69 protein-coding genes, 1 tRNA gene and 2 pseudogenes (2 of these 72 cut by a window edge) are annotated in these 52,598 nt (G+C 62.0%); 34 read left to right on the top strand and 38 right to left on the bottom strand.

The window, feature by feature from the left end:
* The 5 genes and pseudogenes from SynA1562_RS09030 to hisA all read right to left on the bottom strand — a co-directional run.
* A protein-coding gene (locus SynA1562_RS09030) for a F420-0:Gamma-glutamyl ligase (RefSeq protein ID WP_186493600.1) crosses the window boundary here: on the bottom strand, positions 1-716 show its 5' portion. Its footprint begins 445 nt before the window's first position; 716 of the gene's 1,161 nt are visible here — the first part of the coding sequence; its start codon is at positions 714-716; the stop codon falls past the left edge of the window.
* 64 nt (positions 717-780) lie between these two features.
* A complete protein-coding gene (locus SynA1562_RS09035; protein ID WP_186493601.1) occupies positions 781-1,347 on the bottom strand; it encodes a thylakoid membrane photosystem I accumulation factor in 567 nt (188 codons plus the stop codon).
* Positions 1,348-1,362: 15 nt separating this feature from the next.
* Positions 1,363-2,958, bottom strand: a complete 1,596-nt coding sequence (locus SynA1562_RS09040) for a DUF3685 domain-containing protein (RefSeq protein WP_186495382.1) — start codon at positions 2,956-2,958, stop codon at positions 1,363-1,365.
* Between the two features lie 68 nt (positions 2,959-3,026).
* Positions 3,027-3,395 (bottom strand): annotated as a pseudogene (locus SynA1562_RS09045) (transcriptional repressor).
* Positions 3,396-3,523: 128 nt separating this feature from the next.
* Entirely contained in the window at positions 3,524-4,291 is a 768-nt protein-coding gene (gene hisA / locus SynA1562_RS09050; protein ID WP_186493602.1) for a 1-(5-phosphoribosyl)-5-[(5-phosphoribosylamino)methylideneamino]imidazole-4-carboxamide isomerase, read from the bottom strand.
* 71 nt (positions 4,292-4,362) lie between these two features.
* Between hisA and SynA1562_RS09055 the strand changes: the two genes are divergently transcribed.
* A complete protein-coding gene (locus tag SynA1562_RS09055) occupies positions 4,363-5,283 on the top strand; it encodes an NAD-dependent epimerase/dehydratase family protein (RefSeq protein WP_186495383.1) in 921 nt (306 codons plus the stop codon).
* On the opposite strand, the gene SynA1562_RS09060 is transcribed toward SynA1562_RS09055, so the two are convergent.
* A complete protein-coding gene (locus SynA1562_RS09060; protein ID WP_186493603.1) occupies positions 5,252-5,788 on the bottom strand; it encodes a CDP-alcohol phosphatidyltransferase family protein in 537 nt (178 codons plus the stop codon). The two genes, SynA1562_RS09055 and SynA1562_RS09060, sit on opposite strands and share 32 nt — an antisense overlap.
* A gap of 31 nt (positions 5,789-5,819) precedes the next feature.
* On the opposite strand from SynA1562_RS09060, the gene SynA1562_RS09065 reads away from it, so the two are divergent.
* Positions 5,820-6,293 carry a CBS domain-containing protein gene (locus SynA1562_RS09065; protein ID WP_186493604.1) on the top strand — a complete coding sequence of 158 codons (474 nt, stop codon included), beginning with the start codon at positions 5,820-5,822 and terminating at the stop codon, positions 6,291-6,293.
* A gap of 1 nt (position 6,294) precedes the next feature.
* On the opposite strand, the gene SynA1562_RS09070 is transcribed toward SynA1562_RS09065, so the two are convergent.
* Positions 6,295-7,470, bottom strand: a complete 1,176-nt coding sequence (locus SynA1562_RS09070) for a hypothetical protein (RefSeq protein ID WP_186493605.1) — start codon at positions 7,468-7,470, stop codon at positions 6,295-6,297.
* A gap of 83 nt (positions 7,471-7,553) precedes the next feature.
* On the opposite strand from SynA1562_RS09070, the gene SynA1562_RS09075 reads away from it, so the two are divergent.
* Together SynA1562_RS09075 and SynA1562_RS09080 are read left to right on the top strand one after the other, a co-directional pair.
* Positions 7,554-7,982, top strand: a complete 429-nt coding sequence (locus SynA1562_RS09075) for a L,D-transpeptidase (protein ID WP_186493606.1) — start codon at positions 7,554-7,556, stop codon at positions 7,980-7,982.
* A gap of 55 nt (positions 7,983-8,037) precedes the next feature.
* On the top strand, positions 8,038-8,307 hold the full coding sequence (locus tag SynA1562_RS09080; protein ID WP_186493607.1) for a hypothetical protein: 270 nt from the start codon (positions 8,038-8,040) through the stop codon (positions 8,305-8,307).
* On the opposite strand, the gene SynA1562_RS09085 is transcribed toward SynA1562_RS09080, so the two are convergent.
* Positions 8,304-8,510: a hypothetical protein gene (locus SynA1562_RS09085; RefSeq protein WP_186495454.1), complete on the bottom strand. Its 207-nt coding sequence runs from the start codon at positions 8,508-8,510 to the stop codon at positions 8,304-8,306. The two genes, SynA1562_RS09080 and SynA1562_RS09085, sit on opposite strands and share 4 nt — an antisense overlap.
* Before the next feature lie 83 nt (positions 8,511-8,593).
* Here SynA1562_RS09085 and SynA1562_RS09090 point away from each other — a divergent pair, with 83 nt between their 5' ends.
* Positions 8,594-8,803, top strand: a complete 210-nt coding sequence (locus SynA1562_RS09090; RefSeq protein WP_186493608.1) for a hypothetical protein — start codon at positions 8,594-8,596, stop codon at positions 8,801-8,803.
* A gap of 277 nt (positions 8,804-9,080) precedes the next feature.
* Positions 9,081-9,371 (top strand): 2Fe-2S iron-sulfur cluster-binding protein, encoded by a 291-nt coding sequence (locus SynA1562_RS09095; RefSeq protein WP_186493609.1) that lies wholly within the window; start codon positions 9,081-9,083, stop codon positions 9,369-9,371.
* Here SynA1562_RS09095 and SynA1562_RS09100 read toward each other — a convergent pair.
* Both SynA1562_RS09100 and dcd read right to left on the bottom strand, forming a co-directional pair.
* Positions 9,343-9,600, bottom strand: a complete 258-nt coding sequence (locus SynA1562_RS09100) for a hypothetical protein (RefSeq protein WP_186493610.1) — start codon at positions 9,598-9,600, stop codon at positions 9,343-9,345. The two genes, SynA1562_RS09095 and SynA1562_RS09100, sit on opposite strands and share 29 nt — an antisense overlap.
* 475 nt (positions 9,601-10,075) lie before the next feature.
* A complete protein-coding gene (gene dcd / locus SynA1562_RS09105) occupies positions 10,076-10,600 on the bottom strand; it encodes a dCTP deaminase (RefSeq protein WP_186493611.1) in 525 nt (174 codons plus the stop codon).
* Between the two features lie 683 nt (positions 10,601-11,283).
* Here dcd and SynA1562_RS09110 point away from each other — a divergent pair.
* Both SynA1562_RS09110 and SynA1562_RS09115 read left to right on the top strand, forming a co-directional pair.
* Complete coding sequence (locus SynA1562_RS09110) at positions 11,284-11,727, top strand: hypothetical protein (RefSeq protein ID WP_186493612.1); 444 nt, start codon at positions 11,284-11,286, stop codon at positions 11,725-11,727.
* Positions 11,727-12,125, top strand: a complete 399-nt coding sequence (locus SynA1562_RS09115) for a hypothetical protein (RefSeq protein WP_186493613.1) — start codon at positions 11,727-11,729, stop codon at positions 12,123-12,125. Before SynA1562_RS09110 ends, SynA1562_RS09115 begins: the two co-directional genes overlap by 1 nt.
* A 271-nt stretch (positions 12,126-12,396) precedes the next feature.
* Here SynA1562_RS09115 and SynA1562_RS09120 read toward each other — a convergent pair whose 3' ends face one another.
* From SynA1562_RS09120 to pdeM, 5 genes are all read right to left on the bottom strand, one after another.
* Positions 12,397-12,726: a hypothetical protein gene (locus SynA1562_RS09120; RefSeq protein WP_370593187.1), complete on the bottom strand. Its 330-nt coding sequence runs from the start codon at positions 12,724-12,726 to the stop codon at positions 12,397-12,399.
* Complete coding sequence (locus SynA1562_RS09125; protein ID WP_186493614.1) at positions 12,696-12,893, bottom strand: hypothetical protein; 198 nt, start codon at positions 12,891-12,893, stop codon at positions 12,696-12,698. The genes SynA1562_RS09120 and SynA1562_RS09125 overlap by 31 nt, the downstream gene beginning before the upstream one ends.
* Positions 12,894-12,921: 28 nt before the next feature.
* Positions 12,922-13,491, bottom strand: a complete 570-nt coding sequence (locus tag SynA1562_RS09130) for a 4'-phosphopantetheinyl transferase superfamily protein (RefSeq protein ID WP_186493615.1) — start codon at positions 13,489-13,491, stop codon at positions 12,922-12,924.
* A gap of 3 nt (positions 13,492-13,494) precedes the next feature.
* Complete coding sequence (locus tag SynA1562_RS09135; protein WP_370593283.1) at positions 13,495-14,868, bottom strand: hypothetical protein; 1,374 nt, start codon at positions 14,866-14,868, stop codon at positions 13,495-13,497.
* A gap of 77 nt (positions 14,869-14,945) precedes the next feature.
* The gene (gene pdeM / locus SynA1562_RS09140) at positions 14,946-15,620 is read right to left on the bottom strand and encodes a ligase-associated DNA damage response endonuclease PdeM (protein WP_186493617.1); all 675 of its coding nucleotides are present in this window, start codon (positions 15,618-15,620) and stop codon (positions 14,946-14,948) included.
* A gap of 89 nt (positions 15,621-15,709) precedes the next feature.
* Here pdeM and SynA1562_RS09145 point away from each other — a divergent pair, with 89 nt between their 5' ends.
* Together SynA1562_RS09145 and SynA1562_RS09150 are read left to right on the top strand one after the other, a co-directional pair.
* The gene (locus SynA1562_RS09145) at positions 15,710-15,889 is read left to right on the top strand and encodes a hypothetical protein (protein WP_255445623.1); all 180 of its coding nucleotides are present in this window, start codon (positions 15,710-15,712) and stop codon (positions 15,887-15,889) included.
* Positions 15,890-15,976: 87 nt separating this feature from the next.
* Positions 15,977-17,050: a transporter substrate-binding domain-containing protein gene (locus SynA1562_RS09150; RefSeq protein WP_186493619.1), complete on the top strand. Its 1,074-nt coding sequence runs from the start codon at positions 15,977-15,979 to the stop codon at positions 17,048-17,050.
* 18 nt (positions 17,051-17,068) lie between these two features.
* Here SynA1562_RS09150 and SynA1562_RS09155 read toward each other — a convergent pair whose 3' ends face one another.
* Positions 17,069-17,305 carry a CopG family transcriptional regulator gene (locus SynA1562_RS09155; protein WP_115009451.1) on the bottom strand — a complete coding sequence of 79 codons (237 nt, stop codon included), beginning with the start codon at positions 17,303-17,305 and terminating at the stop codon, positions 17,069-17,071.
* A gap of 85 nt (positions 17,306-17,390) precedes the next feature.
* Here SynA1562_RS09155 and SynA1562_RS09160 point away from each other — a divergent pair, with 85 nt between their 5' ends.
* From SynA1562_RS09160 to SynA1562_RS09170, 3 genes and pseudogenes are all read left to right on the top strand, one after another.
* Complete coding sequence (locus SynA1562_RS09160; protein WP_186493620.1) at positions 17,391-17,999, top strand: PCC domain-containing protein; 609 nt, start codon at positions 17,391-17,393, stop codon at positions 17,997-17,999.
* Positions 17,977-18,231, top strand: a complete 255-nt coding sequence (locus tag SynA1562_RS09165; protein ID WP_186493621.1) for a DUF6737 family protein — start codon at positions 17,977-17,979, stop codon at positions 18,229-18,231. Before SynA1562_RS09160 ends, SynA1562_RS09165 begins: the two co-directional genes overlap by 23 nt.
* A pseudogene (locus tag SynA1562_RS09170) lies at positions 18,228-18,730 on the top strand (WbuC family cupin fold metalloprotein). The gene SynA1562_RS09165 and the pseudogene SynA1562_RS09170 overlap by 4 nt, the downstream one beginning before the upstream one ends.
* Here SynA1562_RS09170 and SynA1562_RS09175 read toward each other — a convergent pair.
* Both SynA1562_RS09175 and SynA1562_RS09180 read right to left on the bottom strand, forming a co-directional pair.
* Positions 18,716-18,916, bottom strand: coding sequence for a hypothetical protein (locus SynA1562_RS09175; protein ID WP_011364847.1), 201 nt, complete (start codon positions 18,914-18,916; stop codon positions 18,716-18,718). The pseudogene SynA1562_RS09170 and the gene SynA1562_RS09175 sit on opposite strands and share 15 nt — an antisense overlap.
* A gap of 43 nt (positions 18,917-18,959) precedes the next feature.
* Positions 18,960-20,495 (bottom strand): NAD(P)/FAD-dependent oxidoreductase, encoded by a 1,536-nt coding sequence (locus SynA1562_RS09180; protein WP_186493622.1) that lies wholly within the window; start codon positions 20,493-20,495, stop codon positions 18,960-18,962.
* 44 nt (positions 20,496-20,539) lie between these two features.
* Between SynA1562_RS09180 and SynA1562_RS09185 the strand changes: the two genes are divergently transcribed.
* The gene (locus SynA1562_RS09185) at positions 20,540-21,079 is read left to right on the top strand and encodes a rhomboid family intramembrane serine protease (RefSeq protein WP_186493623.1); all 540 of its coding nucleotides are present in this window, start codon (positions 20,540-20,542) and stop codon (positions 21,077-21,079) included.
* Positions 21,080-21,130: 51 nt separating this feature from the next.
* Here the strand turns inward: SynA1562_RS09185 and SynA1562_RS09190 are convergent, their stop codons facing one another.
* Entirely contained in the window at positions 21,131-21,856 is a 726-nt protein-coding gene (locus tag SynA1562_RS09190) for a peroxiredoxin-like family protein (RefSeq protein ID WP_186493624.1), read from the bottom strand.
* Between the two features lie 84 nt (positions 21,857-21,940).
* Here SynA1562_RS09190 and SynA1562_RS09195 point away from each other — a divergent pair, with 84 nt between their 5' ends.
* The 6 genes from SynA1562_RS09195 (at position 21,941) to SynA1562_RS09220 (ending at position 23,911) form a co-directional block, all read left to right on the top strand.
* Complete coding sequence (locus tag SynA1562_RS09195; RefSeq protein ID WP_186493625.1) at positions 21,941-22,339, top strand: hypothetical protein; 399 nt, start codon at positions 21,941-21,943, stop codon at positions 22,337-22,339.
* Positions 22,340-22,596: 257 nt separating this feature from the next.
* Positions 22,597-22,764: a DUF4278 domain-containing protein gene (locus SynA1562_RS13155; protein WP_186493626.1), complete on the top strand. Its 168-nt coding sequence runs from the start codon at positions 22,597-22,599 to the stop codon at positions 22,762-22,764.
* Positions 22,765-22,796: 32 nt separating this feature from the next.
* Positions 22,797-23,033 carry a hypothetical protein gene (locus SynA1562_RS09205; RefSeq protein WP_186493627.1) on the top strand — a complete coding sequence of 79 codons (237 nt, stop codon included), beginning with the start codon at positions 22,797-22,799 and terminating at the stop codon, positions 23,031-23,033.
* 125 nt (positions 23,034-23,158) lie between these two features.
* Entirely contained in the window at positions 23,159-23,356 is a 198-nt protein-coding gene (locus SynA1562_RS09210; RefSeq protein ID WP_255445624.1) for a hypothetical protein, read from the top strand.
* Positions 23,357-23,403: 47 nt separating this feature from the next.
* Positions 23,404-23,634 (top strand): hypothetical protein, encoded by a 231-nt coding sequence (locus tag SynA1562_RS09215; protein WP_255445625.1) that lies wholly within the window; start codon positions 23,404-23,406, stop codon positions 23,632-23,634.
* A 67-nt stretch (positions 23,635-23,701) separates the two neighbouring features.
* On the top strand, positions 23,702-23,911 hold the full coding sequence (locus SynA1562_RS09220) for a transcriptional regulator (protein WP_186493630.1): 210 nt from the start codon (positions 23,702-23,704) through the stop codon (positions 23,909-23,911).
* Here the strand turns inward: SynA1562_RS09220 and pepN are convergent.
* The 3 genes from pepN to SynA1562_RS09235 form a co-directional block, all read right to left on the bottom strand.
* A complete protein-coding gene (pepN, locus tag SynA1562_RS09225) occupies positions 23,901-26,504 on the bottom strand; it encodes an aminopeptidase N (RefSeq protein WP_186493631.1) in 2,604 nt (867 codons plus the stop codon). The genes SynA1562_RS09220 and pepN overlap by 11 nt on opposite strands.
* Before the next feature lie 180 nt (positions 26,505-26,684).
* Complete coding sequence (locus tag SynA1562_RS09230) at positions 26,685-27,116, bottom strand: cAMP phosphodiesterase (protein ID WP_255445626.1); 432 nt, start codon at positions 27,114-27,116, stop codon at positions 26,685-26,687.
* Positions 27,117-27,213: 97 nt separating this feature from the next.
* Positions 27,214-27,801 carry a hypothetical protein gene (locus tag SynA1562_RS09235; protein ID WP_186493632.1) on the bottom strand — a complete coding sequence of 196 codons (588 nt, stop codon included), beginning with the start codon at positions 27,799-27,801 and terminating at the stop codon, positions 27,214-27,216.
* A 108-nt stretch (positions 27,802-27,909) separates the two neighbouring features.
* Here SynA1562_RS09235 and SynA1562_RS09240 point away from each other — a divergent pair, with 108 nt between their 5' ends.
* Positions 27,910-29,061, top strand: coding sequence for a histidine kinase (locus SynA1562_RS09240; RefSeq protein WP_186493633.1), 1,152 nt, complete (start codon positions 27,910-27,912; stop codon positions 29,059-29,061).
* 47 nt (positions 29,062-29,108) lie between these two features.
* Positions 29,109-29,181: transfer RNA gene (locus SynA1562_RS09245), tRNA-Glu, on the top strand.
* A gap of 129 nt (positions 29,182-29,310) precedes the next feature.
* Here SynA1562_RS09245 and SynA1562_RS09250 read toward each other — a convergent pair.
* Positions 29,311-29,832 carry an SRPBCC family protein gene (locus tag SynA1562_RS09250; RefSeq protein ID WP_186493634.1) on the bottom strand — a complete coding sequence of 174 codons (522 nt, stop codon included), beginning with the start codon at positions 29,830-29,832 and terminating at the stop codon, positions 29,311-29,313.
* Between the two features lie 161 nt (positions 29,833-29,993).
* On the opposite strand from SynA1562_RS09250, the gene SynA1562_RS09255 reads away from it, so the two are divergent.
* The 7 genes from SynA1562_RS09255 (at position 29,994) to SynA1562_RS09285 (ending at position 37,113) form a co-directional block, all read left to right on the top strand.
* A complete protein-coding gene (locus tag SynA1562_RS09255) occupies positions 29,994-31,184 on the top strand; it encodes an FAD-binding oxidoreductase (protein WP_186493635.1) in 1,191 nt (396 codons plus the stop codon).
* A gap of 168 nt (positions 31,185-31,352) precedes the next feature.
* Positions 31,353-32,876, top strand: a complete 1,524-nt coding sequence (gene zwf / locus SynA1562_RS09260) for a glucose-6-phosphate dehydrogenase (RefSeq protein ID WP_011364868.1) — start codon at positions 31,353-31,355, stop codon at positions 32,874-32,876.
* A 56-nt stretch (positions 32,877-32,932) separates the two neighbouring features.
* Positions 32,933-34,219: a glucose-6-phosphate dehydrogenase assembly protein OpcA gene (locus SynA1562_RS09265; RefSeq protein WP_186493636.1), complete on the top strand. Its 1,287-nt coding sequence runs from the start codon at positions 32,933-32,935 to the stop codon at positions 34,217-34,219.
* 14 nt (positions 34,220-34,233) lie between these two features.
* Complete coding sequence (locus SynA1562_RS09270) at positions 34,234-35,661, top strand: cobyrinate a,c-diamide synthase (RefSeq protein ID WP_186493637.1); 1,428 nt, start codon at positions 34,234-34,236, stop codon at positions 35,659-35,661.
* Positions 35,628-35,909, top strand: a complete 282-nt coding sequence (locus SynA1562_RS09275) for an acylphosphatase (RefSeq protein WP_255445784.1) — start codon at positions 35,628-35,630, stop codon at positions 35,907-35,909. Before SynA1562_RS09270 ends, SynA1562_RS09275 begins: the two co-directional genes overlap by 34 nt.
* A gap of 103 nt (positions 35,910-36,012) precedes the next feature.
* Positions 36,013-36,357, top strand: coding sequence for a hypothetical protein (locus SynA1562_RS09280; protein ID WP_186493639.1), 345 nt, complete (start codon positions 36,013-36,015; stop codon positions 36,355-36,357).
* Positions 36,358-36,531: 174 nt separating this feature from the next.
* Positions 36,532-37,113 (top strand): GAP family protein, encoded by a 582-nt coding sequence (locus tag SynA1562_RS09285; RefSeq protein WP_186493640.1) that lies wholly within the window; start codon positions 36,532-36,534, stop codon positions 37,111-37,113.
* Position 37,114: 1 nt separating this feature from the next.
* Here SynA1562_RS09285 and SynA1562_RS09290 read toward each other — a convergent pair whose 3' ends face one another.
* The 5 genes from SynA1562_RS09290 to folD are packed head-to-tail and all read right to left on the bottom strand — an operon-like array spanning position 37,115 to position 41,570.
* Positions 37,115-38,566, bottom strand: coding sequence for an ATP-dependent RecD-like DNA helicase (locus SynA1562_RS09290; protein ID WP_186493641.1), 1,452 nt, complete (start codon positions 38,564-38,566; stop codon positions 37,115-37,117).
* Entirely contained in the window at positions 38,563-39,075 is a 513-nt protein-coding gene (locus tag SynA1562_RS09295) for a divergent PAP2 family protein (RefSeq protein WP_011364875.1), read from the bottom strand. Before SynA1562_RS09295 ends, SynA1562_RS09290 begins: the two co-directional genes overlap by 4 nt.
* Positions 39,072-39,962: a geranylgeranyl diphosphate synthase CrtE gene (crtE, locus tag SynA1562_RS09300; protein ID WP_186493642.1), complete on the bottom strand. Its 891-nt coding sequence runs from the start codon at positions 39,960-39,962 to the stop codon at positions 39,072-39,074. The genes SynA1562_RS09295 and crtE overlap by 4 nt, the downstream gene beginning before the upstream one ends.
* Before the next feature lie 40 nt (positions 39,963-40,002).
* Entirely contained in the window at positions 40,003-40,680 is a 678-nt protein-coding gene (locus tag SynA1562_RS09305) for a TIGR02466 family protein (RefSeq protein ID WP_186493643.1), read from the bottom strand.
* Between the two features lie 8 nt (positions 40,681-40,688).
* Positions 40,689-41,570, bottom strand: a complete 882-nt coding sequence (gene folD / locus SynA1562_RS09310; protein ID WP_186493644.1) for a bifunctional methylenetetrahydrofolate dehydrogenase/methenyltetrahydrofolate cyclohydrolase FolD — start codon at positions 41,568-41,570, stop codon at positions 40,689-40,691.
* 70 nt (positions 41,571-41,640) lie between these two features.
* Between folD and SynA1562_RS09315 the strand changes: the two genes are divergently transcribed.
* Positions 41,641-43,731 (top strand): HDIG domain-containing metalloprotein, encoded by a 2,091-nt coding sequence (locus SynA1562_RS09315; protein ID WP_186493645.1) that lies wholly within the window; start codon positions 41,641-41,643, stop codon positions 43,729-43,731.
* Between the two features lie 9 nt (positions 43,732-43,740).
* On the opposite strand, the gene SynA1562_RS09320 is transcribed toward SynA1562_RS09315, so the two are convergent.
* The 5 genes from SynA1562_RS09320 to SynA1562_RS09340 all read right to left on the bottom strand — a co-directional run bounded on the left by SynA1562_RS09320 (position 43,741) and on the right by SynA1562_RS09340 (position 45,719).
* Positions 43,741-44,001 (bottom strand): SemiSWEET family sugar transporter, encoded by a 261-nt coding sequence (locus tag SynA1562_RS09320; RefSeq protein ID WP_186493646.1) that lies wholly within the window; start codon positions 43,999-44,001, stop codon positions 43,741-43,743.
* Positions 43,985-44,572, bottom strand: a complete 588-nt coding sequence (locus tag SynA1562_RS09325; RefSeq protein ID WP_186495385.1) for an RluA family pseudouridine synthase — start codon at positions 44,570-44,572, stop codon at positions 43,985-43,987. Before SynA1562_RS09325 ends, SynA1562_RS09320 begins: the two co-directional genes overlap by 17 nt.
* A gap of 26 nt (positions 44,573-44,598) precedes the next feature.
* Positions 44,599-45,087 carry a hypothetical protein gene (locus SynA1562_RS09330; RefSeq protein WP_186493647.1) on the bottom strand — a complete coding sequence of 163 codons (489 nt, stop codon included), beginning with the start codon at positions 45,085-45,087 and terminating at the stop codon, positions 44,599-44,601.
* Between the two features lie 81 nt (positions 45,088-45,168).
* A complete protein-coding gene (locus SynA1562_RS09335; protein WP_186493648.1) occupies positions 45,169-45,471 on the bottom strand; it encodes an MTH1187 family thiamine-binding protein in 303 nt (100 codons plus the stop codon).
* Entirely contained in the window at positions 45,471-45,719 is a 249-nt protein-coding gene (locus SynA1562_RS09340; RefSeq protein ID WP_011364884.1) for a hypothetical protein, read from the bottom strand. Before SynA1562_RS09340 ends, SynA1562_RS09335 begins: the two co-directional genes overlap by 1 nt.
* A gap of 90 nt (positions 45,720-45,809) precedes the next feature.
* Here SynA1562_RS09340 and SynA1562_RS09345 point away from each other — a divergent pair, with 90 nt between their 5' ends.
* Together SynA1562_RS09345 and SynA1562_RS09350 are read left to right on the top strand one after the other, a co-directional pair.
* Positions 45,810-46,256 (top strand): hypothetical protein, encoded by a 447-nt coding sequence (locus SynA1562_RS09345; RefSeq protein ID WP_186493649.1) that lies wholly within the window; start codon positions 45,810-45,812, stop codon positions 46,254-46,256.
* A gap of 70 nt (positions 46,257-46,326) precedes the next feature.
* Complete coding sequence (locus SynA1562_RS09350) at positions 46,327-46,536, top strand: hypothetical protein (protein WP_186493650.1); 210 nt, start codon at positions 46,327-46,329, stop codon at positions 46,534-46,536.
* 42 nt (positions 46,537-46,578) lie between these two features.
* Here SynA1562_RS09350 and SynA1562_RS09355 read toward each other — a convergent pair whose 3' ends face one another.
* The gene (locus SynA1562_RS09355) at positions 46,579-46,824 is read right to left on the bottom strand and encodes a Nif11-like leader peptide family RiPP precursor (protein WP_186493651.1); all 246 of its coding nucleotides are present in this window, start codon (positions 46,822-46,824) and stop codon (positions 46,579-46,581) included.
* A 61-nt stretch (positions 46,825-46,885) separates the two neighbouring features.
* Between SynA1562_RS09355 and SynA1562_RS09360 the strand changes: the two genes are divergently transcribed.
* Positions 46,886-47,119 (top strand): hypothetical protein, encoded by a 234-nt coding sequence (locus SynA1562_RS09360; RefSeq protein ID WP_186493652.1) that lies wholly within the window; start codon positions 46,886-46,888, stop codon positions 47,117-47,119.
* On the opposite strand, the gene SynA1562_RS09365 is transcribed toward SynA1562_RS09360, so the two are convergent.
* Together SynA1562_RS09365 and SynA1562_RS09370 are read right to left on the bottom strand one after the other, a co-directional pair.
* The gene (locus tag SynA1562_RS09365; RefSeq protein ID WP_186493653.1) at positions 47,116-47,940 is read right to left on the bottom strand and encodes a carbohydrate ABC transporter permease; all 825 of its coding nucleotides are present in this window, start codon (positions 47,938-47,940) and stop codon (positions 47,116-47,118) included. The two genes, SynA1562_RS09360 and SynA1562_RS09365, sit on opposite strands and share 4 nt — an antisense overlap.
* Positions 47,941-47,950: 10 nt before the next feature.
* Complete coding sequence (locus tag SynA1562_RS09370) at positions 47,951-49,573, bottom strand: 2-isopropylmalate synthase (protein WP_186493654.1); 1,623 nt, start codon at positions 49,571-49,573, stop codon at positions 47,951-47,953.
* A 109-nt stretch (positions 49,574-49,682) separates the two neighbouring features.
* Between SynA1562_RS09370 and SynA1562_RS09375 the strand changes: the two genes are divergently transcribed.
* A complete protein-coding gene (locus tag SynA1562_RS09375; RefSeq protein ID WP_186493655.1) occupies positions 49,683-51,266 on the top strand; it encodes a glycoside hydrolase family 57 protein in 1,584 nt (527 codons plus the stop codon).
* 81 nt (positions 51,267-51,347) lie between these two features.
* Here the strand turns inward: SynA1562_RS09375 and crtL are convergent, their stop codons facing one another.
* Together crtL and gyrA are read right to left on the bottom strand one after the other, a co-directional pair.
* On the bottom strand, positions 51,348-52,586 hold the full coding sequence (gene crtL / locus SynA1562_RS09380) for a lycopene beta cyclase (RefSeq protein WP_186493656.1): 1,239 nt from the start codon (positions 52,584-52,586) through the stop codon (positions 51,348-51,350).
* A 2-nt stretch (positions 52,587-52,588) separates the two neighbouring features.
* A protein-coding gene (gene gyrA / locus SynA1562_RS09385; protein ID WP_186493657.1) for a DNA gyrase subunit A crosses the window boundary here: on the bottom strand, positions 52,589-52,598 show its final stretch. It continues 2,588 nt past the right edge of the window; 10 of the gene's 2,598 nt are visible here — the last part of the coding sequence; the start codon falls outside the window, past its right edge; it ends in the stop codon at positions 52,589-52,591.

A 52,598-nucleotide genomic window follows, 5' to 3' on the forward strand; every position in this document is an offset into this window, starting at 1 on the left:
CGCGCCACCATGCCGGGCTCCACCTCACTGGGATGGCGGTAGCGCCCCTGGATCACAGCCACGGGGGTTTCGCCGATGGTGAGGATGTCGCCGGGCTGCACCAGGTCGGCGGCATAGGTGCGCAGGACGTCAATGGCGTCATCCAGGGGCCCGAGCAGGTGGGTGCGAAGGGGCAACACACGGCAGCCTTCCCCCTGGCGGAAGTGGGCTTGATCGGGCTGCAGGGGTTCAGGACGGGTGAGGGGAACCAGCACACCCTGACGGCGCTGCAGGCGACCGAAGGGTCCGTAATTGACCCACTGGACATCCACCCAGAGGCTGTCGACCCGGGCCGATGGCGTCGGCCCGGTGATCTCGATCGAGACCCGGGCACGGGTGGTCTTGCGTCCTTTGACGATGTAGGCCGCCCAGTAGCCGTCTGCGCGGGTCTCCTCGTCGGGATGGTCAGCAATGATCCGCGTTTTCACCTCCAGGCCGGCGGGGTCGGAGGAGCCCAGCAGCACGGGCTCGACCCGCAGCTCCGGCACAAAGACCTCCATGCGGGGGTGGGGGTTGCTGATCTCCAGCACACCTTCGATGCGGAGCCGCCCGCCCAGATCATCCACACGCCAGTCGGGCGGGGTCATCCGCAACGGTGAGGCCGGTCTGAGGCGATGGCGGAGCTCCAGCCAGGCCACAGCAAGTCCAAGGCCGAGCGGAGCAAGCAGCAGCGACACAGCGGATCCGGCTCAGCGACCGGGACAACTGGCCGGCAGCGTAGGCGCCATGGCGGTGGGCGGCTTAGTTGGCGGTGACTTCGATGTTCACTTCGTTGAAGCTGCCTTCCTGATCAATGCGCCCCAGTTCAGGAGCAGGAAGACCGGTGGAGGCGCTGATGGCGTCGTTGATCGCCGCCAGGGAAACCTGACCGTTCTGATCGAAAACAATCCGGCCATCGGTGCCGATCACCACCACCTGCGGAATGGTTCCAGACCAATAGGTGGCTGGATCACCGGCTCCCAGCGCTTCACGGCCCTGCAGCGGATCAGTGGAGAGCGGCAGAAGATCGATGCTGCGGCCCCAAAGCCGTTGCAGTTCCGACACCACCGGAGCGAAGCGTTTGCTCACGGCACTGTCATCCAGGTAGTAAACGATCACGGCCGTGCGTCCCTCAGCAAGGGACTCCTCCAGGGTGCTGGCGGGAGGAACCAATGAACCGTTGCCGGCATAGAGGGCATAGATGTTGCCGTCGTAGCTGTCGCTGTTCAACACAGCGGCGGCTGGTGCGACATGGAGCAGCAGCGCGATCGAAACGGTGATCAGACAGCGCACCAAAGCAAGCATCAAGCCGAAGCAGCGGATCGCCATTGTGGACCCAGGGGCCTAACCGCGGCCGAAGCTGCGTCCCATCCCCTGGGCGATGCCCCGCCCCACCAAACCGATGGCACGACCCAGCACCTGGGTGAGCAGGATCACGGCAAGGTCGCCGATGCGGCGCACCAGGGCCTGCACCTGGGGCGCGAGGGCATCCCGGGCTTCCAAGAGCAAGGCCACCTGCCGCTGCCACCAACCCAGCTGATTGAGCTCCTTGTCGCGAGGCTCCGTCAGCAGCAGCGGTTCGATGCGACCGGAGCGCAACTGAAACAGGGTGCGCTGGCTTTCATAAAGCTGAATCGGACGCTCCACCCAATCCGCCCAGCGCAGCTGGGTGTTCAAGCGGTTTCTGAGGCGGTCGAGTTCCCGGGTCGCCAGGAGGGGATCTCGCAGCAGATAACGACGCAGCTCCGGCCAGTCACCACAGGCATCGAGCAATTCAGCACCAATCAGTTCCGCCGTCCTCACCAGCCAGTTGCTGACCAGGGTTTCCAGTTGCAGGAAGGCCCTGGGGTCATCGGCCGGCAGCAGCAGGCCATTCACCAGCATCGGTTGATCAGCCACCAGCGGCGCCAGCATCACCGTTGGATCAGGCAGCTCGCCGTCTGCACCGGTGAGATCAGCACGGCTGAGCAGGGACGCCACAACCGGCTGCAGCTCGCCGTCACAGGGGATCTGGACGTAACTGCCGGCCAGAGCAGTGATGGCCTGCTGGCGCAATTCGGGCTGCAACGAATCCCAGGCCTGGGCCATCGCTATGCCGTCCTGGCGGCTGCGCAGGCGCTGCAAGACCTGATCAAGCTGTTGCAACAGGGCCAGTAGCAACTCCCGGCGGCGATCAGGATGCAGACCCTCAATCGCCAGCAGACGGCCGGTGGAATTGGTCAATCCAGCCTGAACCGATGCATCGATGCGGTCGCGGATGGCATCCCATACGGCAACGGCATTGCGTTCACGCAGGCTGATCGCCGTGTTGGTGGGTGATCCATCGCTAGACAAGGAGGGCCCCAAGGGTTCGGCGTGCTCGAGGCCCATCTGTAGCGGCCCCCAGAGCCAGAGCAACAAGCCCTTGGCGAAGCGCAATTCGCGGCGGCGCCCCTGCAGCAGCAGGAACAGCAACGGATGTTCCGGGGGTGGATTGAGGAGAGCCTCCACCCCCTGCAGGTCGCGGCTCACCTGCTGCAGGCCACTCACCAACAACCACTGGCCCAGGCCCATGGTCTGCTCCTGGCCCCGGGACTCCGACGCAGCCTCCAGGCGAATGTCGCGTCCGCCCTGCAACAGGGTTTCGATGGCGTTCTGCAGGCCCTGGGCGTCGACGTTCTGGAGCAGGCCGGCCGCCGGCAGCTCCAGCAGCTGCTCCCGCGACAGGCGTAGGTCGCTGGGCAGCAGCAGCAGCACCGGGGCGGGCTGCCAGCGCTCCTGCAGGGCAAACAGCTCCTGTTGAATCGCCTCCAATGAGGCCACAGTGTCGATCGACCAGATCACCAAAGCGGGGGCTCCCGTCAGGCGCTCAGGGCGAAGCACCACCTCCCAATCGTCCCTGGCGGAGGTGAGTTTCAGCGCCAGCGACTCCCCGAGCAAATCCGGAGCGAGCAGCAACATCCGCACCGGCGAAGGGGAGACCAAGGGTTGAACACAAAACAGCTGGGCTCAAGGTAACGAGCTTCTGCTCAGTTCTCCAGGGTGCGCCGGCCGTTCAATTGCAGGGTGTACGACTCGATGCGAAAGCCGGTGCGCTGTTCGATCTGACGCAACAGGTCGTCGGGAAGAACAACGTCGATGTCTTCGATCGAACCGCTGTCCAGACAGGTGAGATGGCTGTGGGGATCACTTCGGTAGCCTTACAGGCGACCACTGGCGCGGTCGAGGCACTCGATCACCCCAGCCGACTGCAGGGCCTCGAGGTTCTGATACACCGAGGTGTGGCCGATGCTGCGCCCCCTCAGATTCAGTTGTTCAAAGATGTCGCGGGCGCTGAGGTGACTTTTCTCGCTCCAGAGCAGGTCGAGCACCATGCGCCGCTGACGGCTGAGGCGCATGCCCAGCCGCCGGCACTGCTCAAACACCTCCTGCAAGCTGCCCTCGGGGGACGGCGTGCTGATCTTGCCGGCGGCTGCACTTACCACAGAAGGTGCCTGCTCCCTCAACCATAAGGCCCTAGGCCAGCTCAGGCGATGTCTGCCGCCACGGCGGTGACGTCTTGAAGCCTTGCCTCACCCAAGGCGGCGATGGCCTCCGCAAGGTCGACACGGCCGTCGTAGAGGGCTCGGCCGACGATCACCCCCGTCACACCAAGGGGCTCCAAGGGCAGAAGCGAGAGAAGGTCGGCCATACAGCCGATGCCACCGGAGGCAATCACCGGAACAGCGCTGCATTGCGCCATGGTTCGCAGGGCCTCCAGGTTGGGGCCGGCGAGGGTGCCATCGGTGGCGATATCGGTGGTGATGATCGCCGCGATTCCGGCGGCACTGAACTGCTTGGCCAGATCGGTGGCCAGAACATCGCTCTGCTCGATCCAGCCCCGGGTGGCCACCCGGCCGTCGTTGGCATCAATGCCCACCACGATGCGGCCGGGATGGCGTTGGGCCAACTTCTGAACCAACTCTGGCTGTTCAATCGCCACCGTGCCGAGGATGACCCGATCCAGGCCACAGGCGATCAATTCTTCGGCGCGCTCGAGCGAGCGCACACCACCACCGAGCTGGACAGGGATATCGAGGGCGGCGGTGATGGCCCGCACCGCTGCGTCATTGATCGGCTCACCGCGTTTGGCGCCATCGAGATCCACCAGGTGCAAACGGGTTGCCCCCTGGCTCTGCCAGCTGAGGGCCTGCGCCACAGGATCCTCACTGAATCGGGTCACCTGGTCGTAATCCCCCTGGTGAAGCCGGACGCAGGCTCCATCAAGCAAATCAATGGCGGGAATGATCTCCATCGGGGTCGGGCCAGAGACCCACCATCCTGCAGCGCCACGCTTCAATGACTGCGCTTTTAGGGCACAAGTGCATGAAGATCCTGGTGATGGGGGGAACCCGCTTCGTGGGTCGGCCCCTGGTGGCCCGCCTGCTGGCCCAGGGCCATGCACTCACCCTGTTCACCCGCGGCAAGAACCCCGTCCCCGCCGGCGTGGAACACCTCTGTGGAGACCGCAGCAGCGATGAAGGCCTGAGCGCGCTGCAGAGCCGCAGCTTCGATGTGATCGTCGACAGCTCCGGACGCAAGCAGGAGGACAGCAGCCGCGTGGTGGCGATCACCGGGGCCCCCAGCCATCGCTTTGTGTATGTGAGTTCCGCTGGGGTGTACGCCGATTCAGAGCAGTGGCCCCTGGATGAATCCAGCCCCACCGATCCGCAGAGCCGTCACGCCGGCAAGGCCGACACCGAAGCCTGGCTGCGCAATGAAGGCATCCCCTTCACCAGCTTCCGGCCCACGTACATCTATGGCCCGGGCAACTACAACCCGGTGGAACGCTGGTTCTTCGATCGCATCGTTCACAACCGCCCGATTCCGCTGCCCGGTGACGGCAGCACGATCACCCAGCTGGGCCATGTGGAGGATCTGGCCGAAGCGATGGCCCGTTGCATCGACGTGGATGCTGCAGCCAACCGGATCTACAACTGCTCCGGCAAGCAGGGCATCAGCTTCCGGGGCCTGATCCGCGCAGCAGCCGTGGCCTGCGGCCGCGATCCCGACGGCCTCGATCTGCGCAGCTTCAACCCCAGTGATCTGGACCCCAAGGCCCGCAAGGCCTTCCCGCTGCGGCTCAATCACTTCCTCACCGACATCACCCGGGTGGAACGCGAACTGGCCTGGCAACCGAGCTTCGATCTGGCCAAGGGGCTGGCCGACAGCTACAGCAACGACTACGCCAAGAACCCAACCGCCTCGCCCGACTTCAGTTCTGACAAGGCGCTGATCGGGGCGTGATGTAACCCAATGCTGAACTCAGAGCCAGGGCAAGGGAGGGCCAGAACAACCACCAGCCCAGGCTCTGAAGGCCGGGTGAACCGATCCAGCCGGAGGGCCAGAGCATCAGCAACAGGCTGAGGAACTGAAGGATCGTCTTGGCTTTGCCCGACAGCGAGGCCGGCCCACCATCGGTGGCCTGGGAGCGCCAGCCCGAGATCAGCAATTCACGGGCCAGCAACAACCAGACCGCCCAGAGCGGCAGCACAGCGGACGACGCCAGCCAGAGCAAAGGTGCCGCGATCAGCACCTTGTCGGTTAGTGGGTCGAGGCGGGCGCCCCAGCTGCTGCCACCCCCGGCGCGCCGAGCCAACCAGCCATCGGCCGCATCACTGAGCCCGGCCAACAGCAGCAACCACCAGGCCCAGCCCTGCCAGCCGAACTGCAGGGCAAGGATCAGCGGGAAACCGGCAACGGCTCGCGCCACGGTGAGTCCGTTGGCAATCGAACGCAAAGACAGAAACAACGCTCAAAATGCGGGGAGCTGAACCTCGATCATGGTCCTGCAGCTCACGGTGGCTGATGTGATGACCCAGCCGGTGCTGACTGTCACGCCCGACACGCCGTTGCAGCAGGCCGTGCAGATGATCAGCGACCACCACGTCAGTGGTCTGCCGGTGGTGGATGCGGAGGGTCGTCTGATCGGCGAACTGACGGAGCAGGATCTGATGGTGCGGGAGAGCGGTGTGGATGCCGGCCCGTACGTGATGCTGCTGGACAGCGTGATTTACCTGCGCAATCCCTTGAACTGGGACAAGCAGGTGCACCAGGTGCTCGGCACCAAGGTGAGCGACCTAATGCGCAAGGACTCCCACAGTTGCGGTACGGAGTTACCGCTGCCCAAAGCGGCATCCCAGCTGCATGAAAGGGGCACGCAGCGCCTGTTTGTGCTGGACAGAAACAAATTCCCCATCGGCGTGATCACCCGCGGAGACGTGGTGCGTGCCCTTGCCTCCCATCAAGAGAGCTGATTCAGCCAGCCGGCCGAATCCCGATCGCGACGGGTTGAATCGATCGGAAGCTGACGACATCACCCGGTTTGAGCTGGGTGATGGGATCGCCATTGCCCCCAGGGCGTACATCGAGGTTGTGGATCCCTCCGAAAGGACCGCGCAGGCTGAGTTCGTGGTCCTGCTCCGAAACCTTCACCACCTCCGCCGTACCGGTGCCCATCGACACGCGGGCACCCTTCCGCAGTTCACCGAAATCCTCCGAAAGGATCACGTCCTCTCGCTTGAAACTGAGGCCCTTGGCGGAACTTTTCCGCAGGTCCACCACGAGGCCATCCAGAACATCAACGATCACCTCATCACCGTTGCTGACTGAAGCTGTGTTGAGCCCGACGCCCATGGTGATCAGGAGAGTGTGGCCATAGGGGCTCTTCAGCTCCATCACCTGTTGATCCGGCTTGAACTGCAGCAGCGTGCCCTGCACCTGCGAGAGCTCGAACGCCTCTAGAAGTTCAGCCTTGAGGCTGGTGCGGCGATCAGCCGCAGCATTGAGCAACGGTGGCGACGTCGACGCACCTGCTTTGGCAGCAGACATGGCAACGCGATCGATGCCCACCGCCACGGGCTGAATCAAACGGAAATCCACCAGATCCCCGGCCTGCAGCGCAGGGAAAAGATCGTCGTCACTGGGATCGTCACTGGGCATGACGACATCGAGGTTGTGGATGCCGCCGAGCGGTCCCATCAGGCTGAGGCTGCGGTCGGTAGACGACAGCTTCACCACCCGCGCTGTACCGGAGGCCAGAGCCACCCGCATGCCCTTTTTCAACGGACCCATGTCCATCGGCATGATGATGTCTTCGCGATCGAAGCTCAGCGCTGTTGCTTTGCTGCGCTCCAGATCCACCACCAGGCCATCCAACAAGGAGACGTCGACACGATCCCCCTTGCGTAGCCGCAGGGGAGCCATGTCGATGCCGACGGTGACGATTTCCAGGTGCCCCTCCGGATCGATCACCTCGATCACCTTCTGCTTCGGCAGCACGGCGTTCACTTCACCGCGCAGGTGGGTGACTTCAAAACCCGCCAGCTGTTCCGGCATGAAACCCGCTCTCGAAGGCATGTCCAAGGCCAGGGCCGAGACAAGGGCCGCCGCCCCAGCGGCCAGGACGCGGCTGATGCCAGAGCAGCGGGTCATGGTTCAGGCACGGGCGAGCGATGGGCTGAAGCTAGCCCCTTTTTTTGGGTCAAAATGATTGGAATCGCCCGTTGTGCAAACCGATGCAGCTTCGTTCGCTCCTGTTGACGGCAGCATTGGGCCTGGCCGGCATGGCCGCTGTTCCGGCGCAGGCTGAGACCTCCATCCAGATCAGCCTGAAAGAGCGATATCTCACCCTGCTCGACGATGGGAAGGTGATTGGCAAGTACCCCGTCGCCATTGGTGCCCCGGAATCGCCGACACCGGCGGGCAGCTATGCGGTGACCAAAATGGATCCGCAACCGGTGTACCACAAGAAAGGCAAGGTCATTGCCCCCGGCCCGAACAATCCGGTGGGCGTGCGCTACGTGGCCTATGTGCAGATCGGCACGGGTGAATACGCGATCCATGGCACGGCCTGGCCCAACTGGGTGAAGTTGCGGGCTGCTGTCAGCCTGGGCTGCATCCGCATGCTGAACGACGACGTGATTCAGGTGTACAACCGCATCTAGGTCGGCACACCGGTGGTTGTCACCAACTGATCCTTCGTGCTCCCTTGTCAGTCTGATGTTGCGCTTTTTGCTAATGGCCTGCGTGGTGGCTGTTGTTCCCCTGCAAGGCCATGCGAACCCCACGGCTGAAACCAAGGAAATGGATTTTCTTGACCTGGTGGATGGCGAGGGCAACGTGCTGATCCAGGCCCAAGGCGTTGATGCGGTGAATGCCGAAGCGCGGGCCCAAGGCCTGGCCTTTCCGGCCCTGGGCTACTGGTCGCCGGAGGGGCACTGCTTTGTGAAACCTGCTCCAGGCGACTGCAACGGGGTGTTCAAACGCTAAGGGCGTTCAGCCGTTTGCGCTGCCGGGACAGGCTGCACGCGGTTGTCCACACGCAACGGCGAAAACAGCACGAGGTTGCCTGCCACCAGGCCGGCGGTAACAACAACAGCCGCGAGCACCTCTAAGCCTTCCGATGTTTTGGCTTGCATGCCTTGAGCATGCGCCGTTGGGTTGCCAATGGCGAGGCCTTGTTTGGCTTTCAACGTGTGCGAACAAACGGAGTCAGTTGATACGCCAACCGTCGAACCAGGAGAGTTACGACGGAGCAGTTGATGCGCTCCATCCTGTGTCGCTCATCTCACGGTTTCACGACGACATAGGTGATGTGCCTCCGATCAAGTTCGAGACCGGGCATCAGGGCAAGGAGGCAGAACGCCTGACACGATTCATCTGGAATCAAGTGATTCAACTGCTGCTGGCCGGCAAGGAGTTAGAAGCCAACTCGCTGTTGGAAGAATTTGATGAACCACCCCTTTGGGACGACCCACTCGACTGACAAGCCATGGGAACTCCACTCACGCAATGGCTTCAGCTAGTGGGCTGGGTGCTGCTCGCCACGACCCTGATTTGCTTGAGTGCAACCGGGGTGTTCTGAGTTGAGCGGTTGAATCAAAACACCCTCATCAGCAATCAATCTGCCCTGAAACATCAGTGATCAATGACATCAAAATCGATCCAGTATGACTTGCTACATCGATCCCGAAGTCTTCCTTGAATGCATCAGCGAAGGCATCCAATTGGTTTTTTGATTGATGCATGCATTGAATGAACCAATGGCTTCGTATCAAATCACGATCACCACATCGGAAGGCTCCTCCAGCTTTGCCTGTGCCGACGATCAGTACATCCTTGATGCGGCAGAAGAAGCTGGTGCTGATCTGCCCTATTCATGCCGAGCCGGTGCCTGCTCCACCTGCGCGGGCAAGCTCACGAGTGGCTCTCTGGATCAATCGGATCAGAGCTTCCTGGACGACGAACAGATCGCCAAAGGCTTTGCCCTGCTTTGCGTGGCTTACCCAACAAGTGATTGCCAGATCAAAGGAGAAGCAGAAGAAGAGCTCTGAGATCAATAACCCCATCTTCGAGCTTCAAGTCCAGGGTCTGCCGCTGAGGAACAATCAAGGCCTGTTCCCCTTTTTGGACCAGCTCCAGTCCATTCCATTCAGCAAGCAGCTGATTCGCCCAGGTTGAATTCACCAAGCAAGAGGCAGCCAATGTCGTCAATCGCTTGGTGCGAGCCGCTGCCTTGGCGTTCGATGCAACCATGCCGAGAACGTCCTTCAGCACGGACAATCCAAGCCATGTTCAAACACCTTGAAATTGCCCAACCGCGTTCAGCGGTAGCCGGTGATGCCTCCAGCCATCATTCACCGGAGTTACAACAAAGGTGCTCCAGTTGATTTGCACCTTCACGGAGCAGCGAAGCCACCTTTCAAGGGTGTGGCTTCGCTTGCCAAGCAAGGCTCCTCACTAGGCTTAGACACCAAAGAAAGCAAGGACTGCTTCTAGGGCTCCGAGACCCAGCAGAAAAACACCAGCGAGCAAGGCAAAGTCTTTTTTGGAGTTAGCCACAGATGCAACGGTTGCTCCGACGAACGCCAACAGAACAAACCTAAAGAGAACCGGAAGGGCAAACATTGCGGAGGATGTACATCTCCGATGAGTTATGTAAACCCACTGCGGTGCAGGGAGTTAACGGCTTGATACCAACGTTGAGTTTCGTAATTCCTCTCAAAGGAGGTAATCAGGATGACGAAAGTCAACCCTCCTAAAAACTGCTCTGGCTCTGCCCAGCGAAGCGGCCCGCGTAGTGCTCGTCACCATCCATGCGCTGAAAGATGAACTGACAGATCAGTGTGCCCGGCACCACCGCCAGTGGAGCCGGACCGAAGTTGCTCATTTCCAGCACCTGCTGACTGTCGATCCCCGGACCCATGAACGGTGCACTGATGTGCACCATCAGCCCGAGGCGAGCAAAACGGCTGCGGCCCTCAAGCCAACCGCATAGGCCTGGCCCGAGCATGACCCGTTCGCGGGTGATCCCCAGCACGGTCTCCCCCGGCATGATCAGGATGTGCCCGCCCTCTGGGATCTCCAGCTTGTCGGTGCATTCGCGGTAGTCGGTGTGATCGCGAACTTCGATCACTTCATGCACTTTGCGGAACACCCGAAACGTGGAGCCGAGCGTGAGGTCTATGGACGCAGGCCCAACATGGTCGGCATTGAAGGGCGTGATCGCGATCAAGCCGTCGTCGACAGCCTGAAGAATGGCCTGACGCCCAAGCACCGCCATGGATCGATCCTCTGCTGGGCCATGAGTATGGACGCCTCAGACGCCGGGGTGCTCAAACAGAACCGTCGACCGTTCTGACTCGCTCAGCTCGGCAGCGTCTTGTTTCTGAGGCTGCTCAAGCGGCGGAGCATCAGGAAGCCTGAAGGCTTTTTCGAGGTCAGTCTTAATGGCACCAAAGGGGTAGGTCATAAAAAAGAGGGCCGCCCACAGCCCTCTCGGAACGACTTGACGACGCATCCCTGCGCCTCCGTTACATTAGTCAACAAAGTTTTGTAACGAGAGTCATGGCCTTCACCACCCAAGACCTGCTCATCGCGTTCGGCAGCTTTGGCATGGCCCTTTTCGCCTTAAACCTCTACAAGCTGACCAAGCCGGCTAATGGCTGATTAAACCGGACACTTGAACACCCTGAGCCGGCGCCCCTCATCGGTTTGAACGTGCCCTGACTGGACGCAACCCAGCTCCGCTGGCGGCAGCCGCAAACCGATATGGGTCGTGAAGCCCTCGGAACTTTTGACCCCAGACGCCAACACCAGCGCACAAGCAGCGATTGAGAGAAGAGCCATGAAAAGCACTCGCATCCGCAGGCAAAACAAGGAGTTCCAGTCTGCTCGGGTGAACCCGTCGGTGGGGGTCCTCGAAACAGAAACGCCTTCTTAGGCTCGCCTGAGAGGGGCTAACTAATGGACAACAGCAGTGAGCCGGTTCGTCATCTCAGCGCGATCGTCGGAATCGGCCTCTTGCTGATTGGCCTCGTTGTCTTTGGAGTGGTCCAACAGAAGGCCTGGAGCCATCAAACGGAACTCACCCAAAGATTCGAAGCATGTATGGAGAGCGCTCCCTTCAAAACGTCTCTAAAGGTTCCGAGGCCAGAAGCTGTTCTCACGGACGAGCAACTGCAGATCCACTTTGACGACTTTGATCAGACGCTTAAAGAGACGGGCTTACCGCCAATCTGGAATGGCAAAACCTTGGTTCCTTGGACGGAATTCCACAAAAACTCGATTGAGTTTGCAAGCCAATGCCACGGCCAGCTGGGCATTGATCAGCCTCAACGCCAACTGAAAGGGACGTATGCCAAACCCGTCTGGGATCCCAACTCTCCCATCTGGCGGCAGGCTGATTGATGAGCACGCGTCGGTTCAAAGGGCTCTACCTGCAAGCCACCGGTGATCCCTGCTGCTTTTCATTTGTGACCTACACACCACAAACCAGAGAACAAATGCTGGCTTGTGGAGACCTGGAGCCAAGCGAAGAATATTTCAATCCAGTAATTTTTGATTTTCTGTTGTTCGCAGCAGAAGCTGCCCTTAGCGCACCAGCCGGCAACCCATTCCCCGTCACCTACGACGACGTTTCAATCATCACATCAAGACAAAGAGGCTCAGGCATTCAGCACGAATATCTGATCAGACTCTCAAACCACGACTGGAATGATGCAAAGCAGCTTGCGGTTGATCAACTCCAAGACGTGTTAAAGAGTGAGCGATGGAACGGGGCTCGGCTTACAGATTCGCGCGATTGAAACAGCATCGCACCACCGACGAACAGCTGAGTCCTTTAGCTTGCCTGCTGCAGAAGTCATCCCCATGATTCCAGAACCCCACGAGCCCTTCGATATCAACCGGAAGGACGACTCGATCTTCCTACTGGGTTCCATGTTCATTGTGATTTTCCTCTTCATTCTTTAAAGATAGAAGGATCATCCTTGGCATCAACCAAAAAGCACCTGCACAAACCGAACAGGTGCTTTTTTGCTTTTGGATTGATATCAACGAGTCGTTGACAGGAAAAATTCAACGGCGCGGCAGGCTGACTTGATACATCGTGTCATCAACAGGTTTCCACTGCACAAGGTGAAGCCGGTCGATCTTGTTGTTGTCCAAACAATCCCAGATCGTGGCTCCAGACAGTGTTGCCATCGACCACACATCGCCCTGACTCTTCATCTGCTTGCGGTTGCGATCTTTCCATTCCGTCCAGTTGATTTTTGGGTAGGAGCCAACCTGCTCACTCAGAATCACCACCGTGAATTCCACCGAACACGAACCAAAACCGGCAGTAACTCTAAGTTGTTGAACTTCAATTCCCTGGTTCAGCCCAAGGGTTTGCGCCAGATCCGCCACACCAGCCAGCCCGTCACCCCGAGCCAGAGGAACGCCACAGCCGAAAGGATCGGCACGACGATCAGATAGCTCCACACCCCCAGGGCCACCCAGGCGAGCAGAGACGTGACCAACGCCTTCTGAAAGTTGTTGGCTCCGGCGAGACGTTGCTGCAAAAGAGATCTCACGCTGTTGTTCGATGCTCCATTCCTTCCTCTAGCCACGGATGCCCTCAGCGACCGCAACGCTGTACCCCTCCTGGGTCCAGAGGCTGAGGGAATAGCGCGAACCATGCAGCCATGCCGCGGCCCCGTCCGGCGCAATGGCCACGTTGGCGAGTCCACCGCCCAGCCCCAGACCCGCTGCCTTCAACACGGCCTCCTTCGCCGTCCAGGCCTGAATCAACGTCCAGTGCTGCAGGCAGGCCGTCGCTTCAGCGCCGGAAGCGAACATGCGCCGCTTCAGCAGGTCAGACGCCACCCGCAACGGCCGGTCCAGCGCTTCTACATCAATGCCAATCGGATCCGGCCCCACCACCCCGATGCTGAGGATTCCGGTGTTGGAAATGCTGTGGTGCAGAGGGGAGTCGCGCAGCTGCGGCTTGCCGTAGATCGTGCGGCCGATGTCGTCCGCAGCAACCAGCTGGCCTGCATCAGCGAAAAGCCGGCAGGTGAGGCTGTCACTCAAGGCCCGCTGTTCAGCGCGCGTCGGGGGCTGAGCGAGATGAGCCACCAACACCCGTCGTTGGGTGCTAGGGATCGACCACCAGGTCCAAACGGCGTCCAAAGCTCAATTCCGATCAGCCGGGAGGGGCACCGGCGACAGGGGCGGCAAATCAGGCGGCGACGTCACCGGTGGAGCCGGCTCATCCAGGAGAACCTCGGCGGGATTGAGCATCGGCTGATCGAGCACGATCGGCGGCGGCAGATCGGGGGGCAACGGCACAAACGGCTGCGGCTCTGTCCAGCTGGTGTCTGAGCTGTCATCTGAGCTGGCATCGGGATCGGGTTCAGACGGCTCCAGCTGCCGGATCACAGCCGGCTGCTCACGCAGCACCAAAGGATCCGCCGTGATCGGGGGTTCCCTCAGGGGAGCACGATCCAGATCAACGCCGGAGTCGTCGGCATCCGGAGGCGTGCCCGGCTTGGTGAGGTTGGAGGGCCCCCAGATCATCCGGGCCAGGGGTTCAACGCCCTGTTCCATCACCCGGTTCAAGCCAGCCAGGGCGCGATCGGCGAGGTGATTACCAAAGGACGACACACAGTCGATGGGGCCATCGCAGCCCTCATCCATCACCAGCCTGGGCGTCAGACCCGCGATCAAATTGCCCTGCAGCGGAATCTGGCGTGGGCTCAACCGCAGCAGATAAGGCACATGCACAAAGCTGGTGGCACCACCGCTGATCCAGTTGGCATCTTCTTCGGTGAAGCCCTTCACCCCAGGGATGATCAAACGACTCTTCGAGGCATGGTCGGGCATATAGGCCGCCAGATAGCCCCGGCGACGGGCGAGGTCTTTGCTCTGCTCCAGGGTCAGGCCATCACGGCTCATCAGCACTTCCATGTAACCGTCCTGACGCAGGCCCATCACCATGCGGATCCGCGGCAGGTAATAGCGGATCCGCTGGCCCATGCTGATGCTGTAGGCCCCCTTGTAGCTCTCCGGCGGAGCCTCGATGTCGTTGTAAAGGCTGTGCAAGCCGCCGATGAAGGTGTCGTAGATGCGGCTGCGCTCATCGGTCAGCTCCCCGTAGCCGAAATCAATGCTGCCGTTGTGGCGGATTCCGACGAAGGCCCGTTGGCGTGAGGCCGAGCGGTTCCGCCCGCGCCAGACCTGATTGCCGAATTTCAGATCCCCCAGGGGGACTGTGATCTCACGGCCGTCGTCGTCCACATGCCGCTCGTACATCGGGCCCGACACGTAGGCCAGGGCAGCACTGTCCTGGTAGGCGTCCTGTTCGCGATCCCAACCCTCCAGCAGCCCGAAGCGCACCCGCCGTGGATCGAGATCCAACGCGTACACCTCATCGTCGGGGATGTAACGAAAAGGCTTGGCATCCCGACCACGCTGCTGGGCCGAACGAACCGCTTGATCCTCAAGATCGGAGCGCTCGGGAGCCACAGGCGCCAAAGCGATCAAGCCGCCGCACACCACAAACGGCATGGCCAGCAGCAGCCAACGGATGCGCAGACGGATCCTGCGCTTGAGGCGGGGTCTGGGTCGCGGCGCAGCAGGCTGAATCACGCGATCCTTCGCTCTCGGTTGTTGGGGGTTGGATCGAACCAAGGAACGATGGAGCCTTCGGCCACCAGCCATTGCTGGTAACGCTCGCCGCAGTCATGGCCTCCCGTCAACTGCCCGAAGGAAGGAATCACCAAACGCGGCCCATTCGGATCAAAGGCGAAGCAGGGCAAACGCAACTGATCGGAACGGCTGCGAATCCGGGTGGTGGGATGCAGGTGACCGCACACGTTCAACAACCCCGGCTCCGGCACCCGTTCGGGCATGTGGCTCAACCAGAGATGGCCCAACCGCTGAGAAGGCTGCTGGGGCAAGCCTTCAATCCAGCTGTCCTGGTCGTGGTTGCCACCGATCAGCACCACCGGGCAACCACAGAGATCGGGCAGGGCCAGCAGGGTCTCGCGCAGGGGAGCGGTGATGCCGATGCGGGCATGCACGAGATCACCCAGCACAAACAAGCGCTGAGGAGACCAGTCATGGCAGAGCTCCAGCAGCGGATTCAGGGTTCCTTGATCCCCATCACTGGGCATGGGGATGCCATGGGCCTGGAACGCCTCGGCCTTGCCGAGATGCAGATCGGCAACAAACAGTTCGCGCCCCTCAGCCCGCCACAGGGCCCGCTGGGGGAGGAACCTGAGTGGGCTGTCGCCCCAGGACCACTCCAATGCGGTCATGAACGGTGCAGATCGCAGATCTGTAGCGCTGGCTGCATTGGATGGCTGACGTCGTGCCGCAAGCTTTGTGGGCCTCCAGAAGACTCATTGTGGCGCGGAGCAAGGGTCAACACCAGCTCGCGAGTTCAACCCTGCGCACCCTCGAACAACGGTTGAGCCTGCTGGAAGAGGAAGGCCGTTTCGAATGTGCCTACGCCCTGAGGATGGAAGTGGCTGACTGGCTGCTCGGAGCCAGGGATGCCAACCTGAGCGCACCATCGTTGAGCTGAGCCTTCCATGACCATTGCCCTGCTGATCGCGCTGGCGGGTTCCCTGGCGGCGATGGCCGTGATCGTGCGTCGTCTGGAACAGCGCTGATGCGAAGGGTCCGGCGCTGGTCCGTGGTGCTGGCGCTTGCCTGCTTCGGCAGCGCACTGCCCCTGCAGGCCAATGAGCTCAAGGTGGGCATCAGCGGCTCCGCCCCGTTCGTGATGCAGGACGGCGACTCCACCAGCGGCATCAGCCTCGACATCTGGCGGCGCGTCGCCGAAGACAACAACTACAGCTACGAACTGATTCCGCAGCCATCCTCCAAAGCCGGGATTGAAGCGGTTGATGAGGGTGAGATCGACGTACTGGTGGGCCCGATCAGCATCACCTCAGGCCGATTGGCCATACCGGGCGTTGATTTCACCCAGCCCTACTACCTGGGCAAGTCGGGGGTGTTGCTGCCGATGCGCCCGCCGTCGATCCTGAGCCGCGTCCAGGTGTTCTTCGGCTGGGCGGTGATCTCCTCGGTGCTGGTGCTGATCAGCGTTCTGCTGCTGGTGGGCAGCCTGATCTGGCTGGCAGAACGGAACCGCAACAGTGAGCAGTTTCCACAGGAGTGGCTACCGGGCATCAGCAGCGGCATGTGGTTTGCCCTGGTGACCTTGACCACGGTGGGCTACGGCGACAAGGCCCCGATCACACGAACCGGCCGAAGCATCACCGGCGCCTGGATGGTGATCTCCCTGATCGCGGTGTCGTCCCTCACCGCCAGCCTCGCCTCGGCGTTCACCCTGTTCCTCTCCGGTGCCACCGAATCGGCCATCAGCGCTCCTGAACAACTCAACGGCCGTCGGGTTGCTGTGGTGAAGGGCACCAGTGGCATGGAGCTGGCCCAACGCGGTGACATGCGGATCGTCAGCGCCACCAGCCTCAGGAGTGCCGTTCAACTACTGGTGGAGCAGCAGGCCGATGCGTTGATCTTTGATCGACCCGCCATTCGCTACCACCTCAAAAACAATCCCGACCTCGCCCTGCGCCTCGCCCCCTTCACCCTGTCGGAGGAGACGTACGGCTTCGTGATCAAACCGGAGAGCCCCCTGCGCACGCCCATGGACGTCTCCATTCTTAAATTGCAACGGCAGGGGAGGGTTGCAGCCATTGCCAACCGGCTGCTGGATTGAGGCCAAGCGGCAGCCGAATCAGCCCAGAGGGCGATGGCGACGCAGGGCCTCTTCCAACAAATAGGCGGCCAGATTGCCGCAACTGCGCCCTTCAGCGAGGGCATGACGCTTGAGGTCATCCATCACCCCACGGGGCAGGGTGACGTTGATGCGCTCGGAGCCGGCGGCGTCCGCCACCGCAGCCGTGCTGGGAGCCGCGGCCTGGCCCTCGATCCGCTGCTGCAACTCCTGAACCAGATCCTGAAGGAGAGACACGATTTAGTGAAAATATGCTCACAACCCATAAACGATATCGTGCTAGACGAGATTGCGTAATCTTGGACACACTTTTTGAGGCGCCATGCAACCCCTGCCGCTGAAGCTTGCTCCCGGCAGTGATCTGCGCCTCAGCCTCGAAGAACTGGCCCAGCGGGATGGCATCAGCGGCTTTGTTCTCGGCGTGGTCGGCAACCTGACCAAGGCGTCCTTTCAATGCCCCGGCCAGGCGGAACCCACCGTGCTGGAGGGCGACCTTGAGGTGATCACCCTCAATGGAACCTTTTCCCCCGAGGGCGTTCACCTGCACCTGAGCCTCTCGGATGGGGCCTGTCAGGTGTGGGGAGGCCATCTGGAGCCCGGCACGATCGTGCAGAAGGGCGTCGACCTCCTGATAGGCGTGCTGGAGCAACGCGAAGGCCGCCCCGCGCGTCAGACCGCAGCAGCAGCACCAAAGATCGAGATCGCCGTGCTGCCCGGATGCCCCTGGTGCAGCCGAGCCCTGCGCATCCTGAGAACCCTGGATCTGCCCCACACCGTCACCACCGTCAATGACGACGCAGCCTTCCAGGCCGTGCAGCAGCGCAGTGGAATGACCACCTTCCCCCAGGTGTTCATCGACGGATCGGTGATTGGTGGCTACGACGATCTCGCCGCCATGCAAGCCGCCGGTGAACTCGACGCCCTCCGCTGATCAGCCGGAGCTGAAGCCTCAGGAACAGCCAAAGTTCTGGTCGCTGAAACCCTGGTGGTGCCAGCCCTGGTCGATCGTCTCCACGGGAGTGCTGTTGGTCGGCGGGTCCTGGGCAGTGCTGCATCGCCTCTGGATCAGCCTTCCGCTGGCACTGGGTGTGCTGGCGTGGTGGCTGCTGTTTCTGGTGCTCGTCCCCGCCGCCTACCGGTCGGCAGCGGAGGCGAACCAATGACGTCCTCACCCTTTCGCCGCATCGACCAGCAGCTGTTCGCCCAGGTTGCCGCCGAGGCCCGGCAGCATCCCCGCCTCCGCCTGAACCACAATTTCCACCGGAAACAGGATGCGGTTCAACGCTTCCTCAACGTGCTGCAGCCCGGCACCTATGTGCGGCCCCACCGCCACCGGCGCAACGGTTCCGGCACAGGCTTCGAATGTTTCCTGGTGCTGCAAGGCGCCATCGGACTGCTGCTGTTCAACAGCGAGGGCGAGATCCAGCAGCAGCTCCATCTCAGCGCCACGGGCCCACCCACGGCATCGAGATTGCAGAAGATCAGTTCCACACCCTGGTGGCCCTGGAGGCCAACAGCGTGATTTTCGAGCTGAAACAGGGGCCCTACCAGCCCGCTCAAGACAAGGACTTCCTCAACGGCTTCCCTCAGGAGGGAAAACCAGAAGCCACCGTGCAGGAAGCGCAGTGGCGCGACCTTCTTTCAGGATCAGGTCTGACGTGAGGCTTCACGGGAGCGCTGCTTCTCGTCCAGCAGTTCCCCTTCCAGTTGCTCGATCAAACGACTCACCAAGGCCTGAAATTCCGGCTGGCAGCCACGAAACGCCGCTTTGTGACGGATCGGCTCGTTGCGCATGCGCAGATCCGTGAGCATCAGCTGCAGCGAATCGATCCGGGCGTTGGAAGACATGGACTGCGTCGGTGTTCCAAAACGAGGTTATGACGCAGCTGCTTCAAAGCTCCAGCTCCCGCAGCAGACTGTTTTGCGTCTCCCGGCCGAGGACGGCATGGGCCGCCATCGCACCACTCGCTGCAACGGGGGGGATGCCGATACCGGGGAAGGTGCTTGCACCACACAGCCAGAGATTGGCCAAGGGTGTCGTCACGCCAGGGAAGAGACCTTCAGCCGCTGATAGGGCGGGGCCATAACTGCCCTGATGAACATTGAGGAAATGGCTGTGGGTCAGCGGCGTTCCCTCCATGATCAACTCGCAGCGGTCGCGGATGTCGGGAATACGGCGTTCCAAAACCCGCCAGAACACAGCGCATCGCTCCTTTTTTCTCTGCTGATACGCCGCACTGTCGCGCTCCAGATCAGCCCAGATCTCCCAGGGTTCGCTGGCTGGGGTGTAGGCGTGCAGCACATGGCGACCGGCCGGCGCCATCGAGGGATCCAACACCGACGGAATCGACAACACCACGGCATTGCGCTCAGCGTCGATCCCGCGCTCCCAGTCGTCGACCCAGACGGTGTGGATCGGCAGATCCTCCAGCCCCGAGGCATCAAAACCCAGATGCAGGTGCAGGAAACCGTTGCAGGCCGGCGTGGCCTGGCGCTGACGCTGCCACTTCGGCGCCACGGACTCCGGCAGCAGTCCAAGGGTGGACCAGATGTCGGCATTGCAGATCACCTGCCGCGCCGCAATCTGCGTTCCATCAGCCAGGGTCACACCGACAACGCGGTCCCCCTCCACCCGCAGCTGTTGCACCGCCGTGCCGGTGTGCAGGATGCCGCCATGGGCCTCCAGGCCACGCACCAGGGCCTCAACCACCGCAGCACTGCCGCCAACGGGATAGTCGAGATGGGCATCCGGCTCAAACCACTCGCCGAACAGCGTCGCCATGGCTGCAGCGTTGGTGTCTCCCATCGGCATGCCGCTGATCAGGAAGGAGAGCAGATCCACCCAATGGCGCAGGAAGGGATCGCTGAGGTGACGATCAACCAGGGGGCCAAAGGAACCGGAGAGGTGACGCATCGCCGCAAGGTGCGGCAACAGGCGTCCACCGCGCTTCAGCAGTTGCGCCATGCCATCCACACCAGGCCGCAAAGCCAGCAAGGGCAAAGCATCGGCAGCAGCGGCAATCGGCTGGAGCGCCTCCACAAAGCGACGCCATTCGGCGGCCACCTCGGGGCCACGCAGGCTGCGCACCACAGCCTCAAAATCGTCGTGCCCAACGGCGATGCGCAGATCCCCTTCCGGCAACAGCACATCCCAGCTGCGATAGGGAATCACCTCCACGCTCTGCCCCAGCGCGCGCAGCACCTGGGCCAGGGGATTGCTGCTGGGCCAACGCCCCAGGCCACTCCAGAGGGATGGACCGGATTCAAAGTGATAGCCCTGGCGTTGAAAGCCATGGGCGGCTCCACCGGGTTGGTGATGGGCTTCCAGCACCAGCACCTCTCTGCCGGCACGGGCACACAAACCTGCGGCACAGAGTCCGCCGATGCCGCTGCCGATCACCAGAACGTCGACGTCGCTTCTGATCATCCGCTCAGCATCCGCGTCATCATTGTGGTCATTGGCGCAAGACGATGCGCACTCGACTGCTGCTTCCCCTGCTGATCCTGGCCTTGGCCTGGGGGCAGGAGCTGATCGACCAACTGCTCTTTGCGGAGCAGTGGAACCTGCCGATGGGGCCGGATCAACCGTGGTGGGGGGTGATCACAGCGCCGTTAAGCCATGCCGGCTTCGGGCATCTGATCTCCAACAGCCTGGCCTTTCTGCCCCTGAGCTGGCTGGTGCTCAGCCGGGGGATGCGCGATTACCTGAGCGTCTTGCTGTCGGTGCTGCTGATCAACATTCCCGTCGCCATGTTCTGGCCGGCCCGCAGCCATGGACTCTCAGGCGTTGTTTATGGACTGCTCGGCTACCTGCTGCTGATCGGCTGGCTGGAACGTCGCATCCTCTCCATCATCCTGGGCCTGGTGGCGTTCTGGCTCTACGGCTCAGCCTTGATCGCCTTGATCCCCGGCGTTTCCCCCGCCGGCGTCAGCTGGATCGGCCACAGCGCAGGCTTCATCGGCGGCTTGGTGGCGGCCCTGGCGGTGTATCGCGAGCCCACCAATCATTGAAGACAGCCAGTTGAAAACAGGACAGTTGAAGACAGCCGATTGAGCTCAGCCCTAAGACAGAACCGCGTCCAGAAACGCCAAGGGGCATTCCATGGTGGCGGAGTAGCCGAGCAGGCTTTGATCGCGGTGGCAGTAGATCACGCTGTCATCGGCATCGAGCAGCACGGTGGCGCCGCGCTGGGTGATGTGGTCGTCACAGGGCACATACGTGCGCCAGTTGCGGAGCACTTCATTCATATTGCGCAGACGCTTGGTGGCGAGCTCGAACGGTCGCTGAAATCCCGCACCACCGGCCCGGCGAAACAGAGCACCCCGGAAGCGCGGCAGAGGAAACGCTTCAACCCACTCCTCGTCGTCGAAGATCTGGGCAGCGGAGCGATCTCCGGTGTAGCCGCGCAGCACCTCGCTCAGGGTGCCCGGCGAACCCACACCAGCGCACATCAGCAGAAAACCAGGCCAGGGACCACCGGGAAGCTTCAAGCCGGCCTCCAACCCCAGGGCCTGATGCAACAGCGGTGATGGATCAGCAATCAGCTGCCGCAGGGGAAACCCAGTGAAAGCTGCGAAGCGCTCAGCGCTGGCGGCATTGCCAATGCCGAACAGCTGAACCTTGACCCCTGCTGCTGCCAACTGGGGAAGCCTTGGCACCAGCGCCTGGGCGTATTCGATCGAGTCGAAATCCCCCAACTGGCCCAACACAACAACAAGGCGCTTGCAGCCGCTTTCCATGCCGGCAACTCCGGCCAGCCGTTGCAGCAGTGGTTCTAAGGGAATCATCCCGACAGGCTGACATTCCACAGCCGAGAACGTGGATGGCGCTTGAGCGCCGCCTGAGAGACTCAAACCAGAGGAAGGAGGCAGGTGGGCAAGAAATCTGGCTTCACAAGTGCCGAGATCGAGGAAATCAAGCGTCTCTATCTGCAGGAAGGGCGATCGATCCTCCAGATCCCCAAGATCCTGGGCAAAGGCAGCGAAAACTCCGTGCGCAACGCCCTGCACAAGGCCCGGGTCAAGCATGCCCCGGAGGAACGCACGAAGCTGGAGCGCTTCAAACCAGAGCAAGTTTTTGGCAACGTGACGCTCTTAAAGCGACTCAAAAAAGCCAAGAAACTGAAGTTCCATGCCCGCTGCTCCTGCGGCTACGAATTTGATGTGGATCCATTCCGGCTAACGCTACCGGAACACCACAAGGACAGAATTTCTGCTTGCCAACGCTGCAGCAAAGCGCAAACAGAAGAACGCTCCAAGCCTCAAGACTGAATAAATCAATCAAAGAAGTTCAACGGCACAAGCAACATCGACAAAATATTTCAACCACTTCACAACAACCAAAACAAGATTGCGTAAACTGCATCAAAACCCATTTCCTCTCAGGGCAAGGGCAGAGAGCAGAACTTGTATCAAGCCGACGCGACTTTAACAATCACTAAAGAACAAGGTATCCAGTGGAACCTTGCGAATCTTTTGTATCGACCGTAAAACCTAAAAAGTTTTTTTTATTCTTCCCTAATTAACCGATGGAACTCACTTTCCGGGGCAACAAATACGCAAAAACGGAAGCAGTATCTATGAGGCCAACAGTTCAACTGAAATACATGGGTAAAAGCTATCGCGCTGAGCAAATCCAAGCCGTTCGCAATTCTGTTGCTCTGACCTACCGCGGCGTCTCTTACTCCAAAGCCTGAGAAGCCTTGGGCTTGGCCGGCAAAATGGCGTGATGAGACTTCTGATCACAGTCCTGATCGCAGCCAGCGCATTGGCCTTGCCGGCAAAGAGTGCGGAACCGATCCCCCTGGTGGTGGTCCCCTTTGATGCCTCATGGGGATCACGCCTTCTTCCCGTCCAGCCCGCAGTGTTGTTGCCGCCACCTCCAGTGCCGGACATCAAACAAACCGGCGAAGCCAGGGCTGAACCAAAACCGCGACGCCAACGCTGGTGCCGGGGCGGCTGTTGAACGCAGTAGCTGCTGAGCACAGTGCCTGATGAAATCAATACGGCTGTCAGCTGGCCTCGCTCTGTGTAAACCGAAGGAAGAAGTACTTCCATCGGGCGCCAAAGATGCGGCATGCGGCTCTGTTGATGGCCAGCCTCCTTTTGGCATCCACGGCCCTTGCGGGCGGCAAACGGGCCACAGCCCAAGGACCTTCCGAGCAGTTCGCCACTGCCGAGGCGATGCGGGTGATCCCAAAAGGGGCAACGATCACCGACACACACTGCAAAAGCATTGATGTGGGAGCCAGCAGCCGCTATCAGTACACCATCACCTACAGCCCATGAGCTGATTGATGAAAGGTTGGCGTGCTGCGTGTTGGACCTTGGTCCTGGTGGGAATTCCGTCCGCGGGGCGCGCCGAATTTGATCAGTGTCGCTTGATCGATCAGGTGCTGAATCGCCTGGGCAACGCCATGGCGGTCAATCGGTTGATCATTGCGGAAGGCAATGACAGCACTGCCGTTGCTGCCGCCAGTGAAGCTCTGGCCCAACAGAACGAGAGCTACCGTCGCACCAAGCGCCAACGCGCCAAAGCCGGCTGCGACCGCTGGGATCGGGACTGACGGGCTGTCGTCTGACTGACTCACCAACGAACTCCAGGCAAGCTGGTGAAACGCTGGGCAAAAGATTTTGGCCGTCACGATCTGCCAGAACTGCGGAAGCCGCCGGTTTCGTGCCGACCGATCCATGGCCGGTCGACTGGTCTGTCAGAACTGTGGCCTTGCGGCCGGAAGCCGAGCCGTGCGGTCTACACCGCGCACCAGCCGGCGCAACAACACAAAGCGCTGGCTGGTGATCCTGCTGATCGCGGTGATCGTGCTGGTGGTGGTCACGTCGTGAGCAGCTGCACCACCTCGGCCGTGTTCGCCGACAAGGGCTTGGCAGCCAATTGGTCGATGGCCTGACGCATGACCGTTTGTCGCTCGGGGCCGTAACTGGCGCAGCGGCTGAACACCTTGACCATCCGTGACGCGGTGATCGGATTGCGGGAATCGACCGCTGCAATCTGCTCCGCCATGAATCGGTAACCACTGCCATCGGCGGCATGAAATGCCTGAACATTGGCGGTGAATCCACCGAGAACAGCGCGAAGGGAATTGGGCGCAAGGGGATCGAAGCGCGGATGGTCCAACAGCTGTTGAACCCGCTCCAAGGCGTTGGATCTGGGGGCTGATGCCTCCATTGCAAACCAGGCATCCAGGATCACGGGCTTGTCTTGCCAACGCTCGTAGAACAGGGCCATCGCCTGCTCACGCTCAGCGCTCTCCTGCGGCAACAAGGCCCGCAAGGCTCCCCGCGCCAGGGTCATCGAGGGTCCGGAAACCGCTGCCAAGGCGTCCGCTTGCACGGTGTCATCGCCCGCCGCAGCAAGCCAGCGCCAGGCCAAGGCCGTCAGGGCACGGCCGCCCTGGCCAGCCGGCCAAGCCAGGGTCCAGTCAGTCCGGGCCAGCTCCAGGAGTCGTCGCAGGGACGACTGCAATTGAACGCCCAGCTCCTGGGTCCACGCCCGGAAGGCTTGATCCAGCGCCAGCGGATCCACCGGAGATTGCAACGCCTCCAGTTCCGCCATTCCCGGCAGCGCCAGCAGCGCCGCCAGGCCCATGCCATCACCACTGTCGTAGGCGCAGATCCGCTGATCGAGGGCCTGAATCAGTGCCGCCTCCACCGCAGGCTTCGGCTCGTTTTCAGCCCGGGCCAAAAGCACCTGGCGTGCGAGGCGCTGGGCAGCATCCCAGCGACAGAAGGAGTCATCATCGGAAGCCAACAGCTGCAGGCACTCCTCCAGCGGCTGCTCGAGACGCACGTGCACCGGCGCCGAGAAGCGGCGGAGCACCGAAAGGGCAGGAGGGGTGTCGCCCGGCTGACCCTGCAGGGTGATGCTGGCGCGCTCAGCCTCCATCACCAGCAGCTGCTCGTCACCCAAACGGCCTTGCTCACCCACCAGAGCCATGGCAACCGGCAGCACCAGGGGCTGTTTGTCCGCTTGTCCCGGAGTCGGAGGGGTCGCCTGGTGCAAGTCGACCGTCAGCTGACCAGATTCAGGGTTCCACTGACGTTCAATGCTGAGTTCCGGAGTTCCTGCCTGGTGATACCAGCGCTTGAAACGTTCCAGATCAAAGCCTAGGGGCTCGCCCTGACTGGTGGCACCATCAGCAATCGCCTGAACGAAGTCCTCCGTCGTGGCGGCCGTGCCATCGAAACGTTGCACGTAAACCTCCATTCCCTTCATGAACCGCTCTGGTCCAAGCAGGGTGTGCAGCATGCGAATCAATTCTGCACCTTTTTCATAGATGGTTGTTGTGTAGAAGTTATCGATGGCCTGGTATTCCGCTGGCTTCACCGGATGGGCCGTTGGGCCAGCATCCTCACGGAATTGGGTGTTGCGCAACATCGCAACATCTTCAATACGTTTGACCGCTTTGGAATGCAGATCTGCGGTGAAGCATTGATCCCGGAACACCGTCAGGCCCTCTTTGAGCGAAAGCTGGAACCAATCCCTGCAGGTAATGCGATTTCCGCTCCAGTTGTGAAAGTATTCATGAGCAATCACACTTTCGATGCGTTCAAGCTCAGCATCGGTGGCTGTTTCCGCATCAGCAAGAACAAGCTTTGAGTTGAAAATATTCAGACTCTTGTTCTCCATCGCGCCCATGTTGAAGTGACGGACGGCGACGATGTTGTATTCATCAAGGTCGTATTCAAGGTTGTAAACAGATTCGTCCCATTGCATGGATCGCTTCAACGAGGCCATGGCGTGGGCCGTAAAGGGTTCATCCCCCTCCTCCACATGCAATCGCAGGGTGACCTGCCGGCCCGATGCCGTTGTGTAGTGATCACGAATTTCCCTGAGGTCTCCAGCCACCAGGGCAAACAGATAGGAGGGCTTGGGGAAGGGGTCGTCCCAAGTGACCGCATGACGATCAGCGCCAACGGTTTCATTCCGTACGGCATTGCCATTGCTCAGCAGCACAGGGCAGCTGCTGCGGCTGGCCTCAATCCGCACCTGCCACCGGCTCAGCACATCTGGACGATCGGGGTGAAGACTGATGCGCCGGAACCCCTCGGCCTCGCACTGGGTGCTCAGCAGACCGCCACTGGCGTACAAGCCTTCGAGCGAACTGTTGGAGTAGGGATCCAGGCGGCAACGGGTCTCGAGCACAAACGGCTGGCCCGGCACATTGGGAATGAGGAGGCGTCCGTCGGTGAAGCTGTAATCCTCGGGCTGCAATGGCTCCTGGTCGATCGCCAGGGATTCGATGGCCAGATCGACACCGCAAAGCTCCAGAGGTTCACCAGGGCGACGCGGTTCAAGGCTCAGCCTGGACGCAACGACGACATGGTCGTCCTGGATGGTCACGTCCAGGGCGATGGTGGGGAGCTCGAAAGCCCATGGCGTGTAGTCCGCCAGACGAATCGATGCAGCAGCAGTCATGGCCTAACGACACGAGCACCGGATGATCCTGACGGATGAGCCTCAAAACCGGGATGTTTCTGCCGGAGTGTTTCTGCCAAAAACCCCGTTTCAAACGGCAGCAGACGACAGAACAAATAACCAAAAAAAACGTCTGACCGGAAGGGCCAGACGCTCAAAGGAATGAAGAGTGAGGAGAAATTATTTCTTGGAGGGCTTCAACGAGGCAGCAGCTTTCTCAAAGCGTTCTTTTTCTTTTGCGGGAACTGATTTAGGACAGAACTTCAGCGCTCCTCCAACAATCATGAAGCCGGCATTGTTGAGAAACTGCTTCTCAGGCAAGGGATCTTTGGAGCCAGGGAGCAGACCGCCGTGCTTGCCGTAGATCACATGCAACTGACCCGCAAGGGCAACCGCCAAAGACTTGCTGAAGTCGATCTTTTGCGCCCTTGCTTCACAGAAGGTGGCGATCGACATCACGCCGTAGGTGTTGACCTCCATGGCTGTGGCAGGAGTTGGCTTTGCCTTGGAGGCCTGAGCCAGAGCCGTGGCCGGTGACAGCAAGGGGGCTGCCAGAAAAAGAGCGGCGGCAGCAAATGAACGACGAATCACCTTGATTCCGGGCAGCGTCAATTTTCGAAACTTACCGCCCATGCCAAAGCTGGCTGAGGCTTAGGCGCGGTTGTTGAACTGGGCCATCAGCACAACGGCGCCGTTTAGTCGTCCTCGATCAATCGTCTTCGATCAGCGGCAGGGGATCGGACATTCGAATCTCGTGATGGTGCTCCACGATCGAGAGATCACCGTTTTCCCAGCTGTAGATGGCGCGATAGCGGTAGCGGTCCTGATCGACAAGGCGAATGTGCTCAAGGATGTCCCACTGCTGATAGTGGGATTCGAGGATGGTTTCGTGCTCATCCACCTGTCGCAGCCGGGTGCGCACCGGGTCTCCCGTCAAATAACCGCGACTTCTCTGGAGTTGATGGCCCCACAACGTGGCTTCCATCTCGCCACTGCGCTCAAACCAGGGCTTGCGAGCGAAAAATTCGTCGGAATGCTGGTCTTCTTGATCAGACCACCAGCTGAAGCGGTAGCGGCTCTCACCCACCTGGGGGTGCGCAAACGCCTCCATTTTCAGGTTCATGTCCAGATGGAGAACCTGATCGTCACTGAAGGTGTACTGCCGCCGGGAACGCCACAACCCCAGATTGCGGCCGAACCAGCGGCGCAGGTTGCTATCCACCTGAATCGAAGGCTGGGCAGCCTCTCCGCCGGGAACGGTCAGAGGAACACGGTTTTGCGCGGAAAAAAGCGACATGGACCGCGTCGATGACGCAACGGAGTGTTCCTGTTCGTCTTAGCGCTGCTGGCGCTGCAGTCAAAAACCCATAAGGTGAGCGTCGGTTTTTGCTGTCTTGCAGTCCGCGTGGTCAAGGACTCTCCCAAGACACGGCAAACACTGAAGCTATTGCTTGTGGCCGCACGACATCATCTGTCGGGTCAGGACCTCCGTGCCCTGGTGCAGTTCCTGGAACGGGAAGACCTGGGCTTCGAAGTCACACTGCAGGTGGCCGATCCCGCCCAGCAACCTGAACTGCTTGAGCTGCATCGCCTCGTGGTGACGCCAGCGCTGATCAAACTCTCACCGAACCCCAAACAGGTGTTCGCGGGAAGCAACATCCTTCAGCAACTCAAAGGATGGGTGCCCCGCTGGAAACAGGATGGTGTGGTGAGCGGCCTTGGCCTCAGCCTCAGACCGACCGAACTCGATGGAAGTCGCACCCAGAAGGAACTCCAGCTGGAAGATCAACTGCTGGTGCTGCGTCAGGAGAACGAGACGCTGATCGATCGCGTCAGCGCCCAGGAGCGCCTGTTGCGCATGGTGGCCCACGAACTGCGCACCCCACTCACGGCAGCGGCGTTGGCCCTGCAAAGCCAGAAGCTGGGCCAGATCGATATGGATCGCTTTCAGGATGTGATCACCCGGCGCCTGCAAGAGATGGAGGCCCTCTCGAAGGATTTGCTGGAGGTGGGCACCACCCGGTGGGAAACCCTGTTCAACCCGCAGCGGCTTGACCTGGCCAGCGTTTCAGCCGAAGTGATCCTCGAGCTCGAAAAATTGTGGCTGGGTCGCAACGTCGAAATCAAAACCGACATTCCCGCGGACCTGCCCAAGGTGTTTGCCGATCAGCGCCGCATGCGCCAGGTGCTGCTGAATCTCCTGGAAAACGCACTGAAATACACCGACGACGGCGGGCACATTTCGCTCACGATGCTCCACCGCACCAGCCAGCGGGTGGAAGTGAGCGTTTGTGACAGCGGCCCAGGCATTCCGGAAACGGAACAGCAGCGGATTTTTCTGGATCGGGTGCGGCTGCCGCAAACCTCCGACCAAACCACCGGCTACGGCGTGGGGCTGGCTGTCTGCCGCCGCATCGTTGAAGTGCACGGCGGCAAGATCTGGGTGGTGTCGGACCCTGGCGAAGGTGCCTGCTTCACCTTCACGGTGCCGATCTGGCAAGGACAAGGTGTCGAATGGGGTCAAGCTGTCTTGACGGAGGGTCCGACCAAGCCCTAGTGTTCATAAGTGATCAGGAGCACAGATAGCTCGCTGATTACGGCCTCGCCCCCATCGTCTAGAGGCCTAGGACACCTCCCTTTCACGGAGGCGACAGGGGTTCGAATCCCCTTGGGGGTATGACGTCATCATCGAACATGTTTTGGTGATGAATTGAGTACAAGTTCATCTTTTTTGCGGCGCTCTCCAGGCACTAGAACTTGCTGTTCGTTGAAGGCGGATTGAAATCTCTGAGATTTCGCTGTTCGATCAGCCGTTTCTGCGGTGGGCTTCCTGCACAACAGCATTGAGGTTGCTGGAGAGATCGTCCCGCAGCCGCTCCTCGATCAGACCGATCGGCATGCCAAGACAGCCTTGAACCTTCAGCTCGTACAGCAATGAACTGCCGTCAGGACGATGACGGATCTGCCAGGAGCCTTCAAAACGTCGGAAATCACCTTTCACCATGCGGAACTGCAGGAGCCCGTCCTGGCGGTATTCCGTCAGCTCCAACTGAACCTGGGCTGAGAAGCGAAGCCCCAGCAACTGCTGACTGCCCACCTGTTGGAGCCGCACCGTCTGCCCCTGGCGCTGGATCAACTCACTGGTGCTGAGGTTGGGGATGAAACGGGACAGATTCTCGTAATCCGTCAGCACATCCCAGAGCAGCTGAACGGGCAGTGAGGATTTGAGTTCAGCGGCCAGACGACGCGTCCCTTGGGGCAGCCGCTCCATGGTCTGCTCAATCGCAGTCACTGAATCTGCGGAGGTTTGAAGCCCTCGTCCAAACATTGTCTGGGGGAAAACCAAAAGAGACGCCGAGATGAGGGGCCGAACTTGAGGATCTTAAGGAGGTCGCCTGAATCACATCAGATTCTGTTCCGAACAGCAACCTTTTTGTGTGAAATCAAAGGCCACGCCTATAGTCGCGCCACCAATGGCAGGTGATTTCAATGCGGGTGTCCAATGCAGCGACAGAGCACTGCAATGAGGCTCTGTTCACTGTCGTGGCAAGTGGCCCCCAGGTCGGCTCACAACCGTCTGTGGTTCAGACCTACACCGTTGGGATGAACCAGTTTTCCGCACTTTTCAAACGATTGGGTGCCTCTGGCGCCAAAATCCTGTCTGTGAATGGTCAGGAAGTAGAGCGACAAGCTTCTCCTGTTGCCACCACCCCGGCACCTGCCAAAAAACCCGCCAAAAAACCCGCCAAAAAAGCCGTGACGTCAAGCGCCCCGAAGAAGAAGCCCCACGCCGACGTTCCGGTTAACACCTACAAGCCCAAAACACCGTTCATGGGAACGGTCACCGAGAACTACTCCCTACTTCAGGACGGTGCGATCGGCCGTGTGCAGCACATCACCTTCGATCTGGCCGGCGGCGACCCGCAGCTGAAGTACATCGAAGGCCAGAGCATCGGCATCATTCCCGAAGGAGAAGACGCCAACGGCAAACCCCATAAGCTGCGCCTGTACTCCATCGCCAGCACCCGCCACGGCGACAACCTGGAAGGCAACACCGTCTCCCTCTGCGTTCGCCAGCTCGAGTACAAGAACGACGCCGGTGAGCAGATCTACGGCGTGTGCTCCACCTACCTCTGCGATATCGAACCCGGCACCAAGGTGAAGATCACCGGTCCGGTTGGCAAGGAGATGCTTCTGCCTGACGATGAGGACGCCAACATCATCATGCTGGCGACCGGCACGGGCATCGCTCCGATGCGCACCTACCTGCGTCGCATGTTCGAGCCCCGCGAACAGGAGGCCAACGGCTGGAAATTCCGCGGCAAAGCCTGGTTGTTCATGGGCGCACCCAAAACCGCCAACCTGCTCTACGACGAGGACTTCCTCCACTACGAGAAGGAGTACCCCGACAACTTCCGCTACACCAAGGCGATCAGCCGGGAACAGCAGAACGCCAAGGGCGGCCGGATGTACATCCAAGACCGCGTTCTGGAGCACGCTGAAGAGATCTTCGCAATGATCGAAGACCCCAAGACCCACGTGTACATGTGCGGTCTGCGCGGCATGGAGCCGGGCATTGACGAAGCCATGACAGCCGCCGCGGCCGCCAAGGGTCTCGACTGGGCCGAACTGCGTCCCCAGCTCAAGAAGGCCGACCGCTGGCACGTGGAAACCTATTGATCGATCCAGCTCTGATCAATCAGCCATCAATCGTTTCCAGTCCACCCCGCGGGGTGGACTTTTTTTTGGGTTGGCAACAAACGCTGACACCAACACGGAAACAAAGCGGCGAGTCCATGTCTGTTGCCGGTTCCGTGCCTAAACCAGCGTCAGAAGCCTGGACACTCCATGGTCGCCACGATGACGAACCCCCTCAGGGTTGGACTGCGTCAGGAGCGCGTGATCGCGCCCCAGTGTCTGGTGATCTTCGGCGCCAGCGGTGATCTGACCCACCGCAAGCTGGTGCCAGCCCTGTTTGAACTGTTCAAGCAACGGCGTCTGCCCAGTGAGTTCGCCCTGCTGGGCTGTGCCCGACGGCCGTGGAGTGACGAGGAGTTCCGCGGAAAGATGGCGGAGGCACTCGCCAGCACGATCGAGGACGATCCCCAGGCCTGGGAGCAGTTCGTCGGCAAACTGTTCTACGAACCCGTTGACCTTCAACAACCACAGGATGTGGTGCGGCTGGGCACACGGCTGGAGCAGATCGATCAACAGTGCGCCACCCGCGGCAACCGCACCTTCTATCTCTCCGTTTCCCCGAAGTTCTATGGCAGTGGTTGCCGTTCACTGGCCGACGCTGGCCTGTTGAAGGACCCCAAACGCAGCCGCGTGGTGATCGAAAAACCCTTCGGACGCGACTACGGCAGTGCCCAGGCCCTCAATCGTGTGGTGCAGGCCTGCGGTCAGGAGAACCAGATCTTTCGCATCGACCATTACCTGGGCAAGGAAACCGTCCAGAACATCATGGTTCTGCGCTTTGCCAACACGATCTTCGAGCCGATCTGGAACCGCAATTACATCTCCAGTGTTCAGATCACCGCCGCTGAAACGGTTGGCGTGGAAGAACGGGCCGGGTACTACGAATCGGCCGGTGCCCTGCGGGACATGGTGCAGAACCACCTGACCCAGATGCTGGCGATCACCGCCATGGAACCGCCAGGGCGCTTTGACCCAGAAGCCATCCGCAACGAAAAAGCCAAGGTGCTGCAGGCCGCCCGCCTGGCCGATGAACTCGAACCCTGGAACTGCTGCATCCGCGGCCAGTACGGACCCGGGGGTTCAGCCGAATCGCCCCTGGCCGGATACCGCCATGAACCCGGTGTGGATCCCAACAGCACCACCGAGACCTACGTGGCGATGAAGCTGTTCATCGACAACTGGCGCTGGCAGGGGGTTCCGTTCTATGTGCGCACCGGCAAACGGCTGGCCAAACGCACGAGCGAGGTGGTGCTCACCTTCCGTGAAGCACCGGTGCATCTGTTTGATGCAGCAACCGGGGGACCCACCGCCAATCAACTGATCCTGCGCATCCAGCCCGATGAAGGGGCTGAATTCCGCTTCGAGGTGAAGTCACCCGGATCTGGCATGCGCAGCCGCCCCATCGACATGGAGTTCTCCTACGACGAATCTTTCGGAGAGCCCTCCGATGAGGGCTATGTGCGGCTCCTGGCTGACGCCATGCTCAGCGACCCCACCCTGTTCACCCGCAGCGATGAGGTGGAAGCGGCGTGGCGGCTCTACACCCCGCTGCTGGAACTGATCGAAGACAGCCCCTGGCAGCTACCCGTTCATCCCTACGAATCCCGCACCTGGGGACCGGCCGCAGCGGACGCCCTGCTGGCGAAAGACGGACTGCTCTGGCGACGCCCCTGATAACGCACCTTCACAGCCCTGGTTCTCAGCTCTCCACGTCTCGTTCATCGGTCACCATGTCTCCTCAGCTCACCCTGCAAACCCCGCTGGAACTGGCCCCAGCGGAGGTGCCCCACTACCTCGAACAGCTCTGGTCCCCCGAGCAGCAGGGCAGCACAGGCACAGGGGCCAACACCTTCTGCCTGCTGATCTGGCAGCCCGCCTGGGCCGAGCAGCAATTGATCCGCAGTGGTCGTCTGTCGGGGCCGATCACCGGACAGCAGTCCGCCCCCTTGATTGCTGCGGCACGCCAGGCGGTGCTGGACGCCGACCTTCCCCTCAGCACGCCGCCCCTGGATGGGACCGTGGTGAAGGCGGTGGCTGATTTTCAGGGACAGGCCAGTGCGGAAGACCTGCGTGGGCAGTACATCGATCCAGCCCTAAGCGCGCTGATGCCGCGACGCCTGATCACCCTGGCGCCAACCATCGATGCGGGGCAGCCCCTCGAAACACTCGTGGCCGCCTACTGCCCGCTGCCTGAGGAAGGGGGCGGTACCGCCGCCTGCGGCGATGTTGTGGTTCTGCGGGGCGGCCATAGCGCCCTGGGCGAAGGCCTGTCGATCCTCGAACCCTTGCTGCCGGCATCGATGCCCGCTTGGGTCTGGTGGAACGGCTGCATCGACGAAGCACCTGAGCTGATGCAGCGGCTCACCGGCGCACCACGCCGCCTGATCATCGACACCGCTCTGGGGAATCCCCATCAGTGCCTGGAGCTGCTGCGCAAACGCGTGGAGAGCGGCCAGGCGGTGAACGATCTCAACTGGCTGCGGTTGCGCAGCTGGCGCGAGACCTTGGCCATGGTGTTCGATCCGCCGCAACGGCGTGATGCCCTGAGCCACATCACCCGCCTCGACATCGATGTTGAGGGGCATCACCCCGCCCAAGGGCTGCTGCTGGCCGCCTGGATCGCCGATCGACTGGGCTGGACGCTGGTGTCGACCGCTGCGGTCGAGAACGGCACCACCGCACTGTTCAAGCGCTCTGATGGCACCGAGGTGAACTTCCAACTGATGGCTGTGCCAGCAGCTCAGCCCAACGTGCACGCCGGCCAGATGGTGGGACTGCGGCTGATTGCTGAACCGGAGAACGGCCAGGGCGTGTGCGTGATTCTCTGCGCTGAATCCGGGGGCTGCATGCGTTTGGAGGGGGGAGGCATGGCCAACCTCGAACTGCATGAAGAAGTCGTTCCCGTGCAGCACGACACCCCTGAAATGGATGTGGCCCGCCTGCTGGGCGGCGGTCACGACAGCACCAACCCCCTGCTGGCCGCTGCAGCTCCGCTGGCTGCCAGGCTGCTGGGCTGATCCGCGTCTGAGCCATGGCCGCTGTCATCGCTGCACCAGCCAGTGGCAGCGGCAAAACCCTGCTGAGCCTGGCGCTGTTGAGCTGGGCGCAGCAGAGCGGACGCCGAATCCAGGCCTTCAAGGTGGGACCGGACTATCTCGATGCCCAGCTGCTCAGCCAGGCCTCCGGTCTTCCCTGCCGCAATCTCGATCTCAATCTCTGCGGGGAAACCTGGGTTCGCCAGGCGTTTCACGGTTATGGAGGCGCCTCTGAGCTGACCCTCGTGGAAGGGGTGATGGGGCTCTTCGATGGCATCGGCAGCAGCAGCACCGGCAGCACGGCTGACGTGGCCCGCTTGCTGGACCTGCCGGTGGTGCTGGTGCTGGATGCCGGCGGTCAGGCCGCCTCCCTCGGCGCCATCGTGCGCGGATTCCGCGACCACGATCCCCAGCTGTGCATCGCCGGTGTGGTGCTCAACAAGGTCAGCAGCCCCAGGCACCGGGAGCTACTGGCCGAGGTGCTGGAGCGCATGGAAGTGCCGTTGCTGGGCTGCCTGCCGCGCAGCGAAGCCCTGGCCTTGCCGGGTCGTCATCTCGGCTTGGCCCCGGCCCATGAATTGGAAGACCCCGAGCAGCGACGCCAGGCCTGGGCCGCTCTGGCCAGCCAGCACCTGAACCTGGAACGCCTGATCCACCTGCTGCAGGCGCCCCGCCCCGAGCCGCATCCTTTGGCCCACATCCCCGTGGAGCAGGGCCAGCCCCTGCCGGTGGCTCTGGCCAGTGATGCCGCCTTTCACTTCCGCTACCAGGAAACCAGTGAACTGCTGGAGCACATGGGCATGCCTGTGCTGCGCTGGAGCCCCCTGGCCGATGAGGCCATCCCTGCAGACGCCAAGGGCCTGATCCTGCCGGGCGGTTTCCCCGAGCAGCACGCCGCCCAGCTCAGCGGCTGCACGCGAAGCCTGAGCTCGCTCCGTTCGTTCGTGCAGCAGCGACCGCTCTACGCCGAATGCGGCGGGATGCTGGTGCTCGGAAACCAGCTGACCGACCTCGATGGCACCAGCCACCGCATGGCGGGCCTGCTTCCCTTCACAGCCCAGCGTGGCCCGCTGCAGGTGGGCTACCGCCGGCTACAGGCGCGGCGGGACAGCCCAGTGGTGGAGAGCGGTCAGCAGCTGGTGGGCCACGAATTTCACCGCTGGGAACTGCACAGCAACCGGCCGGCCTCCGACAGATCAGTGCTGTGGGACATTGAAGGATGGAAAGTGCGTCGACATTCGGAAGGATGGGTCGATCAGACGGTTCACGCGAGCTGGGTTCACCTGCACTGGGCAAGCTCTACGACGATCTGCTCCCGATGGCGCGCCGCGCTCGAAGCCGGGGAGAAGCGATCTCAAAACGCTTCGTCAGCCGGCAGCAACCGCCGCGAATCCAACCCTTCTCCGAACGCTGGCGCTGGGTGATCGAAGGCCGCGTTCAGCGGGTGGGGTTCCGCGCCAGCTGCAATCGGCGTGCCCTGGATCTCGGCATCAGCGGCTGGGTGCGCAACCTGAGTGATGGCCGCGTGGAAGTGCAGGCCGAAGGGCCACCGCTGGCCTTGTCTGAACTGCGGGCCTGGTGCGAGGTCGGGCCGCCGGGCGCCCGGGTGGTGCGGGTGACCCCCAGCCAGCTCCCGATCACGGGCGACGACTGGTTTGAAGTGCGCTACTGAGACACAGTGCGCGACTGAGACATAGAGGCGAAAAGATTGGGAAGGAGCAGTCCGCGCTCCGCCCATCTCGCTACGGCTGAAGCAGGACCTTCGCGCCTGCCGCATGCTCCGCTTCGGATTTGTCCTGTTGATCACTGCGCTGCCCCTGCTCGGCATGGAGGCCATGAGCACGCGACGGGAGACCACCAAGCAGGTGTTCGATTCCGCGGCACAAGCCCTCAACGCCTGTCAAAGCTGGCGGCTCAGGGAAGGACAGTTTTCGGCCCTGATTCCCGCCGCTGCACCGGTTTCAACGCAGGCGCGGCCTGTGCAGACCGACATCCGCAGCTGCGAGGCCGATCTGGACCATGCGCTGGTGCTGGGACGCCGTTACAGCGTGGTGGCCGGCGTGCACTACAACAAAACGCTGCGGTCGCTGAACCGCCCGATCCAGCGCACCTTTCCTTAGATGCTGCCAGATGGCAAAACTGGCGACTGAAGCCCCTGGCGTTTCTTGAGCAACTTCCTCGACACCAAAGACAAAGCCTTCTGGAGAGCCCTGCTCGGCGTTGTGAGTTTGGGGGTGAGCATTGGTCTGGCGGCCCTGATCCTGCGACTCTGAGCTGAGCTCTGAGCAAGGCCCATGGCGGAACCCCGGATCTGGACGGAACTGCTGACCTACGGGCTTGGCGTGGCGCTGTCGCCTATCCACATCGTTCTGCTGCTGTTGCTGCTGCTGGACATGACCCATGGATCCGACCACCGCACCGGTCTGGATCTGATCGGCGGCGGAGCCTTGATCGCCCTGGGCAGTCGTGAACTGATCCGCGGGTTGCTGGATGACGGAACAGCCCCTGCCTGGAGCGGCGCCGTGGATCGTTTCGCCGCGATGCCGCTTCCCTTGCTGTTGCTGATCAGCAGCGTCACAGAAGTGATTAGTCCCGACGACCTGTTGCTGTTCGCGAAAAGCGCCGCCGTGATCCTCGCTGCGCAATTGGCCCTCCAGGAGGAGATTGCCTGCAGCATCGGCTTCAGCACCGCCGCCACTGCTCTGCTGCTGGTTCCGTTCCTGGCGGTGTTGATCGGACGCCAGCGGGTTCTTCCGCTGCTGCAACGCGGCAAAACGACCCTGCTACGCCGGGGGGAGCTGGTGGTGGGAAGCCTCAGCTTCGGGCTGGGCTCCTATCTGAGCTGGCAGGGCATCAGCGGTTTGATGATCAACTGATTCACTCGGAGTCCCGGGTGGTATCGAATTGGCGCTGCCAGGTGGCGCGCAGATCAGACGACGTCTCCCCGCCGAGCAACCAAACCCCCGTACGGGCCCGGGACACCGCGACGTAACAGAGCTGCTGGCGGATGGCTGGATCGGCCCGGAACACATCCGGGGCCACAAAAACATCCCCGAAACTGCTGCCCTGACTGCGGTGCACCGTTAGCACCGCCGCGGGGCCAAGGGACGCGAAGGCATCGCGAATCAGGAAGTACTGCCGCCAAATCGAGCGACCGTTTTTCTTGCCGGCATCACGGGCCTGCTTGCGCAGGCGCTGCATCACCGCATCGAGCTCCTGCCGACCGGAGCTGCCAATCGGTGGCTGCAGGCGCAGGGTGAGCTCCAGGTCCCCCGCATTCACCGATGCGGAAAGGGTCTCGATCACCGGCACAGGCCCATCGGCGGAGGAGAGGCCGAAATCCGCCAGGTCACAGGACTCCGGCTTGACGTCCCGCACCGTCACTTCGCGGTTGGAGCCCAGCACCATGTCGGGTTCTTCGCCGGCCTCTTCGCCATCCCTTGAGGCCGGGGCCATCACCGCCGTGCGACTGATCAACACCTCACCAGGCAGCACCGGCATCTGATCCGCCATCTCCCCATGGATGGCCCGGCGTGCATGGGGCACCAGACGATCCAAGGTGCGGTTCGTGTAACAGAGGATGCGTGCGGCATCGGGGTTGTCTTGCACCGAAGCCTCCCGCAAGGCACGCCGGGCCTGATCCAGCCACTCCCGTTGCACCAGGCTGCGCACCTGCCCCTGCGGGGATCGAATCGGCGGCAGCAGCGGCGGCATCTGGCAGGGCAGGCGCCCCTCCCGCAGACCGGCCGCCAGCTGCAGCACCGGGCCTTGATGGCGCACCACCTGGGTCAAGCTGGCGGAACAGGACCGTTGCATAGCAAACACGGGACTGTTCGGCTCGCCCACCGGGGGCAACTGGGCCGGGTCGCCGACGAACACCAGACGGGTCTTGAACGGATGGGCGCACTGGAGGGCGATGCCCAACAGGGTGCTGTCCACCATCGAGGCTTCATCAATCAGCACAAGGCCCAGGTTCTCCAGGGCCATGGCCGTCTGCTCAGTCGGTTCGCAGAGTTCAGCGTCGGCAGAGCGCTTGAGCTTCAGCCGCAGCAGGCGATGGATGGTGGAGGGATACCAGGTGGGTTGGAGACCCTCCAACTCCAAGGCCTGGCGCAGGACACCCACCGCTTTGTGGGTTGGGGCCACGACGGTCCAGCACAAACCGCTGGCCTCCACCTGGCGCAGCAGGCGCATGGAGAGGAAGGTCTTGCCGCTGCCGGCAAAACCACTGAGCACGAAGGGCGTGCCATCCACGGGCTGCTTCAGCCAGGCCGCAAAGGCGTCCGCCGCTTCCTGCTGATCAGCGGTGAGGTCCGCGGCAGCGGTCACCCCAGCCCAGCTCCAAGACCCGACAGCAAATGCAGCGGTGATCCCACAAATTCCAAACCGGGCAGAGCAATGGCGGGACCCATCAGGCTGCCCACCAGAACCTGCAGCCGGCTGTGTCCCAGGCTTTCCTTGAGGGGTTTCTCCGGAGCATCCGGCCAGAGTGAATCAGGCAGGCCATTGACCCGTTCCGCCGTCAGCCCGGCTGCGCGACGAATGCCACTGGCGTCGTACATGACAACGAACGCGACCATGGCCGCCAGGGCGAAGAGGGGGTGATCAAAGCCCAGTGTCCAGCCCACACAGGCCGCGGTTCCTGTGACCAGGGCGGAATGGCTCGACGGCATGCCGCCGGTTTCGATCAGCACTGCCGGACGCCAACGGCGATGCAGAAGCAACTCAAGGAACAGCTTCGACAGCTGGGCGACGCCGCAGGCCATCAAGCCCCAGGTGAGCGAACTGTTGTCGAAGAACTCCCGAAGCACCGCATGGGAAGGCGTGGCGTCGATCATCGGTCGCGGCTGGTGATGAAGTCGGCCAACGCCAGCAGGGGCACGGCCTTCTCGGCCCAGGGTTGAAGCGCCGCTTTCGCTTCGTTCACCAACACATCGGCCCGGCGACGGGACTCATCAAGCCCCAGAAGCTTGGGATAGGTGGTCTTGTCGGCAATGAGGTCCTTGCCTGCGGTTTTGCCCAGAACCTCGCTGCTGGCCGTGATGTCGAGGATGTCATCGATGATCTGGAAGGCGAGGCCGATCCCCCTGGCATAGGTGCGCAGAGCCTTGATTAACGCCTCATCAGCGCCGCCGATCATCGCCCCGGTGATCACACAGGCGCTCAACAGGGCTCCGGTTTTGTGGAGGTGGATGTACTCGAGAGTTTCGAGATCCACCTCCTTGCCCTCGCTTTCCAGATCCACCACCTGGCCGCCCACCAGGCCCGGGGCGCCAGCCACCAACGAGAGTTCTCCCACCACCTTGAGCAACCGCTCAGCCGGCACACCCGGACTGCGCAGCGCCACCATTTCGAAGGCGCGGGTCAGCAGGGCATCACCAGCAAGGATGGCCACGGCTTCGCCGTACACCTTGTGGTTGGTGGGACGACCACGGCGCAGGTCGTCGTCATCCATCGCCGGCAGGTCGTCGTGAATCAACGACATGGTGTGTATCATTTCCAGCGCCACCGCCGTGGGCAGGGCCTGCGTCGCTTCCCCGCCGGCCAGCTCACAGGCGGCGAGGCAGAGAATCGGGCGCAGGCGCTTGCCACCGGCAAGCAGCGAGTAGCGCATCGCTTCCCTGAGGGACTCCGGCCGCTCCGGACCGAGGGATCCATCGAGGGCCGCTTCCACCTGCTCTTTGGCCTTGCCGAGATAGGCCTTGAAATCGAACTCGGCGCTCATGGGCGGACCCTGGCTGGCGGGATTCTCTCAGGCCGAGCCCTTAGCTGCCGAGGGGAACCCAATCCATCGGATGGGGTGTTCGCATCTCGCGTCCCTTGCCCGGCGCCGTGGTGATGGCCAGGTCGTAGGAGACCGAATAGCGGGGGCTGCTTCCCTCATAGGGGCGTACTCGATGGCGCAGGTCTGAAGGGAACAGCAGAAGACGGTGGGGCAGCGGCGCGAACACCCCACAGGAGACCGCCGCGTCGCGGTAGGGAACCGCCATCACATGGCTGAAGTAATCGTCGGGCGCCTCAAATTCCAACTCCCCACTCTCATTGGCCGGATCCGTCAACACATAGAAAACAGCGCTCAACTGGGCGTTGCGGTGGCTGTGCAGATCCACTGTTCCGCCATTCCTTGCACACACCACAGGCCAGGCCTTTTGGATGTGGGCCATAAGACCATGATCCGGGCCCAACAGCGAGCGGAGATAGGCCGAAACATGCTCAGCCAACTGCGCGTTCAGCCACTGGAACGCATCCATGCGATGCAACTGATCGAGGCCGGCATGGCCCAGCAGATCGCCGGTGAGGTTGTTGCGATCGCTGAACTCAGGGTGCTGATACACCTGGGCATCGAACTGCTCCAGCTGCTGCTGCATGGCTGCGGCCGTGGCGGCATCCGGCTCAAGGTCCACCTGCAAAACGGGGGTGGGAAAGAGCCAGTGCAGCGCCATGGAACCGATCAGGGCACGAGATCGTCCAAATCATGGTCAAGGTTGTGGCGTCTGCACCAAGCCACAACGGTGTTCACCAGAAGCAGCGTCACCGTCATCGGTCCCACACCGCCAGGGACAGGCGAAAGCGCAGCCGCGATCGACTCGACCTCAGACGCACGAACATCCCCGCACAATCCGCCTTCCGGCTTGCGGTGGATGCCCACATCCACCACCGCCGCCCCCGGCCGCACGTGCTCGGCCCCGATGAACTCAGGACGGCCGGCTGCCACCACGAGGATGTCGGCCTCCCGGGTGTGGGCCGCCAGATCGGCCGTGCGGGAATGGGCGATGGTGACGGTGGCATTGGCCGCCTGAAGCATCAAGGCCATCGGCTGCCCCACAAGGATGCTGCGGCCGATCACCACAGCGCGCTTGCCCGCTGGATCAATGCCATTGCTGCGCAGCATCGCCATCACCCCGGCGGGAGTGCAGCTGCGCGGGCCCGGCTCCCCCTTGAGCAGCCGTCCGAGGTTGAGGGTGTGCAGACCGTCGGCATCCTTTTCAGGATCAATGGCCATCAGCAGCGGACCCTCATCAAGGCCGGCCGGGAGGGGCAGCTGCAGGAGGATCCCATCCACCTCAGGGTTGGCATTCAGCCGTTCAATCGTCTGCAGCACCTGCGCTGGAGGCGTTTCGCCGGGGAGGTGATCGCCAAAGCTGGCCACCCCGATCCGAGCACAGGCCTTTTCCTTGTTGGCGACGTAAACGGCGCTGGCGGGATCATCACCAACCCGCAGCACCGCTAAGCCCGGCGGTCGCCCCGCCTCGGCCAGACGCCGTTCGATCAGGGTTTGAAGACGATGCTCCACTTCCCTTGCCAGCACCTTGCCGTCCAAACGCAGGGCCATGGCATTCCCATGCACTCCGTCCAGCATGCCCTCTGGAGAGAGCTAGCGTTAAGCCGCTACAGGGTCCTTTTTGGTTCGCGTTCCTCGGCTGAGCAGCCTTTGGCGGAACTGGGTGCGGCTCGAAGGCCCAGGGGGACGACTGCTGCGCTGGACGCGACTTCAAACCCTCGTTGTTCTGCTGCTCTGCCTTTGCGTGGCCGCAGCCTCAAGCCTTCCCTGGCTTATCAAACCGAAACTTCAACCTGGATCGCTGGCCCCGTTTGAAGCCATCGCTCCAAAGGATGCCCTGGTTCAGGACAGCACGGCCCTCGAGCAGCAACGGGCCTCGCTGGTGGCGCGGTCGGTGGTGCAGGTCATTGATCAGGAGCAGACCCAGGCACTCAAACAACGGCTCGAGCAACAACTGCTGCAGCTGCAGGAGGTCACCAACACCGGATCCGGAGACCGGATCGGGCCGGTGAACCTCTCTGATCAAGAGAAAAAGTGGCTGGAACGACGCAGCGAAGGGGAGCATCTGGCCTGGGATGAGGCGGTGCGCAGCACCGCTGATCGCATGCTCAGCCAAGGGCTGGTGAGCAACCTGGCCATTGAGCAATTGCGCCAGGCCTCCGACCAGCAACTGAAGGCGGTTGCCCTGGAGCCAGCTGCGGCGCGCTCCCTGGCCGGCAAGGTGCTCACCAGTGCCCTGCGCGGCAGCAGCAACCTGCGCACCGACCCGAACTTGAGCAAACAGCTGATCGAGGAACAGCTGACCAAACAGGCCATCCCCACCATCGAGGTGCGCAAGGGGGATCTGATCACCCGCAAGGGCGAGACGATCAGCCCGCAGGCCTACGACGTTCTGGATTATTTCGGCCGCGTGCGCCGCGAACCCCAACCCTTGATCTGGTTCCAACGGTTCATTGAAGCCGCTGCAGCCTGCGCCGTGATGCTGCTGGTGATGCGGCGCGAACGTCCTGGACTGGAGGTGCGCCACGCCCTGCTGGCGGTGGGCCTGCTGCTGCTGGTGCAGGGAGCCAAGCTCTGGTTCAAGGGATCCGTGAGCCCTCTGGCCGTGCTGGTGGCGCCCACGCTGGTGCTGGCGGAAGGCCTCGGCACCGGCTGCGGGTTGGTCTGGATGGGGGTGGCCGCTCTGCTCTGGCCAGAACCCGTTCAGGGGTTGGGGGATGGTCGTCTGATTGTGGCGGCAACGGTGGCCGCCGCTGGGGCCTTGATCGCTGGCCGTCAGCGCAGCCGCGGCCAGCTGCTGCAACTGACGGTGCTGCTGCCGATCGGCGCCTTCGTTGGGCAGTGGCTGCTGCTGCAGCTGCAACCCTTCACCGGCCTGCGGCTCTGGGGAAATCTGAATCCAAGCCTGGATGAACTGGCCACCGATTCCTTTGTGCTCGGTGTTCTGCTGATGTTCAGCCTGCTGCTGATCCCGATGCTGGAGGGCTCCTTTGGCCTGCTCACCCGGGCGCGGCTGCTGGAGCTGGCGGATCAGGAACGCCCCCTGCTGCGCCGGCTCTCCTGCGAAGCCCCGGGAACCTTTGAACACACCCTGATGATCTGCGGCCTGGCGGAGGAAGGGGCGCGGGCGATTGGTGCGGATGTGGATCTGATCCGAACCGGCTCGCTATATCACGACGTGGGCAAACTGCATGCCCCTGACTGGTTCATCGAAAACCAGAAGGACGGCCCCAATCCCCACGACGCACTGGATGATCCCCAGGCGAGTGCAGCGGTGCTTCAAGCCCATGTGGATGAGGGGCTGAAGCTGGCGCGGCGCCACCGCCTGCCCCGGCCCATCGCCGATTTCATTCCTGAACACCAGGGCACCTTGAAAATGGGTTACTTCCTGCACAAGGCCCAGGAGCGCGGCGGGGTGGTTGAGGAGCGCCGCTTCCGTTACAGGGGCCCGGAACCTCGCTCCAAAGAAACGGCGATCCTGATGCTGGCCGACGGCTGTGAGGCGGCGCTTCGATCCCTCCCCCCCGACACCTCCGATGCCCAGGCGGTGGACACGGTGCGGCGGATTGTGGAAGCGCGGCAGCGGGATGGACAACTGCGCAAAAGCAGCCTCAACCGCAGTGAGGTGGAACTGGTGATTCGTGCCTTCGTGCAGGTGTGGCGGCGGATGCGCCACCGCCGAATCCCTTATCCGATCCCAGCCCGACGCTGACCGCAACATTCATCGGCGTTCCACGATTTTGCGCTGCAGCACGATGGCCGCAGGCATCAAGGTGATCAGATTGGCTGCCAGCACAGGGCCGTCGTTCACCAGCAGGCCATACAACGACCACAGCGCCACACCACTGGTGAACAAGGCATACATGCCCAGGGAAATCGCCTTGGTGTCACCACTGCGCAGCGTCTTCACCGCCTGCGGGAAAAAGCTGGCCGTCGTGAGGCCAGCGGCCAGGTAGCCAACCAGTTCAGCACTCGGTAGCAAACGGAACCTCCTGCGCAATCAGACGAACGCGTTGCTGGGTGAAGGGATGGCAAAAGCTCAGGGCCTGGGCATGCAGATGCAAGCGGCAGGATCGGCCGGCATCTCCGTAGATGGGATCGCCCACGATGGGGTGGCCCAATTCAGCCAGATGGGCCCGCAGCTGATGGGAGCGGCCCGTGAGCGGACGCAACCAGAGCCGCGTGCTGCGGGCACCAACGGTGCGGACCCTCCAGATCGTCTGGGCCAGACGTCCTTCGGGGTGGCTGCCGTAGCGCGGCGGTTGGCGCGACAGGCGCGCCAGGGGACTGGCGATGCAACCGCAGCCGTGGAGCTCCCCCTCCACATCTGCCTGGTAGAGCTTGTTGATCCGACGTTCAGCAAACAGGGCACTGAGCCGACGCAGAGCATCAGCACCGCGGGCCAGCAGCAGCACCCCTGAGGTGTCGCGGTCCAGGCGGTGAACCAGACGCAGGCGTTGATCCTGGCGCTGCAAGCGGGTGATCACGGAATCGCTTTGCTCGGGCCCCAGGCCCGGTTGGCTCAGCAGGCCGGCAGGCTTGTCGACCGCCATCAGCCACGGGTCCTGGATCAGCAGCTTCAAGGGGAGAGCCGCTTGGCGCAGTGTTTTTCAAACAAGGCCACCACCTGCTCCGCTGGCAGGGCCTGAATCAGCCGGGCTTCAGCCTCAACGTGATGCTGACTCGAGTGATACAGCTGCAACTCGTGAAAAGGATTGGGGTCCTGCTGGCGGGCCACCTCCACCTCACTGCTGAGCAAGGCCGCCGGCATCAGGTTGCCGCCATGGCACGACTGCATCACATGGGCTGATTCATGGGCCAGCACCACCCAAACCACGGCTGGATCGTCGGGCAGGTTGTTGCCGCACATCAACAGGGCCTGCTTGCCCTCATGGAAGGCCCCCAGCAAGCCCAAGGGGCAATCGGGTGCCACCAGGGCCTTCACGCCCGCCCGCTGCAGCAGCCGCAGGTAACTGGCGATGCGATCCCATGTGGATGCTTGAACAGCACTGCCCGTCAGCTGCAACACCAGCAGAGCCAACAGCGCAGCCCTGAAACCGCGACCCATCAAGCCAGGGACCACACAACAATCTCATTGGTCTCAAGATCGGCTCAAGTCGTCTCGAAACCACCGAAGTTCTTCAGATTTTCAGTCGCCAAGACGCTGTTCCACTGCGGCGACCTTCTCAGCGAACGACTGCTGCCGGTCGGTGCGGGTGTTGAGCTTGAGCGTTGTGTAGAGACGCGGGGCCCCCATGCCGTGCAACTTGGCATGACAAGCGCGCACACAGTCCATGACCTCGTCCCACGGGCCTTCGATCGCCGTGCCATTGGGCCCCAGCTGATGGGTCAGGCCCGTGGCAGCGATCACCCGCTCACAGGCGGCGATGTAGGGCGAAAGGCTGACACCCACACCGATCGGCACCATGCAGAGATCAATGCTGACCCACATCAGCCCGCCATCGCACTGGATCGGCTCAAGCAACTGACGGGGTAGTCGATCGTGCGCCAACTGCCGCTGTCAGTTCGCACTTCAACCGCAATGCCCTGCTGACCCATGGAACAGCGGGACCCTTGTCCCGTGCACCAATCACTGGCATCAGCGAGGGCCAGTTCCAACGTGTCGTAAGGAGCGTCGAGCACCGGATGCGGCTGACCGTCGAGGCCAACCAACCGGTAGCGGGAGCGATGCTTGGCCATCGCAGTCCAATCCCGGAAGTGTCACCATCTTCCCATGGTCATGGCCCGGCAGCATTCACACACTGGAATTCGAAACGTGGCGGAACGGGCATGAGTGAACAGCTGCAGCAGGCCTACAACGCCTTGATGGTGAAGGCTCCGGGTGCAGCGTTTCAAAAAGCACGGGCCCTGTATCTCAACAAATATCCACTTCCACAAGCCGATGGCAGTGCTCCGCTGCGGCTCTACGTCTGCGATGAGCAGCTGGAGGAATCGATTCAGCCCGCCAACGACGGCGATCCGAATCACCGCCTGGCGATTCTCCGCTCACGGCCGGGGCAGTTGGCCGTGGTTCACTGGCAGCACCCCGATGCGCCGGAACCGGAGCAACTGCGCCGCTACCTGCAGGACACCTGGTCGCTCAACCCGGACGAGCTGGAGATCGAGGTCCTCAGCACCCCCTGGTTCCGCGAGGGCGGGCATCAAAGCCGCTTTGCCGCACCCACGGGGTTGGGCTGGCAACAACAAACCCTATTAACGCTCAAGGAAGAAAAGTAAAAGGAACTCCGCAGAACGCGCGGAGGCGCCGAAACGCACCGCTAGCGATCAGTTAGAGCCCTCTCAGCCAATGCTCACCAAGTACGCCGAACGCTACGTGCTGCGGTCCTGTTCAGCCGGCGGTTATCTCGGCGTCAATCCCGTGGATCAACGCATCGAGCGGCAATCTTCCCCTGACAGCGCCTGGATCTTTCACACCCATGACGGTGCTGTGAACCACGCCCGTTGGATCGGCGAGGTGCACGGGGAAACACCGGACGTGGTGAAGCTGGATCAGTGACTGGATTTGTGAATTGATCTGTGAACTGAAAAGTGCTGGTGATCAGCCGTGGATGAAATTGCGCAGGCGCCGTGATTCAGCGGCTTGATCCTGCTGAAGCTCAGCCGCCGTTCGCACGTGGTGTTCACGCTGCTGTGCCGCGAAGACATCCGCCTCACTCAGGGCAAAGCCATGCTCTGCAGCAAGGCCGAGAAACCGCTCAAGGTCCATGGGCTGCGCGAGGGCCTCGGCCAGATCAGGGTCGCTGTCGCGAAGCGTCAGAAACCGATCCAGATCCTCAAGAGACATCCCTGCATCACTTGTTGCGTGCCTCCATTCAAGTCAGCATCGGCCCAAGTGGGGAGGCTGCATGCTGTTGAAACTGATCAGCTGCGGCAGCCTGGCCCTCGTAAGTGTTCTGGTGGTGACCCTGCTGCAGGGATTGCGGCAGCACAACCAACGCATCCACGCCCTGCAAGAACGGATCGATCAGCTGGAGGAACGCACGCCACCCCGGGCCCACAGCGACTTGCTCAGCCAACAGATGGGTGTGATGCAGGAACGCATGGATGCCTTCACGGCCATGCGCACCTCGACGGCTTAACCCTTCACCGCGTCCCCGCTGGCGTTGGGCAGGATGAAGCGCTGCAACAGCACGAACAAGACCAACACCGGCAGGATTGAGACCACCGAGCCTGCGGCAACAATCCGCCAATCCAGCGAAAAGCTGCTGGAGAGCTGCTGGAGGCCCAGAGGCAAGGTGTAGAGGGATGGGTCGTCGAGGATCACCAGGGGCCAGAGGAAGTCACTCCAGGTGCCGATGAACACGAACATCGCCAGGGTGATGAGATCGGCTTTGGCGGCGGGGATCATCACGTTCCACCATTCCCCCAGGCGGCTGCAGCCATCGATCCGTGCCGCCTCCTCCAGCTCCTTGGGAACGCCAAGGAAGCTCTGGCGCAACAGGTAGAGACCAAAAGCGGTGGCCGCCTGCGGAATCACCAGGGCCAGCAGGGTATTGCGCAGGCCCAGCTGCACCATCAGCAGATACAGCGGGATCATCACCACCTGAAAGGGGATCAGGATCGTGGCCACCACCAGCCCCAGCACAAGGCCCCGGCCGGCGAAGCGCAGCCGGGCCAGGGGGTAGGCAGCCAGGGAACAGAACAGCAGGTTGGCGAGCACCGCCAGGCCACTCACCACGGTGCTGTTGAACAGATACGTGGTGAGGGGATTGTCCTGAAACAGCCGCACGTAGGCATCGAAGCTCGGCTGGGCAGGCAGCAGAGCCGGTGGACTGCTGAAGATGTCTTCCGCCGGACCCTTGAGCGAGGTGCTCACCAACCAGAGCAACGGCGTTAGCACCAGCAGCGCCAGAAGAATCAGCAGGACCAGCTGAACAGCCCGGGCGGTGGAGGTGCGCATGGCGTCGGCTCTAGAGCGTCGGTCGGCTCTCCAGAACAACAGGATCCTTCTGCGGATGCAATGACTGGCGCTCCTCGCCGGCCACCAGGCGATTGAGGGCATTCACGAAGGCCATCCCCGCCGCCACCACCACATCGGTGTCGGCTGCGTGACCGGAGTAGAGCGCACCATTGCGGCGTAGGCGGATGGTCACATCGCCCATGGCATCAATACCCTCGGTGACCGACTTAACCGAGAACTCAATCAATTCATTGGGCACACCCGCCAGATCATTCAAGGCACGGCAGACGGCATCCACCGGACCTGTACCCACCGCCGAACCTGTGGTCTCACTGCCCTCTTCATCCAGAAGGGTGACGGTGGCGGTGGGGCGCAGGCTGCTGCCGCAGCTGACCTGCACCAGCTTGAGCTGGAAACGGGCTTCCGGCTGCTGCACCTGTTCACTGACGATCGCCTCCAGATCACGGTCAGTGATCTCGCGCTTGCGGTCGGCGAGTTCCTTGAAACGGGCGAAGGCCTCATCGAGATCCTCACGGGTGAGGTCGTAGCCCAGTTCTTCCAGACGGGCGCGAACGGCACTGCGGCCGCTCAGCTTGCCGAGGGAGATGCGGTTGTCGGACAAGCCCACGGTCTGGGCGTCGATGATTTCGTAGGTGAGCCGATTCTTGAGAACGCCGTCCTGGTGGATACCGGATTCATGGGCGAAGGCATTGGCACCAACGATGGCCTTGTTGGGCTGCACCACCATGCCGGTGAGGTTGGACACCAGCCGTGAGGTCTTGGTGATCTCTTCGGTGCGCACGGCCGTGAGCGGCGTGGGGCTGTATTCCTCCCGGCCCAAAAAGGGGTTGTAGTAACGCCGCCGCACATGCAGCGCCATCACCAACTCCTCGAGCGAGGCATTGCCGGCCCGTTCGCCGATGCCATTGATCGTGCATTCGAGCTGACGGGCACCGTTCTTGACCGCCTCCAGGAAGTTCGCCACGGCCAGGCCGAGATCGTTGTGGCCGTGCACCGAGATCACCGCCTCGCCGATGTTGGGCACGTGCTGATTGATCCCTGCGATGAGCGCGCCGAACTCCGACGGTGTCGTGTAACCGACGGTGTCGGGAATGTTGATCGTGGTGGCGCCGGCAGCAATCGCCGCCTCAATCACCTCATAAAGGAACTCCGGGTCGCTGCGGCCAGCGTCTTCACAGGAGAACTCAACGTCTTCCACCAGAGAACGGGCGTAGCTCACCATCTCGGGAACGATGCCGAGCACGTCGGCACGGCTCTTACGCAGCTTGTGCTCGAGGTGGATGTCGCTTGTGGCGATGAAGGTGTGAATACGGTGGCGCGGTGCGGGAGCGACAGCATCGGCACAGGCTTTGATGTCGGCCCTTGAGGCACGGGCCAGGCCGCAGATGATCGGGCCGTTGTAGCCACCCACCTGCTGGGCGATCCGCTGCACGGCGGCGAAATCCCCGGGACTGGCGAAGGGGAATCCCGCCTCGATCACATCCACGCCGAGCCGCGCCAGCTGCTGGGCAATGGCCAGCTTTTCCTCCAGGTTGAGGCTCGCCCCCGGTGACTGCTCACCATCCCGAAGGGTGGTGTCAAAAATCAGGACGCGACCTGGGTCCTTGGCCATGGAAGGGGCTCCAACGGAGGTCTTAGTCGGAATGACTATGAGTTAACCCATCCTAGTTCAGCCCCTGGGATGGAATCGGATTAAATTCAGCCACCGTTTGGGCTTGTTCGTGACCAAAGGCGCTGTCGCCCTGGTGTTGCATGCCCATCTGCCTTATGTGCGGTCGGCGCAACCGGGCTCCCTGGAGGAAGACTGGTTTTTCCAGGCCCTGATCGAGTGCTATCTACCGCTGCTGGAAACGCTGGAGCTGGCCAGCGCCGACCCCCAGCAGCAGCCCAAACTCACCATTGGCCTATCGCCGACGCTGCTGTCGCTACTGAGCGATCAAGACCTCAAGCAGCGCTTTCCCGACTGGCTGAACGAACGGCTAGATCTGCTGCCGAAGGCCGACCCATCCCTGCGCGTCGGCGCCGAGCATCTTGCGGCCACGATCGAGCGGCATCGGCGGGCTTGGCAGGGCTGCGACGGCGATCTGATCCAGCGCTTCGCGGCACTGCAGCGCCAGGGGGTGGTGGACCTGCTCACCTGCGGCGCCACCCACGGCTACATGCCCCTGCTGCGCCATCACCCGGAGGCGGTGCGCGGGCAACTGCGCACGGCGGTGCGGGAGCACCAACGCCTGGTGGGCGAACGCCCCATGGGGATCTGGTTGCCGGAATGTGCCTATTACGAAGGCCTGGACCGCTGGATGCGCGATGCGGGGCTGCGCTACGCCGTGCTGGATGGCCATGGGCTGCTGCACGGCCGGCCACGGCCCCGCTATGGGGTGTACGCCCCGATCTGCAGCCGCAATGGGGTGGCCTTCTTCGGGCGTGACAGTGACGCCACGCTGCCGGTGTGGTCGGCTAAGGACGGCTACCCCGGCGATCCCCACTACCGGGAGTTCCACCGTGATCTGGGCTGGGACCTGCCGATCGAAGAGCTCAAACCCCTGGGGCTCGACCAGCCGCGCCCTCTTGGCCTGAAGCTGCATCGGGTGACTGACCACAGCGCACCGTTGGATCGCAAACGACCCTACGAACCGGGGGTTGCTGCTGAACGGGTGAAAGAGCACGCCGCCGATTACCTGCAGGGACGCCGGCGGCAGCTGGATCAGCTCAGCGCTGCCATGGACGTTTCCCCACTGCTGGTGGCCCCCTTCGATGCCGAACTCTTCGGCCACTGGTGGTTTGAAGGGCCGGCCTTTCTCAGCCAGCTGTTCCAGCAGGCACCTCAGGAGGGAGTGGCCTTCACCCGGCTGCGCGATGTGCTGAACAGCGTTGGCCAGCTTCAGCTCTGCGATCCCTGCCCCTCCAGCTGGGGGCAAGGGGGCTATCACGACTACTGGCTGAACGACAGCAATGCCTGGATCATCCCGGAGTGGGAAAAGGCCAGTGCCGCGATGGTGCAACGCTGCAGCCGCGGCGTGGGCAGCGAACAGGCCATGCAGTGGCTGCAGCAGGCGGCGCGGGAGTTATTGCTGGCGCAGTCATCGGATTGGAGCTTCATCCTCCGGGCCGGCACCACTACCGAACTGGCCCGAGAACGGGTGCAACGCCACCTGGGCCGCTTCTGGCAACTGATGCAGGCGATCGATGGCACGGCGGAGCTACCGGAGGGCTGGCTTGAGGAGGTGCAGCTGGATGACCGCCTTTTCCCCATGATTCAGCCGCTGGACTGGGCCCCAGTGAATCCTTCTTCAGCCAGCGCATAAACAAACGCCTCCCTCAAATTGGGGAGGCGTGGATATTCATCAATCCCTCAAGTGAGGGATCGGGTCTTTCCTAAGACGATCTCAAAACCGTGGAGCTTGATCCTGAGCCGCCCCCAGCACCAGCCCCTGCCGCAACTGCCAAGGCGATAGGGCAAACAAGCGCAGCATCACCGCCATCAAGCGTGGCAGCGGCAACGTGTTGGTGAGAAAGCCAAACCACTCCTCCCGCGGCAGGGAGAAGAACGTTGAGAAGTGGGTGCGCAACAACGCTTCGTTGAAACCCATCAAGCGGCCCAAGCCAAATTGATAGAGCTGATGGCGCAACACCAATTCGATCGGCCAGAGCGCTTGCCAACCCCGTTGCGCCAATGCTGTTGAGCCGAGGTTTTGATTGGCGAGAGCTACGGAAATGGCGTGGGCCAGATCAGGCCCACGCCGCAACAACGAACCCACCATGTAGCCCGAGGCCGGATGCACCATGCTCGCCGCACCACCGAAGGCCAGCACCGGCTGGTTGCGATCCGGCAGCGGCAGGTTCATTGGGAAGAGGCAGAACTCCTCATGAATCACCTCGGTGATCTCAACGCCGCGCAGATCCAGGCGCTGTTGGAGCCGTTGCTTGAGCACGTCGTAAGGAACCCCTGGTGCCAAGGCGAGCGAGGTTTCCTCCACGAAGAACACCCCATCGCCCAGATCCATCGCATACAAAAACGTGGGTGGTTCCTTGCGCTGTTCTTCACTGAGGTGATCGCAGCGATAGTCCATCAACACAAACCGGCCTGGCTCAATTGGAGGCTTGGAGAAACGCCCCACCACGCCGTAGGCCGCCTGACCCGCCACCGGCCCCTGATCAGGGCGGCGAATGTGGGGCGTGCGCGAACCAGAGGCATCAATCACCAAGCGCGCCTGCAACGTGGTTCCCGATGCGCAGCACACGTTGGTGGTGGAGCCATTCACATCCACCCGCTCAACGGTGTCTTGATGCCAGACCACCCCATCAGCCCGCTCCAGCCAATGGCGCTGCAGGGCTGCCCGATCGAACAGGCCGTAGTCAATCCCATGGGCATGGCTCTGATCCTGAGCCGTTGATCCACCTTCGCCGAAATAACTGACGGTGTCGCTCCAGCGGTGCTCCAACAGCTGCTCGAGCCCCACCGCTTTGAGTTCACCGGCCCAGATGCCATAGGTGTTCGGCCAGGGATCGTCGACCGGATCCGGGGCGATGCCAGCAACCGCAACACCCCGTTGGTTCAGTTCCGAGGCGATGCAGAGGGCAGCAGGACCGCCCCCCAGTACCAGCACATCCACCGGCTCAGCCAAGGTCAGCTGTCC

The organism is Synechococcus sp. A15-62 (genome assembly GCF_014280075.1).
Classification (GTDB): domain Bacteria; phylum Cyanobacteriota; class Cyanobacteriia; order PCC-6307; family Cyanobiaceae; genus Parasynechococcus.

What these genes read in the sequence shown, in the direction of transcription:
- SynA1562_RS09035 (WP_186493601.1), bottom strand. Translation starts at nt 1,347, where the DNA reads ATGGCGATCCGCTGCTTCGGCTTGATGCTTGCTTTGGTGCGCTGTCTG.
- SynA1562_RS09040 (WP_186495382.1), bottom strand. Translation starts at nt 2,958, where the DNA reads ATGTTGCTGCTCGCTCCGGATTTGCTCGGGGAGTCGCTGGCGCTGAAA.
- hisA (WP_186493602.1), bottom strand. Translation starts at nt 4,291, where the DNA reads ATGGAGATCATTCCCGCCATTGATTTGCTTGATGGAGCCTGCGTCCGG.
- SynA1562_RS09055 (WP_186495383.1), top strand. Translation starts at nt 4,363, where the DNA reads ATGAAGATCCTGGTGATGGGGGGAACCCGCTTCGTGGGTCGGCCCCTG.
- SynA1562_RS09065 (WP_186493604.1), top strand. Translation starts at nt 5,820, where the DNA reads ATGGTCCTGCAGCTCACGGTGGCTGATGTGATGACCCAGCCGGTGCTG.
- SynA1562_RS09070 (WP_186493605.1), bottom strand. Translation starts at nt 7,470, where the DNA reads ATGACCCGCTGCTCTGGCATCAGCCGCGTCCTGGCCGCTGGGGCGGCG.
- SynA1562_RS09075 (WP_186493606.1), top strand. Translation starts at nt 7,554, where the DNA reads ATGCAGCTTCGTTCGCTCCTGTTGACGGCAGCATTGGGCCTGGCCGGC.
- SynA1562_RS09080 (WP_186493607.1), top strand. Translation starts at nt 8,038, where the DNA reads ATGTTGCGCTTTTTGCTAATGGCCTGCGTGGTGGCTGTTGTTCCCCTG.
- SynA1562_RS09095 (WP_186493609.1), top strand. Translation starts at nt 9,081, where the DNA reads ATGGCTTCGTATCAAATCACGATCACCACATCGGAAGGCTCCTCCAGC.
- dcd (WP_186493611.1), bottom strand. Translation starts at nt 10,600, where the DNA reads ATGGCGGTGCTTGGGCGTCAGGCCATTCTTCAGGCTGTCGACGACGGC.
- SynA1562_RS09110 (WP_186493612.1), top strand. Translation starts at nt 11,284, where the DNA reads ATGGACAACAGCAGTGAGCCGGTTCGTCATCTCAGCGCGATCGTCGGA.
- SynA1562_RS09115 (WP_186493613.1), top strand. Translation starts at nt 11,727, where the DNA reads ATGAGCACGCGTCGGTTCAAAGGGCTCTACCTGCAAGCCACCGGTGAT.
- SynA1562_RS09135 (WP_370593283.1), bottom strand. Translation starts at nt 14,868, where the DNA reads ATGCCGTTTGTGGTGTGCGGCGGCTTGATCGCTTTGGCGCCTGTGGCT.
- pdeM (WP_186493617.1), bottom strand. Translation starts at nt 15,620, where the DNA reads ATGACCGCATTGGAGTGGTCCTGGGGCGACAGCCCACTCAGGTTCCTC.
- SynA1562_RS09150 (WP_186493619.1), top strand. Translation starts at nt 15,977, where the DNA reads ATGCGAAGGGTCCGGCGCTGGTCCGTGGTGCTGGCGCTTGCCTGCTTC.
- SynA1562_RS09160 (WP_186493620.1), top strand. Translation starts at nt 17,391, where the DNA reads ATGCAACCCCTGCCGCTGAAGCTTGCTCCCGGCAGTGATCTGCGCCTC.
- SynA1562_RS09175 (WP_011364847.1), bottom strand. Translation starts at nt 18,916, where the DNA reads ATGTCTTCCAACGCCCGGATCGATTCGCTGCAGCTGATGCTCACGGAT.
- SynA1562_RS09180 (WP_186493622.1), bottom strand. Translation starts at nt 20,495, where the DNA reads ATGATCAGAAGCGACGTCGACGTTCTGGTGATCGGCAGCGGCATCGGC.
- SynA1562_RS09185 (WP_186493623.1), top strand. Translation starts at nt 20,540, where the DNA reads ATGCGCACTCGACTGCTGCTTCCCCTGCTGATCCTGGCCTTGGCCTGG.
- SynA1562_RS09190 (WP_186493624.1), bottom strand. Translation starts at nt 21,856, where the DNA reads ATGATTCCCTTAGAACCACTGCTGCAACGGCTGGCCGGAGTTGCCGGC.
- SynA1562_RS13155 (WP_186493626.1), top strand. Translation starts at nt 22,597, where the DNA reads ATGGAACTCACTTTCCGGGGCAACAAATACGCAAAAACGGAAGCAGTA.
- SynA1562_RS09205 (WP_186493627.1), top strand. Translation starts at nt 22,797, where the DNA reads ATGAGACTTCTGATCACAGTCCTGATCGCAGCCAGCGCATTGGCCTTG.
- SynA1562_RS09210 (WP_255445624.1), top strand. Translation starts at nt 23,159, where the DNA reads ATGGCCAGCCTCCTTTTGGCATCCACGGCCCTTGCGGGCGGCAAACGG.
- pepN (WP_186493631.1), bottom strand. Translation starts at nt 26,504, where the DNA reads ATGACTGCTGCTGCATCGATTCGTCTGGCGGACTACACGCCATGGGCT.
- SynA1562_RS09235 (WP_186493632.1), bottom strand. Translation starts at nt 27,801, where the DNA reads ATGTCGCTTTTTTCCGCGCAAAACCGTGTTCCTCTGACCGTTCCCGGC.
- SynA1562_RS09250 (WP_186493634.1), bottom strand. Translation starts at nt 29,832, where the DNA reads ATGTTTGGACGAGGGCTTCAAACCTCCGCAGATTCAGTGACTGCGATT.
- SynA1562_RS09255 (WP_186493635.1), top strand. Translation starts at nt 29,994, where the DNA reads ATGCGGGTGTCCAATGCAGCGACAGAGCACTGCAATGAGGCTCTGTTC.
- zwf (WP_011364868.1), top strand. Translation starts at nt 31,353, where the DNA reads ATGGTCGCCACGATGACGAACCCCCTCAGGGTTGGACTGCGTCAGGAG.
- SynA1562_RS09265 (WP_186493636.1), top strand. Translation starts at nt 32,933, where the DNA reads ATGTCTCCTCAGCTCACCCTGCAAACCCCGCTGGAACTGGCCCCAGCG.
- SynA1562_RS09270 (WP_186493637.1), top strand. Translation starts at nt 34,234, where the DNA reads ATGGCCGCTGTCATCGCTGCACCAGCCAGTGGCAGCGGCAAAACCCTG.
- SynA1562_RS09280 (WP_186493639.1), top strand. Translation starts at nt 36,013, where the DNA reads ATGCTCCGCTTCGGATTTGTCCTGTTGATCACTGCGCTGCCCCTGCTC.
- SynA1562_RS09285 (WP_186493640.1), top strand. Translation starts at nt 36,532, where the DNA reads ATGGCGGAACCCCGGATCTGGACGGAACTGCTGACCTACGGGCTTGGC.
- SynA1562_RS09295 (WP_011364875.1), bottom strand. Translation starts at nt 39,075, where the DNA reads ATGATCGACGCCACGCCTTCCCATGCGGTGCTTCGGGAGTTCTTCGAC.
- crtE (WP_186493642.1), bottom strand. Translation starts at nt 39,962, where the DNA reads ATGAGCGCCGAGTTCGATTTCAAGGCCTATCTCGGCAAGGCCAAAGAG.
- SynA1562_RS09305 (WP_186493643.1), bottom strand. Translation starts at nt 40,680, where the DNA reads ATGGCGCTGCACTGGCTCTTTCCCACCCCCGTTTTGCAGGTGGACCTT.
- folD (WP_186493644.1), bottom strand. Translation starts at nt 41,570, where the DNA reads ATGGCCCTGCGTTTGGACGGCAAGGTGCTGGCAAGGGAAGTGGAGCAT.
- SynA1562_RS09325 (WP_186495385.1), bottom strand. Translation starts at nt 44,572, where the DNA reads ATGGCGGTCGACAAGCCTGCCGGCCTGCTGAGCCAACCGGGCCTGGGG.
- SynA1562_RS09330 (WP_186493647.1), bottom strand. Translation starts at nt 45,087, where the DNA reads ATGGGTCGCGGTTTCAGGGCTGCGCTGTTGGCTCTGCTGGTGTTGCAG.
- SynA1562_RS09335 (WP_186493648.1), bottom strand. Translation starts at nt 45,471, where the DNA reads ATGTGGGTCAGCATTGATCTCTGCATGGTGCCGATCGGTGTGGGTGTC.
- SynA1562_RS09340 (WP_011364884.1), bottom strand. Translation starts at nt 45,719, where the DNA reads ATGGCCAAGCATCGCTCCCGCTACCGGTTGGTTGGCCTCGACGGTCAG.
- SynA1562_RS09345 (WP_186493649.1), top strand. Translation starts at nt 45,810, where the DNA reads ATGAGTGAACAGCTGCAGCAGGCCTACAACGCCTTGATGGTGAAGGCT.
- SynA1562_RS09350 (WP_186493650.1), top strand. Translation starts at nt 46,327, where the DNA reads ATGCTCACCAAGTACGCCGAACGCTACGTGCTGCGGTCCTGTTCAGCC.
- SynA1562_RS09355 (WP_186493651.1), bottom strand. Translation starts at nt 46,824, where the DNA reads ATGTCTCTTGAGGATCTGGATCGGTTTCTGACGCTTCGCGACAGCGAC.
- SynA1562_RS09360 (WP_186493652.1), top strand. Translation starts at nt 46,886, where the DNA reads ATGCTGTTGAAACTGATCAGCTGCGGCAGCCTGGCCCTCGTAAGTGTT.
- SynA1562_RS09365 (WP_186493653.1), bottom strand. Translation starts at nt 47,940, where the DNA reads ATGCGCACCTCCACCGCCCGGGCTGTTCAGCTGGTCCTGCTGATTCTT.
- SynA1562_RS09370 (WP_186493654.1), bottom strand. Translation starts at nt 49,573, where the DNA reads ATGGCCAAGGACCCAGGTCGCGTCCTGATTTTTGACACCACCCTTCGG.